We start from the raw sequence: 54143 nt of genomic DNA, 5'->3' as shown, positions 1-54143 counted from the left end.
CTCCTCAGTTGATCAGGGCGCCACCATCGATATCTATGGTGGCGCCGGTCATGAAGGGGTTGTCGATGGCCAGCAGATAGCCGGCGGCAAGATCTTCGGCGCGGCCGTGCCGACCGGCCGGCAGGCTGGCGGCTGCCCGGCCCAGCATGGCCTCTCGCGCCTCGGGCGCCATGGCGGCGTAGGCCTCGGTATCGGTCAGCCCCGGACTGACCACGTTGACCCGGATGGGGGCCAGCTCACGGGCGAGCAGCCTGGCGGCGGCCTCGAGCGCGGCATTCATGGTGGTCTTGACCAAGGTGCCGGGCACTGTCTTGCGGGCCAGGAACCCTGTGGTGAGGGTGATGGTGCCGCCGGGGGCCATATACGGGGCAAGGCTGCGAATGACCGCCAGAGTGCCCCAGAACTTGGTGTCGAAGGCCGCCTTGGCCGCCGTGAGATCCAGCTCGAGCAGCGGCCCACCAGGCGCCTGGGAACCGGCGGTGATGACCAGGTGATCCAGCTGGCCCAGATCGGTCAAGAGGTTATCGATGGAGGTCTGGTCCGTGATATCCAGGCCGCTCTTGCGGCTGGCGACGATGACCTGACCGGGGCGCTGGCGCAGGGCATCGGCGACGGCGCGGCCGATACCTGTGTGGCCACCGATGACAAGGGACAGGGTATGTTGATGAAATGCCATGGCAATGTTCCTCTCTGAGACGGCGGGGGATCCGCGCCTGTGTCTGCTGGAGAAGATAGATGTTACGGTGTATTTTGATAATTGCCGCAAAATCTAAAACATAATTCGGATTATCAATACAATCATGCTCGAGAACCTCAATCTGTTCCTGGTCATAGTGGAAAAAGGGGGGATGGCCGCCGCGGGGCGTGAGCTGGGTTTCTCCCCGGCAACCGTCTCGGAGCGGCTGGCCTCCCTGGAACGCTACTACGGTACGACCCTGCTCAGCAGAACCACTCGCTCCATCAGCCTCACCGAAGAGGGGCGCCTGTTGCTGGAGGAGGGGCGCCATCTGCTGGCCCAGGCCGAGGGGCTCAAGCGCCGTCTGCGCGATGGCGGGGACGAAATGAACGGGTTGCTGCGCATCAGCGCCCCTCATGATCTGGGGATCAGCCGGCTGGTGCCGCTGCTCGATCGCTTCATGGCACAACACCCGGGGATCACGCTGGATCTCAACCTGACCGACGGCTATCTGGATCTGGTGGGGCAGGGGATCGATCTGGCCCTTCGCTACGGAGAGCTGGCCGACAGCACACTGCGCACCCTTTCGCTGGGGGAGAACCGCCGGATCGTCTGTGCCTCACCCGCCTACCTGGCGCGCAAGGGGGAGCCCCGTCATCCGGAAGAGCTTGCCGATCATGATTGCCTGCTGATGCGTTTCGGAGAACATCCGGAGCGCTGGTGGTCTTTTCAGGTCGAGGGTGTGGTGAAGCGGGTGATGGTGCAGGGGCGGCGCATCAGTAACAACGGTTATCTGGTGCGCCAGTGGTGCCTGCAGGGGGAGGGGATCTGCCTCAAGTCCCGCTGGGATGTGGGGGAGGATCTGACCCGTGGCCGCCTGGTGGAGCTCCTGCCCGAGTTCGCCGCCCCGGCATCACGGCTGCAGATCGTCTACCCCTCCGGGCGGCATCAGCCGCGCCGGGTGCGCGCCCTGATCGACGCGCTGGTCGCCGAGTTCGGACGCCCTCAGGGGTAGACCCGGGTCATCATGACAAACCCCTCTGCATCGGCGGTGAGGACTGTCTCGATCCGTCCCAGCTCGGCCAGCGTGGCCACATGGGTGCCGCCGCAGGGGATGGTGACCTCCTGCCCTTCCAGCGGGCAGTGCCAGTAACGGGAGTCGATGATCGACTCGCCGGCCCGGCTGCGGCGGATCTCGCCTCCGGTTGCCAGCCAGTCGGTCAGCTGGCAATTGATTTGCGCTTCAATCTGAGCCAGATCCGCCAGCAGGGCCTCACTGTTGACCCCCTTCTTGCGCAGGCTCTTGCCGATCCGGTACTGCTCGCGCGAACCCATGGGCTCGACCCGCGAGGTCTGGATGGCAAGGCGGTCGAAGTCCGGCTGATCCAGCGCGTCCCGCTCGCTCACCTCCTTGCGCCAGTAAGGCATCAGCGCCCGGTTGAGCGCCAGTGCCGCCAGGTGGCAGCCGCTGTGGCCCAGGCTCAGGGCGTGACGGGCCTCGGCATCCACTTGCAGCGTCACCTGACTGCCCTCCGGCAGCGCACAGTGGCCGGCCAGCGGGTGCACCACCACGAAACGCCACCCTTCCGCGCCCCGCTTGACCGGGATCGCCTGGTCGACGAACAGCTCCCCATCCGGGCTGATGGCCCCCATGCGGCAGGGGCCGACGGCCGCGTCGCCACCCTCCCAGCGCACTGTGCCCACGTCACCCGGCTGATCGGGCCAGAGGTGGCTCTGGGGATGAAAGGGGGTGAGGTCGGTGACCAGCAGGCTGGTGTCGCCGCTCTGGCAGCTGATGACGCTGGCCTGCTCCTGATGGTGGCCCAGCACGAAGCTGGCTCGGGTATGTGACATGGATGGCTCCCGCAGATCGAAGAGGAAGAGAGCCGCCAGCATACGTCAAAGCGCAGACCGGCTCATTAACCTCGGTTAATGAGCCGGTCCGGAGGCAGGATGATGAGTGCTAGATCATGGCGACCAGCAGGTAGGCGTTGAGCCCGATCACCAGGGCGACGATGAGGCGGCCGAGCGCCTGGGTCACCGGGTGGTTGCGATACTCCCCCATCAGGGCGCGATCGCCGGTCAATATCAGCAGCGGGATCAGGGCCAGCGCGATGCCGAAGCTCAGCACCACCTGGCTCAGCACCAGAATTTCGGTGGTGTTGAGGCCCATGGCGATCACCACGAAGGCGGGGGCCATGGTGATGGCGCGGCGCAGCCAGAGCGGGATGGTGAAGCGCACGAAGCCCTGCATCACCACTTGGCCGGCCAGCGTGCCCACCACGGTGGAGCTGATACCGGAGGCGACCAGCGAGAGGCCGAACAGGGTGGCGGCCGCCTGGCCCAGCAGCGGGGTCAGGGTCTGGTAGGCGGACTCCAGCTCGGCCACCTGCTGGTTGCCGGAGCTGTGGAAGGCGGCCGCGGCCATGGCCATCATGGCCAGGTTGACGAAGCCGGCGATGGTCATGGCGATGGCCACGTCGACCCGGGTGGTGTGCAGCCGCTGGGGAACCGAGCCCTGATCCTGGGTGTGCTGGGTCAGTGCCGAATGCAGGTAGATGACGTGGGGCATCACGGTGGCGCCGAGCACCCCGGCCGCCAGATAGACGGCGTCGCTGTTGGGCAGGCCGGGGAAGAGGGCGCCCTCCAGCAGGCTCGGCAGATGGGGGCGGGAGAACACCAGCTCGACGATGTAGGCCGCCGCCACGAACAGCAGCAGGCCGCCCACCACGAACTCCAGCGGTTTCTGGCCGCGGGACTGCAGCATCAGGATCCCCCAGGTGACCACGGCGGTGATGCCGGCCCCTTCCAGCAGGGTGACGCCGAGCAGCAGCTTGAAGCCGACCGCGGCCCCGATGAATTCGGCCAGATCGGTGGCCATGGCGATGATCTCCGCCTGCACCCAGTAGGCCCAGACCGCCGGCTTGGGCAGTCGGTCGCGAATGTGTTCCGCCAGGTTCTTGCCGGTGACGATGCCGAGCTTGGCCGAGAGAGTCTGCACCAGCATGGCCATCAGGTTGGCCCACACTACGACCCACAGCAGCTGGTAGCCGAAGGTGGAGCCGGCCTGAATGTTGGTGGCGAAGTTGCCCGGATCTATGTAGCCGATGGCGGCGATAAAGGCCGGCCCGAGCAGGGTCAGTTTGAATTTGCGGGCCGGGATGGCCGTGGTCAGCGCGGGTTGCATGGTATCAGCCTCCATAAGTGCATGGAGATAGAATAGATCTAAATGATAATTATTATCAATTGATGTTTTGTATTGTTCCCATAGATAAAAACATCGGCGGTGGCTGGTTGCAGTGAAGGATGGGATTTCGTACAATACGCCGCCCTAGAAAAGCAGCGTCTAAACACCATTATGTTCCTTGCCTCCGAGGTCTGGCTGCACCTGGGCGGAGGCTGAATTAATCCGTAAGGAGCTAAAATGCGTCATTACGAAATCGTCTTCATGGTTCATCCGGACCAGAGCGAGCAAGTACCTGGCATGATCGAGCGTTACACCGGCGCCATCACCACCTCCGGTGGTACCATTCATCGCCTGGAAGATTGGGGCCGTCGTCAGCTGGCTTACCCGATCGACAAACTGCACAAAGCCCACTACGTTCTGATGAACGTAGAAGCAGAGCAAGCCGTTATCGATGAGCTGGAAACCAACTTCCGCTTCAACGATGCCGTTATCCGCAACATGATCATGCGCACCAAGCACGCCGTGACTGAAGTTTCTCCGATGGCCAAGGCCAAGGAAGAGCGCTTCACCCGTCGTGACGACGAGCGCCGCGAAGAAGCTACTGAAGCTGCTTCCGAAGAGTAATTCTGGATCACTGACTAGAGGATAAAGGCCATGGCACGTTATTTCCGTCGTCGTAAGTTCTGCCGCTTCACCGCCGAGAACGTTACCGAGATCGACTACAAAGATATCGTTACTCTGAAAAACTACATCACTGAATCTGGCAAGATCGTACCGAGCCGTATCACCGGTACCCGCGCCAAGTATCAGCGTCAGCTGGCACGCGCCATCAAGCGTGCTCGTTACCTGGCTCTGCTGCCGTACACCGATCTGCACAACAAGTAAGAATCGGTCCGGCACTTAAGCCTAACTCAACGAAATTTATAGAGGAAAGGTAATGCAAGTTATCCTGCTCGACAAAATCGCCAAACTGGGCGGTCTGGGTGACCAAGTTTCCGTGAAAGCTGGTTACGCCCGTAACTTCCTGATCCCGCAAGGCAAAGCTGTTATGGCCACCAAGGCCAACATCGAAGCTTTCGGTGCTCGTCGCGCTGAGCTGGAAGCCAAACTGGCTGCCAACAAAGCTGCTGCTGAAGAGCGTGCTGCCAAGCTGGCCGAACTGGCTACCGTGGTTATCGCTTCCAAGTCTGGCGACGAAGGCAAGCTGTTCGGTTCCATCGGTACCCGTGACGTGGCTGAAGCCATCACTGCTGCCGGCGTAGCCGTTGCCAAGAGCGAAGTCCGCATGGGCAACGTTCTGCGTAACACCGGTGACTACGAAGTTGCTGTTCAGCTGCACGCTGACGTTAAAGCAACCGTACAGATCCAGGTTGTTGCCCTGTAATAGCGATTCGCTTTTGCAGAAAAAACCCGCGCACTTGCGCGGGTTTTTTATTTTCAGGCCCGGGGGTAGAGTAAAGACCTGTTCCTCTGGAGGAGATCCCTATGGCCTGGGTCGAAGGTCGCGTCCTTGAACGCATCGAGTGGACACCCACCCTGTTCTCCCTGCGTGTGGCGGCCGAGCTGGCCCCCTACAAGGCGGGGCAATTCACCAAACTGGCCCTCGAGCAGGGCGATCGCCGCGTCCAGCGGGCCTACTCCTTCGTCAATCCGCCTTCGACTCCCTACCACGAGTTCTATTTCGTCGAGATCCCCGATGGGGAGCTGACTCCGACCCTGGGTTCCCTGCGGGCGGGCGACAGCCTGCTGGTGCAATCCCTGGCGACCGGTTTTCTCACCCTGGACGAGGTGCCGGCCGGGCGCGATCTCTGGCTGCTCTCCACCGGGACCGCCATCGGCCCCTTTCTCTCCATGCTGGCGGACGGGGAAGCCTTTGCCCGTTTCGAGAATCTGGTGCTAGTGCACGGGGTCCGCAAGGGGGAGGAGCTGAGCTATCGGGATCTGATAGCGAGCTTTGCCGAGCGTCATGGCGAGCGTTTTCGCTACGTCCCCTTCGTCAGCCGTGAAAGCTGGCCCGGAGCGATGGAGGGGCGGATCCCGGCGGCCATCGCCGATGGTCGCCTACAGGCGCGAGTGGGGCTGGAATTTTCTCCCGCGCTGAGCCAGGTGCTGATCTGCGGCAACCCGGCCATGGTGAAGGAGACCCAGCAGACCCTGTTGTCATTGGGGTTGGCCAAGAACCTGCGGCGGGCCCCCGGCAACATCAGTGCCGAGAATTACTGGTAGGAAAAGCGAACAAGGGGCCATGGGCCCCTTGTTCATGCTCGACGGCAGTCAGATTAGTGCTTCTTGTTGCCGTGGCCCTTGTCTTTTTCTTTGAACTTGTCATGTCCCTGCCCCGGGTTGTTGCCGCTATGGATGCTGCGGTTGTAGTGATCCCGGTACTTGCCGTCGATCTTGTCGCAGTTGAGCTTGATGCGGCTGTCACCGATGCCGAGATCCAGGCAGTTGTGCTGCCACCAGTCGTACTCCTTGTCATCCCAGTCGACGTTCAGCTTGATGTTGTCGGTGGAGAGCCGGATGCCATCGCCATCCTTGGAGTGGGGTGGGGCGGCAAAGGCAACCCCGTTGGCCAGCAACAGGGAGAGCAGCAGGGCGCCTTTGTTGAACATGGTTGAATGAGTCATGACGAAAGTTCTCCTTGGTTACTGGCCGGTGCCCTGGGTGGCGGGCATCTGGTTGCTGCCGGGGGGATCATTGCGGTGCTCTTCATCGTCGAAGCTGACCCTGCTTTCCCGGCATGGCGTCTGGGTGCCATCGTTCACTCCCGGCTCGAAGCAGTTGGTCGATGACCAGCCAAATTGCTTGTCATCCCAGTCCTGGTTGAAGGTTAGTGCATCGACGGAAAATGCCGTACCACCTTCCTCCTCATACTGCGGTGCTGCCAGCGCGGCGCCGGCAACCAGAAGCAGGGGCAGTAACAAGCTAGTCGTTCGGTTCATTGTGGCCTCGGTGGTTGGTTGTTGCGGGTCAGTGTATGCCAGTCTTGCTGAATCCGGGCAGAATCAGGCTCAATCTCCCATGCTACGAGAGTCGGCAGTGAGTGTATCGACTTTTTGCGGTCGATTTGTCCGTTTTGGTCGCACTCTGGGCAGCTGACCAAGGATCTGGTGCAATTATGGTGATTGTCCTTCTCTCGAGGAGTCTGCTGACTATAATCGGCAGCCAACTTTTCCTGCATATCGCGCCCGCTTTCTCATGACAACACAGGCTTCTGCCGTGCTGCGCTACCCCAAGGGGTGGTTCGCACTGACCACGGTGTACAGTTTTACCGGCTTGGCCATTCTGGCCTCCATTGTCTTCTCCCTGCTGCTGTTTCTCTCCATCGACGAGAATCCCCTGATGAAGTGGCTGTTCGGTGGCCTGGCCATCATCTTCGAACTGGGCAAGTTCTACGTCTGGTATGAATACGGGGAATGCAAGGCGCGTCGCGATCTGGGCGGGGCCTTCTGGTCGCTGCTGTTCTACAGCGTGCTTGCCGCCATCTCCATCGGCGGCAGCATAGGCGGCATCAACAGCGCCACCAACACCATCCTCAACCAGCAGGCGCGCCATGAGCGGGAGATCGCCCGCTTCGACGAGCAGATCGCCAGCATAGAGCGGCAGATCCAGCTCAACGAGGAGGCGGCCCGCAAGTATATCGAGATGGCGCGCATCTCCAGCGGCGTCAGCGGCCTGCAACAGGCCAACACCAAGCTCAGGCTGCGCCAGGACGAGCTGCGCCAGGAGCGCGACGCCAAGCCCGTCAACGAACAATCCTCCATGCTGGGGCTGATGAGCAGCCTGGCGGACGGGGTGGGCATGAGCATCAGCCAGGTGCAGTTTCTGCTGGTCTGCTTCCTTTCGGTGCTGCTCGACGTGTTCGGCGCCTTCTTCGTCAGTCTGATCGGCGAGGAGAACCGCTTTCGCCGCAGCTGGCTGTGGCAGCGGGATCGCGAGAGGGAACAGATCGTGCTGCAGCAGGCGGAGGCCGCTGCCATGGCACAGCAGTTGCCCGGCCGGCCGGAGCCCGAGCCAGAGGTGGTGGAGCAGGTGCGCAGTGCGCTGGAGAGTGGCGAGCTCAAGTGCAGCAAGCGCAGCGTCGCACAGGCGCTATCGTTGTCGCTGGAGGAGGTGGATCGGGTGTTCCAGCATCTGCTGGCCCAGGGCGTGCTGGGGCAGGGCAGCAACCGCCACTACCATCTCAGTTCGCAAGGAAGTTGATCATCAGGCCACCTCGGGGTGGCCTTTTTATTGCGCGCGGGAGCTGTGCTAGTGGGTCAGCACCATCATCAGGCTGAGGAAGGCGGCCAGTCCGCCACCGATGCCGATGATCCAGTAAAACCCCTTGGCCCCCTGCTTGAGCGGGATGCGGAAGTAGAGCAGAAACGCCCACCACCCCAGGGCCAGCAACAGAGGAATAAGAAACATTCGAGCCATGGTGTCCTCGCTGTTATTCTGTTGACCCTTGATCAATCAACAGGATGGATTGTGCAATGACGCAGCTACAGATTACCGCATTCGGCGCCCCCTCGGTACTCAGGCTCAACCCTTCCCAGGACAAGGTGCCTGCCGAGGGCGAAGTGCGGGTGCGCATCTGCTTTGCGGGGGTCAACCCCATCGATGCCAAGACCCGGGCCGGCCTCGGCTGGGCGGCGGCGCAAAACAAGGAGAAGCTGCCCTGGACGCCGGGCTATGACGTGGCCGGCGTGGTCGAGAAGGTCGGCCCTGGTGTCGACTCGCTGGCCGAGGGGGACAGGGTATGCGGCATGGTGGGCTTTCCCCTCGCCGCCGGCGGCTACGGCGAGTCCGTGGTGGCGCGCGAGGAGGAGCTGGTCAGGCTGGAGGATATTGGCCTCAGACAGGGGGCGGCGCTGCCGCTGGCGGGCCTCACCGCCTGGCAGGGGCTGTTCGAGCACGGCGCCCTCAAGGCGGGGCAACGGGTGTTGATCCTGGCCGGCGCCGGCGGCGTCGGCCATCTGGCGGTGCAGTTTGCCAGCGCCTATGGCGCCGAGGTGGTGGCGACGGCGAGCGGTGACAACCACAGCTTCCTGCACGCGCTGGGGGCCAGCAAGATGGTGGATTACCACCATGCAGACTGGGCCGCCCAGGTGGTGGCTGACGGTCCGGTCGATCTGGTGCTGGATCTGGTGGGTGGCGAGAGCGGCCAGGCGGCGCTGGCCTGCGTCAAGCCGGGCGGCCGGCTGGTGACGGTACCCACCATCACCGCCCAGCAGATCAAGGATGCCGCGGCCGGCAGCGCCATCGAGGTGCTCGGCATGCTGGTGCATCCTGACCGCCAGCAGTTGAGCCAGATGCTGATCCTGCTGCGTCAGGGGGAGGTGCAGATCACCGTCTCCGGCGAATTCCCGCTGGCGGAAGGGGCCCTGGCCCATCAGGCCATCGAGCAGGGCCACGTGCGCGGCAAGCTGCTGCTGCGGATGCCCGCCGCGGATGAGCTGGCCGGATGAACGGCATCACCGAGCTGGGGCTTGGCTGGCTGTTTCTGAGCGCCTTCACCTCCGCCACCTTGCTGCCCGGCAGCTCGGAAGTGCTGCTGGGGGCCATGGCGACCAAGGGGGAGTGGAGCATGGCCAGCCTGCTGCTGTGGGCGACGCTGGGCAATACCCTCGGCTCCATGACCACCTGGTGGCTCGGCTGGCTCGCCACCTTCAAGAAAAAACCGGAAGATTTTCAAGGCCGTGGGGAACAAAAAGCCCTCGGCTGGCTCAAACAACATGGCCACTGGTGTCTGCTGCTGGCCTGGACGCCTGTGGTCGGCGATGGTCTCTGTCTGCTGGCCGGCTGGCTGCGCCTCTCCTTCTGGCGCTCTCTCATTCTCATCGGGCTCGGCAAATTGTTCCGTTATGCCCTGGTCTTTCTGCTGGCCAGGCAGATCTTCTAGCTTCACTCACGAGGTAACCGTGAACAAATTCATTCCATTAAGCATGCTTCTGGGCCTCTCCCTGCCCGTGCTGGCGGCACCCACTCTGGTGTCGGAACAGGTCAAGGAAGAGGGCAAGCTCGGCATTCCCTACCAGATGTACAAGCTGGACAACGGCCTGACCGTCATTCTGGCGCCCGACCGATCCGATCCCCTGGTGCACCTGGACGTCACCTATCACGTGGGCTCGGCCCGCGAGCAGGTGGGCAAGTCCGGATTCGCCCACTTCTTCGAGCACATGATGTTCCAGGGCTCCAAGCACGTGGGGGATCAGGAGCACATGCGGATCATCAACGAGGCCGGTGGCGACATGAACGGCACCACCAACAAGGACCGCACCAACTACTACGAGACCGTCCCGGCCAACCAGCTGGAGAAGGTGCTGTGGCTCGAGGCCGACCGCATGGGCTTCTTGCTCGATGCGGTGAGCCAGAAGAAGTTCGAGATCCAGCGTGCCACCGTCAAGAACGAGCGGGCCCAGCGCATCGACAACCAGCCTTACGGTCTGGTGAGCGAGAAGGTGGGGGAGGCGCTCTACCCGCGCACCCACCCCTACTCCTGGCAGCCCATCGGCTATGTGGAAGATCTCGATCGGGTCGACGTCAACGACCTCAAGCAGTTCTTCCTGCGCTGGTACGGCCCCAACAACGCCACCCTGACCCTGGGCGGCGACTTCGACACCAAGCAGGCGCTGGCCTGGATTGAGAAGTACTTCGGCCCGATCCCGCGTGGACCCGAGGTGGCCGAGCCGACCCCCGAGCCGGTGACCCTGCCCGAGACCCGCTACGTGACGCTCGAGGACAAGGTGCACCTGCCGCTGCTCTACATCAGCTACCCGACCGTGTCCCTTGGCGATCCGCAGGAGCCGGCGCTCGACATGTTCGCCGACGTGCTGGGCGGCTCCGCCAGCTCCATGCTCTACCAGTCGCTGGTCAAGAGTGGCAAGGCTATTGATGCGGGGGCCTCCCACTACTGCGAGGAGCTGGCCTGCACCCTCACCGTCTACGCCTATCCCAACCCGGCGGTGGATGGCAGCCTGAAGACCCTCAAGAGCGAGGTGGACAAGGTGATCGGCGAGTTCGCCGGTCGCGGCCTCAAGCCGGAGGATCTGGAGAAGGCGATCAACAGCTATCGTGCCTCGGCCATCTGGGGTCTGGACAGCGTCTCCGGCAAGGTGAGCCAGCTCGCCATGGGCCAGGTGTTCGCCCAGGATCCCAACTATGTGTTCAAGAGCCTGGACGCCATCGGCAAGGTGACGCCGGAGCAGGTCAAGGCTGCCTACGACAAGTTCATCCTGAACAAGCCGGCGGTGGTGCTGAGCGTGGTGCCCAAAGGCAAGCACGACTGGCAGGCCGCCAAGCCCAACTTTACCCCGGCCAAGCGCGAGCTGCCGGATTACGCCAAGCATGACAAGGTGCTGGCCGAGCGGCCGGTGAAAGACGACTTCGATCGCAGCGTGCAGCCCAAGGCGGCCGATGCGGTGAGCGTCAAGGTGCCCGCCATCTGGCACGGCAAGCTCGACAAGGGGATCGAGATCATCGGCACCCAGAGCGACGAGATCCCTGCGGTTTCCATCATGGTCGCCCTGCCGGGCGGCATGCGGGCCGAAGGCAAGGGCGAGTTGGGGCTGGCCAGCCTCACCGCCAGCATGATGGGGCAGGGCTCGGTGCGTCTGACCGAGGCCCAGCTCAGCGACGAGCTGCAAAAGCTCGGCTCCAGCGTCAGCGTCTCCAGCGCCCAGTACAACAACCTGGTCACCATCAGCAGCCTGGCCGACAAGCTGCCACAGACCCTGGCGCTGGTGCGCGAGGTGTATGAGCGGCCCGGCATGCGCGAGGCCGACTTCGAGCGGGTCAAGGCGCAGATGCTGCAGGGGATGAAACAGAGCGAGCAGCAACCCGAGTGGCTGGCCGGTCAGGCCTTCCGCGAGCTGATCTACGGCAAGCAGAACCGTCTCGGTCAGCCGGGTGACGGCGTGCTGGCCGATGTGGAGAAGCTGACCCTGGCGGACGTGAAGCGCTTCTACCAGAACTACTACAACCCGACCAACGCCAAGGTGGTAGTGGTGGGTGACGTGACCCAGTCCCAGGTGGAGGATCAACTCGGCTTCCTGACCCAGTGGAAGGGGGCAGCGCCCTCCCTTGGCAGCCTCAAGCCCGAAGGCGAGCAGGCCAAGCCGGGTATCTATCTGGTGGACAAGCCGGGGGCGCCTCAGTCGGTGATCCGCATCGGCCGCCGCGCCATGCCGTTCGATACCACGGGTGACTACTTCACCGCCGGGCTGATGAACTTCAACCTGGGCGGCAACTTCAACAGCCGCATCAACCTCAACCTGCGGGAAGACAAGGGCTATACCTATGGGGCCAGCTCGGGCTTCTCCGCCAACCGGGAGGTGGGTACCTTCGCCACCGGCGCCAACGTGCGGGCCGATGCGACCGTGGATGCCATCCGCCAGTTCCTCAAGGAGATGGACAACTACCGCAATAGCGGGCCGACCCCGGTCGAGCTCGCCTATATGCGCAGCGCCGTCTCCCAGCAGGATGCGCTCTCTTACGAGACGCTTGGCCAGAAGGCGGGCTTCCTGCTGCAGATGATCATGTACGACCTGAAGCCGGACTATGTGCAGGCCCAGAACAGCCTGATCAAGACGGTGTCGGCCGAGACGCTCAAGGCCAGTGCGGCACGCTGGCTCGACCCGGCCGAGATGGTGATTGTGGTGGTGGGGGACAAGCAAAAGCTTGAAAAACCCCTGCAGGAGCTTCATCTTCCCATCTATCCGCTGCAGCTGCCCTGAGGGCGCTACATAAAAATAGTGCCGCCCCCCTGTGGGGCGGCCACACATGAGCCGTGAATATGACTACGACAAGCTTGTCACTCACCGAGTTGTTGACCGCCCTGGGTTCGCCGGAACGGCTGACCGCCCTCAAGGGGATCCGGCGCGGGATCGAACGTGAATGTCTGCGCATCACCCCACAGGGGACCCTGGCCCAGACCGATCACCCCAGAAGTCTGGGCTCGGCGCTGACCCATGCCAACATCACCACCGACTACTCGGAGAGCCTGCTGGAGTTCATCACGCCGGCCACCGACTCCATCGACAGCCTGCTGGAACAGCTTGGCGACATCCACCGTCACACCATTCATCACCTGGGTGATGAGCGGATCTGGCCGCTCTCCATGCCCTGCTTCGTTGGCGACGAGGAGAACATCCGGCTGGCCCAGTACGGCAGCTCCAACATCGGCCGGATGAAGACTCTCTACCGGCAGGGGCTGAAGAACCGCTACGGCAGCCTGATGCAGGTGATTGCCGGGGTGCACTTCAACTTCTCCATGCCGGACAGCTTCTGGTGCGAGTGGCAGGAGCTGGTGTGCGAGGGGTGCTGCAGCCAGCGCTTCATCTCCGACAAGTACATGGGGCTTATCCGCAACGTCTACCGCTTCGGCTGGCTGGTGCCCTACCTGTTCGGCGCCTCGCCGGCCATCTGCGAATCCTTCCTCAAGGGGCGCAAGAGTAACCTGCCGTTCCAGAAGACCGGCAAGGGCACCCTCTATCTGCCCTACGCCACCGCCCTGCGGCTGTCGGATCTGGGTTACACCAACAGCGCCCAGGCGGGGCTCAAGATCAGCCACGACAACCTGCCGGCCTATGTCAGCAGCCTGCGCCGCGCCATCAACACCCATGATCCCGACTTCGCCAGGATCGGCGTCAAGGTGAACGGCGAGTACCGCCAGCTCAACGACAACGTGCTGCAGCTGGAGAACGAGCTGTACGCCCCGATCCGCCCCAAGCGCACCCCGCGCAGCGGCGAGAAGCCGTCCGACGCGCTGGAGCAGCGTGGCATCGAATACATCGAGCTGCGCACCGTGGACGTCAACCCCTTCACCCCGTATGGCATCGAGGTGGATCAGATCCGCTTCTTCGACCTGTTCCTGGTCTGGTGCCTGCTGCGCCCGTCCCCTGTGCTGGGTGACGAGGAGATCGCCCGCAATCGCCGCAACCAGACCAAGGTGGTGCTGGAGGGGCGCCGTCCCGGCCTCGAGCTGGAGGACGAGCAGGGTAACCCCATCGGCCTCAAGGAGTTCGGCCTCAAGCTGTTCGACGAGCTGGCCGAGGTCGCCGCGCTGCTGGATCGCTGCTGCGGCCGCAACCGCTACCGCGAGACCCTGGCGATGCACCGCGAGAAGCTGCTCAACCCCGAGCTCACCTACTCCGCCCGCCTGCTCAAGCAGTTGCTGGAGAGCGGCAAGGACAACGGCGCCTTCGCCGACGAGCTGGCGAGCCGCTACCGGGAAGAGATGCTGGCCGGCGAGCTGCAGTACTGGGACGAAGCCTACTTTGCCGGTGAGGCTCGGGAGTCGCTGGCCAAGCAGCGGGAGCGCGAGCGCAGCGACAGCCTGTCGTTCGACGACTTCCTGGCCGACTACTTCGGGACCAGCAAGACCCCGGCCTGATGACAGGCAACAAAAAAAGCCGCTCTTGAAGCGGCTTTTTTATTTCCGGAAATCCGAGTGGTAATCAGACGTGGTTGTACTCAGACATGGTTATACATGGCCTCGATCTCGCTCTGGTACTTGGACTCGATGATCTTGCGGCGCAGCTTCATGGTGGGGGTCAGCTCACCCAGCTCCATGGAGAAGGCGCTCGGCAGCAGGGTGAACTTTTTCACCTGCTCGAACTTGGCCAGCTCTTTTTGCAGATCCTGGATGCGCGCCTCGAAGAACTCCACCACCTTGGAGTGGCGCAGCAGTTCGGTCTTGCACTGGTACTGCAGGTTGATGGAGCGGGCGTACTCCTCCAGCGACTCGAAGCAGGGCACGATCAGCGCCGAGACGAAGTGGCGGGCATCGGCGACGATGGCGATCTGTTCGATGAAGCGATCCTTACCGAGGGTCCCCTCCACCAGTTGCGGTGCCACGTACTTGCCGTTGGAGGTCTTCATCAGCTCCTTGAGGCGTTCGGTGAAGTAGATGTTGCCTTCGCCGTCGAGCTCGCCGGCATCGCCGGTGCGCAGGAAGCCATCCTCGGTCATCACCTCGGCAGTGGCCTCGGGCTTGTTGTAGTAGCCGCGCATCACGGTGGGGGAGCGCACCAGCAGCTCGTTGTTCTCACCCAGCTTCACCTCGATGCCGCTGAGCGCCGTGCCGATGGAGCCCAGCTTGAACTGGCTGTCTTCGTAGCAGCAGACGGTGGCGGTGGTCTCGGTCATGCCGTAACCGTACTTGAGGTTGAGCCCCATGGCCTGGAAGAAGAAGTTCACCTCGTCGGCGAGGCGGGCGCCGGCCACCGGCAGGAAGCGGGTGCGGCCGCCGAAACGGGCGCGCAGCTTGCGAAACACCAGCCGCTCGGCGAGCCAGAGCTGGCCGTAGAGCAGGGGGGAGGCGGCTTTGCCCGCCTGGCGGGTGGCGACCATCTGCTTGCCGACCCGGGTGGCCCAGCCGAACAGGGCCTGGCGCAGACGCGGCGCCTGGGCCACCCTAGCCTGGATCATGGCGTAGGCCTTCTCGTAGAGGCGTGGTACGGCGCACATCACGGTCGGCTGCACTTCGCCGATGACATCCATCACCTTCTGCGGATCGCGGATGTAGACGTTCTCGGCGCCGCAATAGAGCACGTAGTAGGTCCAGGCGCGTTCGAACACGTGGCTGAGCGGCAGCATGCAGAGCGACACGTCCTGCTCGTTCAGATCGAGGCGGCTGTTGTGCATCTCGAAGCAGGCGGCGATGTTGGCGAAATCGAGCATCACCCCCTTGGGTTCACCCGTGGTGCCCGAGGTGTAGATCAGGGTCAGCAGGTCGTCCATCCGGTACTGGCTCTCGCGTTCGCGCAGTGCCTGTTCGCTGGGCTGGTGATTGCCGGAGACCAGAAACGTCTGGAAGTGGCTCGCCTGCGGGCAGCCGCGCAGGTTGACGCTGCCGTCGAGGGCGATGAGCTGCTGGATCTCGCCGCTTTCAATGAGTTGCAGCGCCTGGTCGAACTGGGGCTGTTCGCCGACGAACAGTACCTTGATGCCGGCATCTTTGACGATGTAGCGCAGCTGATCGAGCGTGCTGGTGGGGTAGATGGGGACGCTGACGCCGCGGGCGGCCAGGATGCCGAGATCTGCCTGGGTCCACTCCGGCATGTTGCGGGCATAGATGCCGACCATCTCGGTAGGCTGGTGGCCGGCGCGGATCAGCGCCTGGGCGCAGTAGTCCATGGCCTGCCCCAGGGTACGCCAGCCGATGGCACGCCACTGGCCATCCTGTTGTACGCGCAGGGCGGCCTTGTTGCCAAGCCGGGCGATACGTTCCCGCATCAGTCGAACCAGGTGGTGTTTCGGCATCAGTCAGACATCCTCAAGTAACAGTTGTACGCCCTAAGGGGCACTGAAAAATCGCGCTGGAGTTTAAACTCTAAGATTACAGCTTACAAGTGTTCGCCATTTGTCTTGGATCACAAAGTCGTCAATTAGGGGGCGCTTGAGGCATGATGGTGGCTGACGTGTGGAGCCATTCAGGGAGGGAGCATAATGAGTGTCGGTATCAAGGGGGTGGTGACCGGGGTATTGCTGTTGCTGGCGGGGGCCGGCGGGCTCTGGTTTACGCTGGGAGGCTCGGGTAGCGAGGAGGACAACCCCTGGCTGAGCGGCGCCGAAGGCTACGCCCAGGCGCAGCAGCTGGCCCTGCAGAAGGGCTATCCGCTGCTCTACGTGATCGAACGCGCCAAATGCCGGCGCTGCAAACTGCTGGATACCACCCTGTGGCAGACAGAGGAGATGGCGCCTGTGCTGGCCCGGCTGGTCAAGGTGCGTCTCAACCCGAATGCCGGGGATGGCAGCGAGCAGATACTGCGCCGCTTCCCGCAGGTGGCGACCCCGCCCGGCATCTATGTGCAGCAGCCGGGCGAGCCGCTCAAGCCCATCAAGATAGTGGTGGATATCCAGCAGATCTGGATGCCCGGGGTGACCTGGCAGCGCGGCTTCTTCATGCCGCTCTCCGCCGCCGGCTTCGAGGCAGTGCTGCACACCACCCAAAGCCTGCAGGATCCGGCCCTCGACAACGCGCCGCTGCTCTAGTGCTGCAGATGTAGCGCGGCGGCTTAGCCGAAGTCGAACAGGCGGGACATCAGCACGGCATCTTCCCGATCCTGACCGGTGCCGTAGTAGTCGGCGCGCCGGCAGTACTCGGCAAACCCCTCGCTCTCGTAGAGGCTGATGGCGGTGCTGTTGCCGGCCCGCACCTCGAGGAACCAGGCCTCGGCCTTGTTGGCCTTGCTGCGGCTCAGGTACTCCCTGAGCAGCTCCCGCCCCAGCCCCTTGCCCTGAAAGTCGGGATGCACGCAGATGTTCATCAGCGAGCTGTCGCCCGCCACCAGATCCGAGATGTAGAAGCCGGCCGGCTGGCCGTCGACCAGCAGCAGGCCGTTGAGATAGCGTGGCCCGAAGCAGGAGAGCAGGTTGGCCTGACTCCAGGGCTCCTTGTGGGCAGCCTGTTCTATGGGGTAGATGAGCTCGAAGTCGGTCTCGAGCAGGGGACGAAATTGCACCATGGTGGCTCCGGGTCGGGGCGGCTGAACGAAGAGAGATGCGGGGCGCACGGCTGGTCAGCCGAGGCGCCCCTTGAGCTGCAGCCACAGAGCCCGTTTCTGGGCCGGGCTGGGGGTGAGCGGGCAGATCAGAGCCTCTGGCCAGGCGGGATCGGCCGCCTCCAGCCAGAGCAGGGGCGGGGTGTGGCCGGCGGGCAGGCTGCTCAGCAGGCTGACCTCGTCGCTGCCGATGCCGAGCAGCTGGCAGAGATCCGCCAGCAGACCGGGGGCCGGCAGCCGGCTCGCCAGGATCCAGAGCTTGCCGCTCGGCGGCTCGCTCGGCACGGCCGGGGCGGGGACCGCCTCCTGCTGACTCGCCTGAGCCTCACTGGTAGGTGCGGGCGCAGCCTGATGGCCCGCCAGCAGGGCCGGCCGGCGCAGTTGCCAGCTAGGGATGCCCATCCGGGCCAGCAGGTGTTGCCGCAGGCGAGCGGATGCCTGGTCGGGTTGCTCGGGGACGGGCTCCCGCGCCGTGGTCAGCTGCACTGGATCTTGCATGGGCGATGACTCAGTCTTGATCTGCATTGATGAAAAAAGCTCTGCGCAGGGTACACTCGAACGCGTTTTGCTGCATCTTTTGCGGTATGTTTTAGCCAGGAGAGGCGCTCCGGCGCCCGGCAACCGGCCGGTGCGAGCCTGAGGCGACCTCCCGACAATACAACAAGCAGGACAGGGAACCTTCGATCGCGTCGCGGGTGTGCCGGTTCCAGACAACCCCAGTATCGGAAGTGCGCCTATGCCACCTTTAGCATCACAGAATCTTCGTCTCGCCCCCATTCACGAACGGCTGCCACGCCTGCTGTCGGCCCTCGGCGAGGGGCTTTACGAGCGCCAGGATGCCCTGCGGCTTGGTCTGCTGGCGGCCTTGTCCGGCGAGAGCGTGTTTCTGCTGGGCCCGCCCGGCATCGCCAAGAGCCTGATTGCGCGGCGCCTCAAGCTGGCCTTTCATGAAGCGCGCCACTTCGAGTACCTGATGACCCGTTTCAGCACGCCGGAGGAGGTGTTCGGCCCCCTCTCCATCCAGGCGCTGAAGGAGGACGGCAAGTACCTGCGCCTCACTGCCGGCTACCTGCCGGAGGCCGAGGTGGTGTTCCTCGACGAGATCTGGAAGGCGGGCCCCGCCATCCTCAACACGTTGCTCACCGCCATCAACGAGCGGCAGTTTCGCAACGGCGACAGCCAGCACCCCATCCCCATGCGGCTGCTGGTGACCGCCTCCAACGAGCTGCCGGCCCCCGACAGCGGGCTGGAAGCGCTCTACGACCGCATGCTGGTGCGGATCTGGATGGACCGGGTGCAGGAGAAGGCCAACTTCCAGGCCATGCTGGCCAGCGACGGCCAGTCCCACCAGAATCTGCCGCCCTCGGTGCAGATCCACGGCGACGAGTATCTGGAGTGGCAGGAGCAGATCGACCGGGTTCGGCTGCCGGACGACTGCTTCGAGCTCATCTATCAGTTGCGCCAGCAGCTCGACAGCCAGCTGGCACACAGCTGCTACGTGTCGGATCGGCGCTGGAAGAAGGCCGTGCGGCTGATCAAGGCGAGCGCGTTTTTCAACGGCCGCGACGAGGTGGCCCCGCTCGATCTGCTGCTGTTCAAGGATTGCCTCTGGCATGACGAGGCCTCGCGCACCGCCCTGCTGGAGATGATGACCGAATTCTCCCGCCTCTACGGCTATCAGCAGCTGACCATGACCCGTCAGCTGATGGGGCTGCGGGACAAGTTCAAGCAGCTCAAACAGAGCGTGGCCCAGCGCCTGTGCTGCAAGGCCAGAAAGCGCCAGCAGTGGTTCGGGCGCCGCGCCCGCGGCATCCAGATCCCGCTGGCCAACGCCCGCCCGTTCGGCAAGCTGGTGCACTTCCACCTGCTCACCCAGGCGGCGCTGGATGGCGACGATCCGGAGCGGCTGGTGGAGACGCTGGTGTTCGACCGGACCCTGCTCTCCCACTGGCATCCCACCGGCGAGTCGCTAGTGGGCTGGCCGCTTGGCAACCCCAAGGAGGGTCACTACGAGCTGGTGCTGGACGACGAGCTGCGGCTGCACGTGCTGGATCTGCAGCGCCAGCAGATCCCGCTGGTGCTGGTGGAGCGCACCCCCATTCCCGAGGTGGTGATCACCCCCTGGCAGGCGGCCCTGACCGAGCTGCTGGCGGAGGCCGGCGTGCTGGCGCAGGAGCTCAAGCGCCAGCGCAACCTGTTCGAGCGTCATCAGCAGCATCTCTTCATCGGTCGTCACTGGTTGCAGCAGGTGGAGGACAGCTTCTTCGTGCTGAACCGGGATCTGGATCAGCTGCGCACCGACATTAGCCAGTGGCACGACCGGCTGCCGCAGCTGGACGCCTGAGCCATGGCGAGCGCGAAGGGGGCGGTCGTGAGCCAGGCCAGCGGAGGTCGCCATGCTTGAGATCGGCATGATGGATCTGGGGCTGCTCATGGGCGAGGGGGAGCTGGCGGGCGAAATGGCGCTCTTGCTGGCCTCCACCCCCAAGATCTCCGAGTTCATCAAACGTTCCCCGCTGCAGGGCAAGTTGTTGCAAAAGCGCATCCGCCGCTGGAGCGATCAGCTGGGGGAGGAGATGCGCCACAAGCCGGTGCCGGTGGCGCTGGAGCAGGAGTATCACCTCTATCAGGCCCACAAGGGGTTGCCGCTGGCCGAGCTGATGGGGCGCCTGCCGGCGCTGCTGGACGGACTTGAGCAGTACAGTCCCTTCGCCGGCGAGGCGCGCAGCCTGGTGCGCCAGCTGATGGCTCACCCCACCGACAGCCAGCGCCAGCTGCTGATCGAGAAGTGGCGCACCAGCCTGGTGGGCAGCCTGCTGCAGCTGCAGCAGCAGATCGCCGAGGCGGAGCGGGAGAAGCAGCGCCAGGAGATCGAAGATCAGCTGCTGGCGAGCCGTACCCTGGCCGATGCGCTCGATCCCAACCAGATCTCCGCCGGCGGGCTCTGGGATCTGGCGCAGGGCAGCTGGCACAAGCGCAGCCTGGTGCTGGTCAAGCAGTACGCCCGCATGCTGCAGCGCGAGCCGCTGCTGGCGGAGATCGCCAACCTGCTGGGGCGCAGCGAGCAGGACAACCGGGCCAACGACTCGCCGGTACCGCCGGTGCAGGTGCACGAGCTGGAAGAGGTGCAGACCGACGACGTGCCGGACGATCTGGTGGGCATCCACCCGGCCAGCGACCTGATGCGACTCTTGCCGAGCGAGGCGGTGATGCTGGCGCTGCCGGAGCTGGAGCTGGAGTTCTACCGCCGCTATCTGGAGCGGCGCCTGCTCAGCTACCAGTCGCGCGGCACCCTGCCGCGTCAGCGCATCATGCTGCGCACCCCTGAGCTTGGCGGGCGGCAGCTGCAGCAGCGGGGACCCTTCATCGTCTGCATCGACACCTCTGGCTCCATGGGGGGCTACCCGGAGGAGTGCGCCAAGGCGCTGTTTCTGGCGCTGCTCAAGGTGGCGATGGACGAGAAGCGCGGCTGCTACCTGATGCTCTTCTCCACCGAGGTGGCGACCCTGGAGATCACCGCCGACACCGGGCTCGACAAGGCGGAGCGCTTCCTCTCCATGAGTTTTCACGGCGGCACCGATCTGGTGCCCTGTCTCGAGAAGGCCCTGATCAAGCTGGATGATCCCGCCTTTGCCAAAGCGGACGTGCTGGTGGTCTCCGACTTTATCGCCCAGAGCCTGCCTCACAGCCTGCTGGATCGGATGAACCGCCAGCGCAAGCAGCAGACCCGCTTCCACGCGGTGGCCATGTCCCGCCACGCCAAACCGGCGCTGCTGCGGGTGTTCGACAACAGCTGGCTACTCGACTGCGGCCTGCGCGGTCGCCTGTTGCGCCGCTGGCAGCGCAGCTGAAACCCGCCGTGCCGGCAGACTGGCCAGCACCACCCCGACACACAAGAGGCCAAGCGCCAGCCACACCGGCGGCGTGACGCTCTCCCCCAGCAGCCACCAGGCCAGCATGGCCGCCATCACGGGCGTGAGCGAGCCCAGCGCCGAGCTGACCTCAGCGCCCAGGGTGCGGATGGCGTGGGCGTAACAGAGCGCCGCCAGCAAGCCGGCGCCTATCCCTTGCAGCAGACCCTGCCAGAGCCAGACGCTGGCATGGCTCACGGTGGGCAAGGGGCTCCACAGGAGCGTCGGCAGCAGGAACAGGGCCGACGGCACCGCCACCAGCGCGGCCGCATCCAGCGCCGCCAGTCCGCTGCGTCTGACCGCCAGGGTAAACAGGGCCCACAGCAGGGCCGCCCCCAGAAAGCAGAGCTGTCCCTGCCATAATCCCGGTTCTCCGCCCAGCAACAGGATGGCGGTGGCCAGGGCGATGAGGGCGAGCCCCCAGCACCGCTGCAGGGGGCAGGGGGCGTGCCACAACAGCAGGCCGAGCAGGCTGACCATGAGGGGCACAGTGCCCGGGATCAGGGCGCTGCCCTGGGCCACCGGGGCCAGCTGCATGCCGGTGGCGCCGAGCCAGAAGAAGGGCAGGCCGGCTCCCGCCAGCATGGCCAGCTGCCAGCGCAGGGGCGTGCGGCGCAGACGGATGCGGTGACGCCAGTAATAGGGGAGCAACAGCAGGGCCGGGATGCCGAAGCGCAGCAGCGCCAGCGCCTGTGGCGGGAGTTTCTCCTCGGCGCCCAGGCGCAGGGAGAGAAAGAAACCGGACCAGAGCAGCACGGTGGCGAGGGCGGCGGCCCAGCCGCTGCAACGGGGTGATGGTGTGAATGACATCGGGCTCCCTCCATGGCGTGTCCCGGCTCATTATCCCGCCAGGGGGGAGGGTGTTGCAGGGCAAACTGTTTGAGATATTCGGGGGTAATTGCTAGTTTCAGCCAATCCAAAAGGGATTTTTACCGGATATCACCAAGATGCTCGACAGGATTGATTTACATCTGCTGCGCTTGCTGCAACAGGATGGGCGCCTCACGACCGTGGAGCTGGCGGAGCAGGTCGGCTTGTCCGCCTCCCCTTGTGCCCGGCGCCTGAAGCGGCTGGAGGGGGAGGGCCATATACGGGGGTATCGCGCCGTGCTGGCGCGGGAGATGCTCGGACTTGGCATCACCATCTTCGTCAACGTGCGGCTCAGTCAGCACAGGGAGCCGCTGGTGGAGGCCTTCGAGCAGGCGGTGGCGGCCATGGCGGAGGTGATCAGCTGTCACACCGTCTCCGGCAACTACGACTACCTGCTGGAGGTAGTGGTACCCGACCTGCCCGCCTACGAGCAATGGATCCGGCGGTTGCAGTCCCAGGACATGGTCAACGACATCAGCAGCCACTTCGCCATTCGGGCGGTCAAGGTGATGGGGCCGCTGCCCATCTGACCCTGTTCAGGGGCGGGGCTGGTGGCCGAGCCCGCGCTCGTTGACCTGCTCCTGATCCAGCAGTGGCTGGCCACTCGGCCGGGCGACATGAAAGCCCCGCTTGCCGCCGCGCTTGACCCGATACATGGCCTGGTCGGCCCGGGCCAGCGCCGTGCTGAAATCATCCTGCGGCCGGATTGCCGCAATCCCCATGCTCAAGCCCACCGAGGCGTCGCCGTTGGGCAGCTCGAACGGGGTGGCGATGGCGTCGATGCACTGGCTGGCCAGCTGGCTGGTGCGGGGATCGTCGCTGGCCCAGGGCAGCAGCAGCACGAATTCGTCGCCGCCGAGCCGGCCTATCTTCACCCCCTCCTCGCAACAGTCGCGCAGCCGGCGGGTGAGGGCGATCAGCAGCTCGTCGCCGGCGCGGTGGCCCAGGTTGTCGTTGACCTGCTTGAAGTCGTCGAGATCGATGAAGCAGATGGCTTTGAAACCCTGGTTGAACTTGCGTTGCAGGGCGGTGCGGTTGGCAAGGCCGGTGAGGGGATCCCGGTGGGCGAGCCGGGCCAGCTGCTGTTCGTACTCCTTCTCGTGGGTGATGTCGATGTGGGTGCCCATCACCCGAACGGGGTTGCCCTGTGCGTCCCGCTCTACCACCCGGCCCCGGTCCAGCACCCAGGTGGTCTTGCCGTCCTTGGCGATCATCCGGTGCATCACCTGATAAAACGGGCTCTTGCCGCTCAGGTGATCGAAGAAGGCCTGCAGCACCCGCTCCCTGTCTTCCGGATGCAGATGCTCGCGCCAGACGTCGAAGTGGGCCGACAGCTCCTTGGGCTGGTAGCCGAGCATGGAACCCCAGCGCCGGTTGAAGATGATGAGCTTGCCGGTGGGCACATGGTTCTGCCAGATGCACAGGCCGGTGCCGTCCATGGCGGCTTCCAGCTTCTCCCGCGCATCGTCGGCGACCCGCCTGAGCCGTTCGTTCTCCTGCAGCAGCTTGTCGTAGGCCGCCTGCAGCTCCTGATATGTCATCAACCTGCGCTTCCCTGTGTTGGATGGCGCCTATAGTCGATGCTGATTTTCCATCTGTAAAGGGGCGCGTTCGGTCAGCGTGAGAGCCTGCCGGATCTGGCCTATCTCCTCTCTTTTTCCATGGTTGCTGTGTGTTGCTGCAAGGCGAGATATGATGGGGGGAGTGAGCATATTCGTGTACTAGCACCACCTGAGGGGAAACCGAACCGGCATGAAACGCATCATGACCCTGATCCTGTTGACGGGATTGTGTACGCCCCTCGCCTGGGCGGCCCGGGCGCCGCTGACCGAGCCCCAGCTCTCCCGCGAGTTGCTGCTGCTGGAGGAGGGGTTCCAGCCCGATCGCATGTTCCGGCTGCGTATCGCCGCCCTGGTGGCGAGCAAGGAGGCCTATCCCCCCGACGTGCAGGGGCGCATCGTGCGGCTGCAGTGCTGGGCCATGCCTGCCGAGTGGGACGACGAGTACCGTGCCGTGGTGAACTTTGCCGACCAGGAACTGGCCGGTGCCCGGGCCCGCAAGGACAGGATCACCGAGACAGGTCTGCTGGCCTGCCGCGCCTTTCATCAGCAGATGCTCGGCAACATGGAGCAGGCCAAGGAGGACTACCAGCAGGCGCTGGTGCTGGCCCGCCGGCTCGGCGATCGGGTGCAGGAGGCGGACATCCTCAGCTTGCGCGGCGACATGTACGCCTATCAGGGGGAGCTGGCGGAGGGGCTGATGGAGCTCATCGAGGCGCACAAGCGCTTCGAGTCGCTGGGGCTGGATGGCAAGGCGCGGGAGGTGCTGGCCCAGATCGCCAACGCCTATCGGCGGATGGGGCTCTATGAGCGGGCCGAGGGGTATTTCGAAGAGCTGGCCCATGACTACAGCGCCCTGCGTGCCCAGGAGCCGCTGGTGAGGATCCGCTCCCAGCAGGGGCTGCTCTACTCCGAGATGGGGGAGTATGACCGGGCGCTGCCGCTGATGAAGATGGCCGAGCAGTTCTATCGTTCTCAGCAGAAAGAGGGGCTGCTGGCCTGGGTCCGGATCGAGATCGCCACCATACTGCTCAATCAGGGCAAGGTGACCGAGGCGGTGAGCAAGTTGCGCCAGGCTGACGCCATTTTGCAGGGGCGCGAGACCTCCGACAGCGTGACCCTGGGTCACTGGCAGCTGGTGATGGGGATGGCGGAGGCGGCGCAGGGCAACCCGACCAAGGCGCTCTACTACCTGGCCCACGCCGAACCCATTTTCGTCAAGGAGAAGAACCAGCGCTTCCTGGCGCGGGTCTACGAGGTGCGGGCGCGGATCCTGGAGCAGCAGGGCCAGATCAGCGCCGCCCTCAGCAACCTCAAGCTGTTTGTCGAGACCAAGCACTCGCTGGAACGGGTGCTCAGGGAGCAGCGCTCGTTGCAGATGCGCTTCGAGTTCGACCTGGCCCGCAAGGAGCTGGAGAACCAGGCCCTCAAGACCAAGCAGCTGCTGCAGGAGGCCAAGCTCAAGCAGCTGCAGGAGCGGCGCCACTGGCAGTACGTGGTGGTGGCCCTGCTGTTGTTGGTGATGGGCATGCTGGCGCTGCACCAGTTCAATCGCTCCCGCCAGATGCGCCGGCTTGCCATGACCGACGATCTGACCGGGCTGCACAACCGCCGCCAGATCCAGAACAAGGGCCAGCACTGGTTCAGACAGGCGAGGGAGCAGGGCAAGCCCTTCTCGGTGCTGCTGCTGGACATCGATCACTTCAAGCTGGTCAATGACCAGCTGGGCCACCACGTAGGGGATCTGGTGCTGGCCGCCGTGGCCAAGTGCATCGCCGCCCAGCTGCGTTCGTTGGACAGAGTGGGGCGCAACGGCGGCGAAGAGTTTCTGGTGCTGCTGCCCGACACCTGTCTGGACGAGGCGATGGAAGTGGCAGAGCGGATCCGTCATCGCGTCTCCCAGCTGCGTATCGAGGGGATGCCGGAGGGGCGTTTTGTCAACGTCAGCATCGGCTGTGCCCAGCAGGGTCCTCTCGACGAGAGCCTGGGGGGGTTGGTGCAGCGGGCCGACGAGGCCATGTACCGGGCCAAGCAGGCCGGCCGCAACCAGGTGATGCGGGCCGAATAGGGTGCCCCACCCTGCAAAGCCGGGCTGGGTATTTTTCACTCGCGCGGGTATAATGTCGCGCAATTTTGCTTTGGCTCAGGTGAGAAGACCCATGTAACGCAACCCTCTTTCTCTCTCCACCGGTTGGTCTGATGCCAGCTTGGTGTGGCTCGTTGCGTATCCATGCCGGACCGTGAGTCAATGCGGCACTCCGGAATTATCCCACGGTGGCTTAAGGCCGCCGCCCAATAGAAGAACGTTGAATTATGTCAGCTGAATTTCTGAGTGAAGTCTCCAAGAGACGCACTTTTGCGATCATCTCGCACCCGGATGCGGGTAAAACCACCATCACCGAAAAGGTTCTGCTGTTCGGACAGGCCATTCAGCGCGCCGGTACCGTCAAGGGCCGTGGCTCGGGCCAGCACGCCAAATCCGACTGGATGGAGATGGAGAAGCAGCGTGGTATCTCCATCACCACTTCCGTGATGCAGTTCCCCTACGCCGACTGCCTGGTCAACCTGCTCGATACCCCGGGTCACGAGGACTTCTCCGAAGATACCTACCGTACTCTGACGGCGGTCGACTGTTGCCTGATGGTCATCGACGCCGCCAAGGGTGTTGAAGACCGGACCCGCAAGCTGATGGAAGTGACCCGGCTGCGCGACACCCCCATCCTCACCTTCATGAACAAGCTGGACCGCGAAGTGCGCGATCCCATGGAGGTCATGGACGAGGTGGAGCGCGAGCTCAACATCATGTGCGCCCCCATCACCTGGCCCATCGGCTGCGGCAAGTCCTTCAAGGGGGTCTATCACCTCTACAAGGACGAGACCTATCTGTATCAGAGCGGTCAGGGCCACACCATCCAGGAGAAGCGGGTGGTCAAGGGGCTGAACAACCCCGAGCTGGACGCCGCCATCGGCGACGATCTCGCGGCCCAGCTGCGCGGCGAACTGGAGTTGGTGCAGGGCGCCTCCCCCGAGTTCGATCACGACGCCTTCATCGCCGGCGAGATGACCCCGGTCTTCTTCGGTACCGCACTCGGCAACTTCGGTGTCGACCACATGCTGGATGGCCTGACCGACTGGGCGCCGGCCCCCATGCCGCGCAAGGCAGAGAGCCGCGAAGTGGTGGCGACCGAGGAGAAGTTCTCCGGTTTCGTGTTCAAGATCCAGGCAAACATGGATCCGAAACACCGCGACCGTATCGCCTTTATGCGCATCGTCTCCGGCACCTACTCCAAGGGCATGAAGATGCGCCACGTGCGCATCGGCAAGGACGTGAACATCTCCGACGCCGTGACCTTCATGGCCGGTGACCGGGAGCAGGCGGAAGACGCCTTCGCCGGCGACATCATCGGCCTGCACAACCACGGTACCATCCAGATCGGCGACACCTTCACCCAGGGTGAAGATCTCAAGTTCACCGGCATCCCGAACTTCGCGCCGGAACTGTTCCGCCGCATCCGCCTGCGCGACCCGCTCAAGCAGAAGCAGCTGCTCAAGGGGCTGGTGCAGCTCTCCGAAGAGGGGGCGGTGCAGGTGTTCCGTCCGCTCATCAGCAACGATCTCATCGTCGGTGCGGTCGGTGTGCTGCAGTTCGACGTGGTGGTCTCGCGCTTGAAAAGCGAGTACAACGTCGAGGCCATCTACGAGGCGGTCAACGTCGCCACCGCCCGCTGGGTGGAAGGGACCGACGTCAAGAAGTTCGAGGAGTTCAAGCGCAAGAACGAGGTCAACCTGGCTCTCGATGGTGGTGACAACCTCACCTACATCGCGCCGACCATGGTCAACCTGCGCCTGGCCCAGGAGCGTCACGCCGACGTCCAGTTCCGCCAGACCCGCGAGCACTGATAAGGGCTTGCCGACAGGCAGACAGGATAAAAAGAGACCCCGCTTCGGCGGGGTCTCTTTTTGCATGGCGAACAGGGCGCGGATGGGGGGAGCGCCGCCGTCACCCGTCGACAAGGGGAGCAATGCCCCCTATAAAGGAGGCTCACACATGATTCAGGGAGTGATGCATGTCGGTCGAACTGCCCGTCGAGGCACAATTTAACGCTTACAACGCCCACGATCTCGAGGCCTTCCTGGGCTGCTTCTCCGACGCGTTCAAGGGGTACCGGATGCCGACGGAGAGCCCGAGCACAGTGGGCAAGGAGGCGCTCAGCGCCTTCTATGCCGAGCATCGTTTCAACAACCCGGCCCTGCGGGCCGAGCTGCTGGCGCGCACCGTCATCGGCAACAAGGTGTTCGATCACGAGTTGATTTATGGCCTCTCCCCCGAGCCCATCGAGAGCATGGCGGTGTTCGAGGTGGAGGCCGGCCTTATCAAAACGGCATGGTTCTACTTTCCCACCTGACAGGCGCCCAGCGCCCCTGTCTGCCTTGACTTGACTGCAAACACCGTCCGCTAACACTGGCTGACGTCAAGGCCTCGCCCTTCATGCTTCTTCGCGCCACTCGCCGTCCGGCTCTGAGCGACAGGCAAACAAAAGGGCGGTACCAGGGCCGCCCTTGTTCATCCAGTCTTTATGCTTCACGCCACAGGCAGGGTCTCGTTGGCGGCGAGCGCCAGCACCATGCAGATCTCGCAGGCATCGTGGCCTGTGCTGCCGAGCGGCCCCGGCAGGTGCTCGAAGCCCAGAGACTCGTAGAGCGCGGTGGCCTCGCGCAGCACGGCGGTGGTCTCCAGGTAGCAGCGCTGATAGCCGAGCGCGCGCGCCTCGTCCAGCGCCTGCAGCACCAGCCGCCGCCCCAGTCCCAGCCCGCGCAGGGAGGGCATGAAGTACATCTTCTGCAGCTCGCAGACTTGCCCCTCTTCCCCCGCCAGCGGCGCTATGCCGCCCCCGCCCAGAATGGTGCCATCGGGGCCCTCGATCACCCAGTAGCGGCTGCGCTCACCCAGGTAGGTTTCATGAAGAAAGTCGAGATTGGGATCCGCTACGCCGTAGCCCTTGTCGGCGGTGAGGCCGTATTCGGCGGAGACGGCGCGCACCACGGCAGCGATGGCAGGGTTATCGGCCGGGGTGATGGGGCGAATGCGATAGCCCTGCTGGCGACGAGCACGGGAGAGGGCGCTGCGATAGAGGCGCAGGCCTTCCCACAGCTGCTCGCGCTCGGCGAGGGTGAGCTGGGCCAGGGTCTCCTCCATGGCGCTGTCCATCTCCTGATGCAGATCCAGCAGCTGGGCCTGGCCGGCGATGGTGAGGCGCGCCTCCTTGCTGCGACCATCGGACGGATGGGGATGCCAGCTGATGAGCTCGCGCTCGGCCAGACGGGCCAGCGGGCGGCTGGCGTTGGACTTGTCGATGCGCAGCCGCTCCGCCAGTTGCTGATTGGTGGCGGGGCCGCTCTCCAGCTCGATCAGCAGATGGGCTTCGAGCGGGCTGAGCGCCAGTTCGCCGCACTGTTGGGAGAGCATGCCGAGCTCGCGAACCAGATCGCGCGACAGGGCGCGCAGGGGGCGGGGATCCATATCAGGGCTTCCTATTTGGTTGTCATCAACAACCAATATAGCCAACTAGTTGTCACTAGCAACTTTTTTATTGGGTCAGCGAGGGATCGTGAAAACGGTGAGTATGACAAGCGGGCACAAAAAAGGGCCCGAGAGGGGCCCAAACATTGGAAACCCGCGCGAGGGCGCGGATCCCATCCTTGGTCAGGCAAGCTGCCGGCGAGCGTTAGACCAACTCGGCCAGCATGGTGTCGGCATAGGGCACCAGGGCATCGCCCTGTTTCACCTTGGCGAGGTAGTCCGGGTTGGCGATGAGCGGGCGACCAATGGCGATCAGGTCGAAGCGGTCGGCCTCGATGGCCTCGGCTGCGGTCTCGGCGCTGTAGTTGCCCACCCCCACCAGATGACCGTCGTAGCGGGCGCGCAGGTAGTCGGAGGCGCGGCCGTCCAGGTAGTCGAAGGTGAGGCTGTCATCGAAGATGCCGAGGTGCACATAGGCCAGGTTGCGCTGGTTCAGCTCGGCCAGCAGGTGGTCGAACACGGCGCGATCCCGGGCATCCCCTTCCAGGTGCACATAGGCGCCGGGGGAGAGGCGCAGGCCCACCCGATCCCCGCCGATGCGGGCATTGATGGCATCCACCACTTCCAGCGCGAAGCGGCTCATGTTCTCCGGGCTGCCGCCGTAGTTGTCGGTGCGCAGGTTGCTGGCGTGGTGCAGGAACTGATCGATGAGGTAGCCGTTGGCACCGTGGATCTCCACCCCGTCAAAGCCCGCTTCGATGGCGTTGGCGGCGGCCTGGGCGTAATCCTCGACCAGCTGGGCGATTTCGCGCTCGGTCAGGGCGCGCGGCACCTGATAGACCAGCTCGCGCATGCGCGGCACCGTGCCCTCATGGGCGACGGCAGAGGGGGCCAGCACTTCGGCGTGGTGGAAGAAGGGGTGGGAGAGACGACCCACGTGCCACAGCTGGGCGAAGATCTTGCCGCCGTTGGCATGTACGGCGCCGGTCACTTTCTTCCAGCCGGCGATCTGCTCGGCGCTGTAGAGCCCAGGAGTATTGGGGTAGCCCTGACCGTCCGGCCGGATGATGGTGGCTTCGGAGATGATGAGGCCGATGTCGGCGCGGCGCGCATAATAGGCGGCCATCTGCTCGGTCGGCACCAGGCCCGGGCCTGCCATGCAGCGGGTGAGGGGAGCCATCATGAAACGGTTGGCGAGGGTGAGGGTGTCGTTGAGGCGATAGGGCTGAAACAGGGTATTCATGATCGTCTGTCCTGAGGGAGTGATTCTTGAACGTGCATTCAAGACGTTTTTTGTTTTGTGTGCAAGTCTTTTTTGAACGAGCATTCAACATGGGTTGGTGTTGCCGTCCCGCTGGGGTAAACTTGCCGCCCTCTTATTTCCCCCCACCGGCCCCAGGCCGGTGAATCCGCTTTTTCAACGGAGAAACCATGCGCAGCGCCGAGTTCAACCGGGACGACGTCTTGCGAAATGCCATGGAGGCATTTCGGGCCAAGGGTTACGCCAAGACCACCATGCAGGAGCTGGTGGCGGCGACCGGGTTGCATCCGGGCAGCCTCTACGCGGCGTTTGGCAACAAGCGCGGCCTGCTGCTGGCGGCGGTCGATCACTATGTGCAGGAGAAGAGCGCCCTGCGGCGCAGCTTCTTCGCCGCCGCGAGCCCGCTGGCGGGGGTGCAGGCCTACCTCGAGCAGGTGGTGAACGACGCCCTCTGCGGCACCTGTCTGGTGACCCGCACCCTGATGGAGCTGGCGGAGCAGGACGAAGAGCTGCACCTGAAGCTCAAGGCCATCTATGGCGAGCTGGATGCCGATCTGGCCGCGGTGCTGACGCTGGCCCTCGAGCGCGGCGAGCTGGCGGCCGGGCGCGACATCCCGACCCTGACCGCCTTCCTGCTCATTAACATCCAGGGCCTGGTCACCTTCGCCCAGTGCCGCCCCGACCCCGTCCTGCTGGGTGGCGTGGTCACCCAGCTGATGACGGCCCTGCGGGCATAATGCCTCGCCCATAAACAACCATGGCTCCCGCGGGAGCCATGGTTGTTTATGGGGATGTCACGCACAGCCAGGTTGATTGTTCCCTTCTCCCCTCGCGGGAGAAGGGTTGGGGATGAGGGGGAGGGCTCTGCTCAGCGCAATGAGAGCAAAAGAAGTTCCAATACGGCCTCCATCCGACTCAACACATCGTTATTCCACACCCTGATCACCCGAAAGCCCTGCTGATTGAGGTAGGCCGTTCTTGCGCCATCATATTGCCGCCCTGCCGGTTCGTTGTGCTGCGCTCCATCGACCTCGATGATCAGCCTCTGCTCAAGAGAGATGAAATCGACAATGTAGGGCCCGATGGGCATCTGGCGACGGAATTTCACCCCGGCCAGACGGCGGTCGCGCAATTGCAGCCACAGCTTCTGTTCAGCAAGGGTGGCTTCTCGCCTCATGCGCTTGGCAAATGGATGGGTTCTCATGGTGCCTATCCAGAGCTATTTGACCCTATTAGATATAGCCATTCTCTCGTCTGGTGACTGAGTGGGTTGCTTCCCCTCACCCTGACCCTCTCCCAGAGGGAGAGGGGACAGATCGAGTGACGGTGGGCATCTTGTCGGTCATCTCGGGCTTGAGTGGAGTTTTGTGACAATGAACTGATGAACTGATGAACTGATGAACTGATGAACTGATGAACTGATGAACTGATGAACTGATGAACTGATGAGTCGATAAGTCGATGTGCTGGTGGGATGGATATGCTTCACCCCGGCAGGCAGGCAAGTAGGAAGGCAAGTAGGCAGGCTGTCAGCCATGTCGCGAGTGGCACGGAACCAGCTCCCTTCTCCCCTTGCGGGAGAAGGGTTGGGGATGAGGGGGAGGGCACACCCAGCCGGGTTACTCCGGATTAACCAGCTCTTTCATCAGATTCTTGAGCCACACCAGGGCCGGCTGCTGTGCATGCACCGGATGCCAGACGCAGTTGAGGTGATAATCGGGCACGTCTTCGGGCAGTGGCAGGCTTTTCAGCGGCCAGTGGCTGGCGAGCAGCTCGGCCACCATGCTGGGCAACACCAGCAGGTGATCGCTCTGGCTGACGATGGCGGCGGCGGACATATAGCTCTGGCTGTTGACCGAGATGGTGCGGCTGAACCCCAGCGTCTTCAGATAGCGATCCAGACTCGCCTCCGAGGTGCCAAGGGGCGAGTGGAACACGTGGGGCATCTCGATAAGTTGCGACAAGCTGATGCGCTCGGCCGGCAGCGCCGGGTCATCCCCACTCTCTGTGATCGCCGGGGCTGTCATCGGCAGATCGGCGCGCACCAGCCCGGCCAGCGGCTCGGTGAGCCAGGTCTCCTTGCCCAGATACCCCGGCACCTGCATGTATTCGTCAAAGCCCAGCACCAGGTCTATCTCGCCGCTCGCCAGCTCGGCTTCGGGCAGGGTGTCGCGCAGGATGCGGATCTCGATGGTGACTCCGGGCGCCAGCCGTTTGAGGCGCTGGATAAGCGGCGGGATCAGCACGCACTCCACGTAATCCGTGGTGCAGAGCACGAAGCGGCGCTTCGACTGGCTCGGTTCGAACACCTCCTCGTCGCTGAGCTGCTGCTCCAGCAGCCGCAGCGCCTGCTGCACCCCCAGATGCAGCCGTTGGGCGCGCGGGGTTGGCAGCATCCCCTGCGGGGTGCGCACCAAGAGCGGATCGCCAAAGAAGGTGCGCAGCCGATTGAGCGCATGGCTCATGGCGGGCTGACTGATAAAGAGCGTTTCGGCGGCGCGGGTGACGCTGCCCTGCGCCATCAGGGCGTCAAAGGCGAGCAGCAGGTTGAGGTCGAGCTGGTGCAGTTTCATCAAGATTATTTGCCAGGCTTATGGGACAATCCATCCTATTCATTTGATGGATGTGAGCGCAACTTCTTACACTGCGACCACTGTTATTTTTCCAGGATCCCCGCGCCGCGTTTCGGTGCCAACGGGGTCTCAATCCATGCAAGGAGCCTTGCGATGAGCATCAAGACCATGAACACCACGCCGGCCGCTGACGGCTTCACCATGCCCGCCGAGTGGGCACACCAGCAGGCCGTCTGGATGATCTGGCCGTTTCGCCCGGACAACTGGCGTGAGGCCGGTCGCTTCGCGCAAGCCACCTTCGCCAAGGTGGCCGATGCCATCGGGCAAGCCACCCCGGTCTTTATGGGGGTGCCGGCCCAGTTTATGGCGCAGGCTCGCGCCATCATGCCCAGCCACGTCACCCTGGTCGAGATGAACAGCGATGACTGCTGGGCCCGCGACAGCGGCCCCACCATAGTCACCAACGCGGCCGGCGAGTGCCGTGGGGTGGATTGGGGCTTCAACGCCTGGGGCGGCCACAAGGGCGGTCTCTACTACCCCTGGGATCAAGACGAGCAAGTGGCGGCCCAGATGCTGGCACAGCACGGCATGGATCGTTACGACGCGCCGCTCATTCTGGAAGGGGGCTCCATCCACGTCGACGGCGAAGGCACCTGCCTGACCACCGCCGAGTGCCTGCTCAACGAAAACCGCAACCCGCACCTGAGCAAAGAGCAGATCGAAGCTTACTTACGCGACTATCTGGGCGTGAAGAGCTTTATCTGGTTGGACGAAGGCGTCTACATGGACGAGACCGACGGCCACATCGACAACATGTGCTGCTTCGTGCGCCCGGGTGAAGTTGCCCTGCACTGGACTGACGACCAGAACGATCCCCAGTACGAACGCTCCGTGGCCGCCCTCAAGGTGCTGGAAGCGGCGGTCGATGCCAAGGGGCGCAAGCTGAAAGTGTGGAAGCTGCCCCAGCCGGGCCCGCTCTACTGCACCCAGGAAGAGTCTGCCGGTGTCGAGAGCGGTACCGGTGTGCCGCGCGAGGCAGAAGGCCGTCTGGCCGGTTCCTACGTGAACTTCCTCATCACCAACGATCGCATCGTTTACCCGCTGCTGGATGCCGCCACCGACGGGCAGGCCCAGCGCATCCTGGAAGAAATTTTCCCGCAGCATAAAGTGGTTGGCGTGCCGGCTCGCGAGATCCTGCTGGGCGGTGGCAATATTCACTGCATTACTCAGCAAATCCCCTCAGGGAAATAAGCAGCAGGCTCGACTAACTCGACAAAACCCCACATCGTGGGGTTTTGTCTCTTGATATACGGGGGTCGGGAGCTGTAGCGGCCGCGACCCCCCTGAAGCGATTCGCTGCGATATTGCCGCGTTAGCCGATATCGCACACCGTCACCCTTTACAGGAGATCCAAATGATCGAAGTGACCGAGGTTTCCATTGCCGAGCTGCGCGGTGCGCTCGAAGCAGGCCGCACCACAGCGGTCGAACTGGTCAAGGCCTATCTGGCTCGTATCGCCGCCTACAACGGCCCCGAGACCGACACCAAGCTCAACGCTTTGGTAGTCCCCAACCCCGATGCACTGAAAGAGGCCGAGGCTTCCGATGCGCGCCGCGCCCGTGGTGAAACCCTGGGGCCGCTCGACGGCATCCCCTACACCGCCAAAGACAGCTATCTGGTCAAGGGGCTGACCGCCGCCTCCGGCAGCCCGGCCTTCAAGGATCTGGTGGCCCAGCGCGATGCCTTTACCGTTGAGCGGCTGCGCGCCGCCGGTGCCATCTGCCTTGGCAAAACCAATATGCCGCCGATGGCCAATGGCGGCATGCAGCGCGGCGTCTATGGTCGTGCCGAGAGCCCCTACAACACCGACTACCTGACCGCGCCGTTTGCCTCCGGCTCCTCCAACGGGGCCGGCACCGCCACCGCCGCCAGCTTCTCCGCCTTTGGTCTGGCCGAAGAGACCTGGTCGAGCGGCCGCGGCCCGGCCTCCAACAACGGCCTGTGTGCCTACACCCCGTCCCGTGGCGTCATCTCGGTGCGTGGCAACTGGCCGCTGACTCCGACCATGGATGTGGTGGTGCCCTATGCCCGCACCATGAACGATCTCTTGGAAGTGCTGGATGTGGTGGTGGCTGACGATGCCGACACCCGTGGCGATCTGTGGCGCCTGCAGCCCTGGGTGCAGCTGCCCAAGGCTTCCGAAGTGCGTCCGGCTTCCTATCTGGATCTGGCTGCCAAGCCCGATGCCCTCAAGGGCAAGCGCCTCGGCGTGCCGCGCATGTTTATCAACAAGGATGAACTGGCCGGCACCAGCGAAAACCCCGGTATCGGCGGCCCGACCGGTCAGCGCATCCATACCCGCGACTCCGTGATCGCCCTCTGGGAAGAAGCGCGCAAGGCGCTGGAAGCTGCTGGCGCCGAAGTCATCGAAGTGGACTTCCCGCTGGTCTCCAACTGCGAAGGGGATCGACCCGGCGCGCCGACCGTGTTCAATCGCGGCATCGTGAGCCCGGAGTTTCTCAACGACGAGCTGTGGGAGCTCTCCGGCTGGGCGTTCGACGACTTCCTGCGTGCCAACGGCGATCCCAAGCTGAATAAATTGGCCGATGTCGATGGGCCGAAGATCTTCCCCCACGATCCGGGCACCCTGCCAAACCGCGAGGGCGATCTGGCGGCGGGCATGGACGAGTACGTCAATATGGCCAAGCGCGGCCTGAAATCGTGGGATGAGATCGCTACAGTGCCGGACGGCCTGCGCGGTCTGGAGCAGACCCGCAAGCTGGACTTGGAAGAGTGGATGGACGGGCTCAAGCTCGACGCCGTGCTGTTCCCCACCGTCGCCGACGTCGCCCCGGCTGATGCGGATGTGAATCCGGCCTCCGCCGATATCGCCTGGAGCAATGGCATCTGGGTTGCCAACGGCAACCTCGCCATTCGCCACCTCGGCGTACCGACCGTCACCGTCCCCATGGGGGTGATGGCCGATATCGGTATGCCGGTGGGTCTGACCTTCGCCGGTCGCGCCTATGACGACAACAACCTGCTGCGCTTCGCCTCGGCCTTCGAGTCCACCGGCAGCAAGCGGATGGTGCCACCGCGCACGCCGCCGTTGGGGTGATTGGTGGTTGGGGCTAAATAGCCCGTGTTCGTCTGGGGATAATGAAAATATAACCACCCATCACTATGTGGGTGGTTTTTTTATTTTCCATCCTCACCCCAATAAGTAAATATAAGCAAGTGATCGGAATTAATCTCCATAGTTAGATGGATGTGTGAAAAGTGTTATTTCTGATGCCAGCTTTCTGATGGCTTAAATAAATGTTCATATGTTTTCATGTCTTTATCTAACAAAAGTACAGAGTCTTCTGCTGTGAAGAAATACCTCTGAGCAGTTCCCGCTATTTTTGTGTTTAATAGCGAAACAAATTTTTCATCTGCTTTAAATGTTGACTGTTTACAAGGTTCATTTCTCGCTATCACTGCCATGTTTTTATTAATAGGAAAACAAATTTCATTTTCAGGTGTATCGAGACCTAAATATATTCCTTTCATCATATCTCGATGGCTGATATAACATGGGTTATCAGATGTAATGAACTTTTGTGAAGGCTCAGATATGAAGAGTTGAAAGTGTTTATTACTAAAGGAGTTAATAGCTATTTTTAACGATGTTAGCTCCGCTGATATGATATTACCCTTTGTTGCCATGAGTTTATGTCTGTTAGTTACTTTGATTCCATCACTTAAGCCATCATCAATGAAGTTCTCTATATAAAGTAAATTTTCAGTTAGTAAGTTTCTTCTCTTTGGGTTTCTTAACCACAAAGTGGCACCTAATAAAAATAGGCCAGTCAAATCGTCTTTAGATGGTATAGCTTTATTATTTTCCATAAAATCTAAAGTAAGTTTTATTTTTGGTTCAATATCTGTGGCATAGAATTTTTCAATTGATAAGCTGTCTGCCAATCCAGGCAGGGAGTAATAATCTCTTGATTTACAAACATTGGTAGGGCTAGTTTTATAAGTTTTTTTTCCATCGACGGGAACTACACAAAATTGTGCACTTTTATTATTGTCCATGGTAAATCCAGCTAAATAGCTAGCCGGAATATAATGGTGCCCAGCTTGCCTTCCCATCCATGTCTCCAAGTGAGGCTGTTGAAGGTGATTTTCCTGCTCATTGTAACTTGGGATATTCAGGGATTCCCAGCATTTCGGCTCATGTACATTTCGTATGTTGTGCGCCATATGCTCATCTCGTAGAGCCGTAGAAACTGAATAGCGAAGCGTATTCGGACGATCGCGAAAGGTGGCCGAGAAGCCGCTGGTATCCAGAGTTTCCAGCCTGTCTTGCCATAACGTGGTGCACGGCGGTAAACGGACGATTACGCTGCGCTAATCGACCCTACATAATGGGACTTATTGTTACCTCCCCCTCATCCCCAGCCCTTCTCCCGCAAGGGGAGAAGGGGGCAAAACGGTTCAGCTGACAGTGCTTTACGTGCGAGGTACGGGTGGGGATGGGGCTTTGGAATTGGCACGGGCCATCCCCTCTCCCTCGGGAGAGGGTTAGGGTGAGGGGGCGCTATCTGTGTTGTCGGTTCGTTTTGCGCCTTTATCGCTCTCCACTCTCCACTCTCCATTCCCCGCACCGTCAATCGCGTGGCTCGATGCCGATTTACCCTGATTTCTCCCGACTTCCCCCAGACTTCACCTTCTCTTCACACAAGCCCATTTTCCCTTCACAAATCCCCCGTATTTTCTGCCCACTGATAAATGGGCCCGGCTTGCCACAGGGGTGGCGAGGGGGCGGTTGGTTCGAGGGAGCAAGATGATGAAAGGTTGGATAAAGTGCGGATTGGCCGGGGCCCTGGTGCTGATGGCGAGTTTCTGGGGTGGTAGCGTGCGAGCGGCGGGGATGTCGCTGACGCAGGTGAGCGGTCCTGTGTATGTGGTGGAGGATAACTACTACGTCAAAGAGAACTCCATGGTCTATTTCGGGGCCAAGGGGGTGACTGTGGTGGGGGCAACCTGGACGCCGGATACCGCCCGCGAGCTGCACAAGCTGATCAAACGGGTCAGCCGCAAGCCGGTGCTGGAGGTGATCAACACCAACTACCACACCGACCGGGCGGGCGGTAACGCCTATTGGAAGTCCATCGGGGCCAAGGTGGTATCGACCCGCCAGACCCGGGATCTGATGAAGAGCGACTGGGCCGAGATTGTCGCCTTTACCCGCAAGGGGCTGCCGGAGTACCCGGATCTGCCGCTGGTGCTGCCGAACGTGGTGCACGATGGCGACTTTACTCTGCAAGGGGGCAAGCTGCGCGCCTTCTACGCGGGCCCGGCCCACACGCCGGACGGCATCTTTGTCTACTTCCCCGACGAGCAGGTGCTCTATGGCAACTGCATCCTCAAGGAGAAGCTGGGCAACCTGAGCTTTGCCAATGTGAAGGAGTATCCGCAGACCATCGAGCGGCTGAAAGCGATGAAGCTGCCGATCAAGACGGTGGTGGGCGGTCACGACTCGCCGCTGCATGGGCCTGAGCTGATTGATCACTACGAGGCGCTGATCAAGGCTGCGCCCCAGTCATAAGCCGGCGCGGCGGCAGCCGGATGACGGGCTGGGCGTACTAAAGAAGGCGCCCCGGCCGGGCGTTGCTGGCAGGGTGACGCCCTTGCCCCCTGTTTCGGGCTGTTCAAGGGCGGCCCCCTTTCATAAGATGGGCCTCTCCTCACGCAGTTAGCGGGCCTTTCGTGATGCACGCAATTCAAGACGAACAACCCGATTCACTAACCCGCCTCAAGCAGGCTTTCGTCACTGGCATGTGGGCGTCGCTGGCCAGCATTATCATCGGCTTTGCCTTCAAGGTGTGGCTGGCGCAGTGGGTCGCCAAGGGGGAGCTGGCGCTGTTCAACAGCGTGGTGGACTTGATCTCGCTGTCCCTCATCCTGATGACCGGCTTTCGCTCCTCCATGGTGGTGAGCTACTCCCAGACCAAAAACGATCGGGACATCATCAATATCTTCCGCTACTTCCTCATCGGCATGGTGCTGCTTACCTGGGGGCTGGTGATCCCCTATATCAAGCACGGGCTCCATATCCGGGCCGAATATCTTCAACTGGTGGGGGTCATCTTCGGGCTGGGGCTCAAGGTCTACTTCACCAATCTGGTGGCCATGTACCGGATGTACGGGATCTCCAACCGGGTCACCTGGCTGGAGCCGCTGGTCAACGGTCTGCTGTTTATGGCCTGTTATTTCGTACTTGGCCTGGATGCGCTTGCTTCGCTCTTCTACGGGCTGACCTTCTCCTCGCTCGCCATCGCCGGCTACATGTATCTGCACCGGCGTAGGGCCATCGCCACCCGGCCGCTGGCCAGGGTCGAGCTTGGCCCCGAGATGCGCAGCTATGTGAAGAAGAGCTTTACCGCGTCCCTCGAGGCGGGGGCCAGCATCCTGATGATTTACATCACGGTACTGCTCACCATCCGCCACTTCAGCCTCGACGAGCTGGGGGATTTCCAGGTGGTGGTGCGCCCCATCTTCACCTACATGACCACCCTGTTCGTCTTCCCCATCTATCGCTTCGTGCTGCCGGAGCTGGCGGTCAATCTGCGCAGCGGCGATCACCGCCAGATCCGCCTGATCCGGCGCTGGATCTTCCGCCTCAGCGCCATCGTCAGCCTGGTGTTCTTTCTGGTGATGCTGCTGGCGGGCAAGCCGCTGGTGTCGCTGCTGTTCCCGGCCGACTATCTGGGGGCCGTGCCGGTGCTGCTGCACTTCTCCCTCTTCTTCATCTTCATGATGCTCAATGGCTACCAGCTTGCCTACATCAAGGCCCACGGCCACTTTACCCAGAGCCTGCTGATCCGCGCGGTGGGAATAGTGGCGCTGGTGGCGGCCTACTACCTGGTGGCCCGCTTCACCACCAACGTGGTGGCCATTATCGTGGCGCTGGGCCTCGGCTATCTGGTGATGTTTGTGCTTTCCACCCTGGCCGAGCAGCGCATCCTGCGGGCCCTGCCGCTCGTGCTGGCCAGCCACGGGTAGCCGCCGGCCAGCCAATAAAAAACGCCCGCTTGGGCGTTTTTTATTGGGTCGCGCTGCGGGTTACAGCAGCATGCCAACGGCCAGCCGGTTGAAGGCATTCATCAGGGCGGCCGCCAGGGTCAGGTCCGAGATCTCGCGATCGGAAAAATGGGCCTTGAGCGGTGCGTAGCGCTCGTCCGGTGCGCCTACCTCATGGACATAAGTGAGCGTCTCGGCCCAGGCCAGGGCGGCGCGCTCGCGTTCGCTGAACAGGTCGCTGACCCGCCATCCCGCCAGACAATCGAGTTTTTGCTGCGACACCTCGCACTCGCGCAGCGCCTTGGCGTGCATCCCTAGGCAGAAGGCGCAGCCGTTGATCTGCGAGATGCGCAGATAGACCAGCTCCAGCAAGGGGGCGCCGAGGGGGCCTGCGGCCAGGGCGTCGCTGGTGGCGCGCAGCCCTTGATAGGCCTCGGCTGACAGGGTGGAAAAGGGAAGTCTTGGCTGAGTCATGGCAGTACTCCAAGGTGGTGTGGATCGGCAAGCCGGCTAAACAGGGGCTGCTGCGCCAGCAGCGCGCGGTTGGTGTCGATGCTCTGGCGCACCGCCTCGTCACCGAATACCAGCCCCTGCAGATAGAAGAAATGGATGTTGAACAGCCCCAGGGTGTTGAGCGCGTGGCACAGGTAGGGGGTCAGAAAATCGGGTTGCCCGGCTCGCGGGCCCTGATGAAAGCCGCCCGATCCCACCAGGACGTAGACGGGACGGTCGGCCAGCAGCCCCAGCTTGCCCTCGGCACTCGACTGGAAGGTGCGATGGATGCGCAGCACATAGTCAATCCACAGCTTGAGGGCGGCCGGCAGGGTGAAGTTGTGCAGCGGGGTGGCGATGAGCAGGGCATCGCTCTGCTCCAGCTCCCGGATCAGCGTCTCGGAGAGGGCCAGCTCGGGGGCGTCAAAGGGGGTGACCGTGGTCAGCGCCTGTACATAGGCCTGGCTCAGCGCCGGCAGGGGGTCAGTGCCAACAGGGCGTTCGACCAGCGCGAGGGCCGGGTGCGCTTGCCGCAGACAGGCTACCAGATCCAGCGCCAACTGGTTGGCGTGAGAGGCAGCTCCCTGGGCGCTGGCGTTGATCAGCAGTACCTGGTTCATGGGCGCAGATCCTCGCAAAAGTGCATCCCGCGGGAGAGCAACCCGCAGCGAAAGTAGAAGCGCTGGGCCAGCGCATTATGCAGGCCGGTATCGAGCACCAGGTGATCGCACCCCAGCCGCATGGCTTCGGCGCGCACGGCGTCCAGAAGTTGCGCCCCCAGGCCGCTGCGCTGCAGGTCGGGACTGACGACGAGGTCGTCGATATAGACAAAGTGCCCGTAGATGAGGTTCTCCTGCAGGCGATAGCCGGCCAGGCCGACGATGCGTTCGGCGTCCCGTGCACCCAGCAGGCGATAGCCTTGTTGTGCCTGCCTGGTGAGCTGCGCCACATAGCGCTCCGGGCAGCTGAGGTGGGGGTGCAGCTGCTGCATCAGGGCGAAGCTGGCGGCAAAGGCCGCTTCGTCGTCGAGGGGGTGGAGGGTGTGTGCCACATCTGGTGTCCATGCTGGGGTGATGAGGCACTGTATGCCCGTCATGGACCCGGTCACAGGGCCAAAAACGGTGTAAATGAGTAGGCCATGTGGCCGTGCGGAGGGAGCCTGGGCTCCCTCACCGGATCAGCGGCGGGCCTTGCTCTTGTTGCCAGCGAGCGCCTGCTTTCGGGCGCGCTGCTTCTGGGCCGCCTTGCTGCTGCGGCGCGGCTCGGGGTCGAAGCGGGTGAGATCCGGCTCAAAGCCCGGGAACCACTGCTGGGGCAAACGGGTGTCGAGCACAGCCTCCACCTTCTCCAGCAGCGGCGCATCTTCCGGGCTGAACAAGGTGATGGCGAGCCCCTTGTTGCCGGCGCGACCGGTGCGACCGATGCGGTGCACGTAATCCTCCGCCACAAACGGGAATTCCATATTGATCACGTAGTTGAGATCCGTGATATCGAGGCCGCGGGCCGCCACGTCGGTGGCAACCAGCGCCTGCAGGGTGCCGGCGCGAAACTCCAGCAGCACCTTCTCCCGCGCCCCTTGTGACAGGTCACCGTGGAAGGCCAGCGCATTGATGCCGGCCTTGCCGAGCTGCTGGGCCAGCTTGTCGGCCCCCTGGCGGGTGCGGCTGAAGATCAGGGCCGGCGCCCAGCCCTTCACTGTGAGCATGTGCTCGACCAGCGCCAGCTTGCGATCGCTGTCCACCGTATAGACCCGCTGCTCCACCTCGGCCGCCGTGGTGTTGCGTGGGGCCACTTCGATAAGTGCCGGGTCGCGCAGCAGCACCTTGCAGAGGGCAAACAGGTTGTCATCGCAGGTGGCCGAAAAGAGCAGGGTCTGGCGATCCGCCGGGATTTGCTTCAGCAGCGCCTTGATCTCGTCCATAAAGCCCATGTCGAGCATGCGATCCGCCTCGTCAAACACCAGATGGCGCAGCGCGGCCAGACTCAGCGCCCCCTGCCGCAGATGGTCGAGCAGCCGGCCCGGGGTGGCGATCAGCAGATCCACCCCGGCTCTCAGTGCCTCGACCTGGGCCGCGATACTCACCCCGCCGTAGACCAGCGTGCTGGTGAGGTCGGAGCCCTTGGCGTAGCGCGCCACGCTCTCATGCACCTGCACCGCCAGCTCGCGGGTCGGCACCAGCACCAGGGCGCGGATGGGGCGGGGGGCATCGCTCGCCGGGTGTTGCAGCAACTGCTCCAGCAGCGGCAGTACGAAGGCGGCAGTCTTGCCGGTGCCGGTCTGGGCGCCCGCCATCAGATCGCGCCCCGCCAGAATGAGCGGGATGGCGCCGGCCTGCACCGGGGTCGGCGCGGCGTAGCCAAGCTCGGTCAGGGTCTGCTGCAGGCGGGGGGAGAGCGCCAGATCGGCGAAGGAGGCAATGGACATAAGGGTACCCGTCGGGATGGGCGCGGCCACGCCGCGCTGGAAACAGTCTTGATGGCCGGCATGGTAACAGATGCGGGGCCGCGGGCAGAAGGAGCCGCCGGCTCAGCGGCAGTGAAACACCTCTTCCAGTGCGTCCACCACGGCGCGCACCCGGCTGGCTTTTTGCAGGTCGGGGTGGAGCACCAGCCAGATGTCGACCGGATCGCACAGGGTGGGCAGCACGCGCACCAGTTCCGGCTCCTTGTCCGCCAGAAAGGTGGAGAGCAGGGCGATGCCGAGCCCCTGGCGAGCCGCCGCCAGCAACAGCAGCTGGGCGTTGCACTGCAGCACCACGTTGGGCTCGTGCAGCGGCTCCCCGCACAGGCTGTGCCAGTGGCGGGAGACCAGCTCCCTGGCAAACAGCAGCAGGGCGTGCTGGCTGAGGGCGTGGCCGCTCTTGGGCGTGCCGTGGCGGGCCAGATAGTCGCGAGAGGCATAGAGCCCCATCTCTATGGTGGTGAGGCGCTTGATCACCAGCTCGTCGTTGTCCGGGCGCAGCCCTCGGATGGCGAGATCGGCCTCCCGGTAGGCGATGTCGCTGACGCTGACCGCGGTCTGCAGGCTGAGCCGGATGCCGGGGTGGCGCTCGCGCAGCAGGGTGAGGGCGGGCAACACGAAGGCTTGGGCCAGGGTATCGGTGGTGGCGATGCGCACCTCGCCGCACAGGCTCTGATCGCCGGCGCTCGCCTTGCGTTCGATGGCCTTGATGGCCTGCTCCATGGCGCTGGCATCCGCCAGCATGGCCTCGCCGAGGGGGCTGAGATCATAGAGCTTGGGGGTGCGGATAAAGAGTTTGGAGCCGAGGTTCTGCTCCAGCGCCGTGATGCGGCGCCCCACGGTGGCCTGATCGACCCCCAGTACACCGGCAGCGCCACGCAGGGTACCCTGCCGTGCCAGTGCCAGAAAAAACCGCGCGTCGTCCCAGTTGATCATCGAGCCTCCCACTCAAAGTGCCCCGGCGGGGCGTGCCCATTAGAAGCCAGTGCCGGCGGGAGCACAAGGCAAGAGTGCCCTTGTCGACATGCAGATAGATGCCACCGACATGCATTATTGAAGCAGGCTGATGCATTTGTGTCGCTGTCGAGGGGCGACGGCGGGCGCTATCATGGCGCCTCTCGTCAGCGGCCTTGCCCGCCCTCATCGGAGCCTTGCATGTCATCATCTCTTTGCGCCGCCGCCCCCTCTGCGGCGGCTACTTCCCATCGCGCCATCCTGCTGTTTCTGCCGCTGGCGCTGATGTCGGCGCTGCTCAACAGCAGCGTGCCCACTCCCCTCTATCCCCACTATCAGCAGGCGCTGGCCCTGAGCGATGTCAGCCTCACCCTCATCTATGGCGGCTATGCGGGCGGGGTGCTGATCTCCCTGTTCGGGGTGGGCAATCTGGCGGGCAGGGTGAGCGATCTGCGCGCCATGATCCTGCCGGCCCTGCTGGCGGTACTGGGGGGCGCGCTGCTGTTTGCTCTCGCGGACTCTTTCTGGTCGCTATTGCTGGCGCGGGTGCTGGCCGGGATAGGCACCGGCGCCCTGACCGGCGCCGCCAACGTGGCCCTGCTGCGCTTCGGCCCACGCGATGGCGGCAAGCGGGCCGCCCTCAGCGCGACCCTCTCCTTCACCGCCGGGTTGGCGCTCGGTCCGGTGTTCAGCGGGTTGGCGCTGCAGCTGGAGTTCTATCCGACCCAGCTGCCCTTCCTGCTCATCATGGGGCTGGCGGCCTGCGCCATGGCGGGGGTGGCGTTGAGCTGGCCCGCCTGCGCGCAAGGGGCGCCGGCTGCAGCAACCCAGCAGGGCAGGGGATCGCTGGGGGAGGGGCTCAAGGCCACCGGGGCGGCTTTCTTTATTTGTGCTCTGGCGCTGTTTACCGCCTGGGCGGTGGCGGCCAGCCTGCTGGCCATCGGCCCCAAGGTGGCGAGCCAGTTGCTGGGGCTGCGGGATCTGGGCTTGTTCGGCTATCTCATCGCGGCCTACATGGTGCTCTCCGGCCTGTGCCAGCTCTGGGCCCGCCGGCTCGATGCCCGTCACACCCTGCAAAGCGGCGCTCTGGCGCTGGCGCTCTGCATGCTGTTGTTTGCCGGCGCCGTGCATGCCCAGTCGTGGTGGCTGGCGGTGCTCGGCTTGCTGGTGGCCGGTTACGCCCAGGGGGCAGTGTTCGTCGGCAGTGCGACCCTGGTCAACCGCATCGCACCGGCCGCCAGCCACGCCCGGCTGGTGTCGCTCTTCTACGTGATCGCCTATGTGGCGAACTGGGTGCCGGTGCTGCTGGGCTGGGTCAGCGATGGCGCTGGCGTGCAGGCGGCGGTGGATCTGCTCACCGTCGGCAGCGTGCTGATCAGCCTGGGGCTGGCCTGGGCGGCCTGGCGCACCCGCTTCGAGCCGGCGGCCGGCTAGCGTGACTCAGTCGGCCAGCACCACCCGCTCGGCCGACAAATGGTGCATCCATTCGCGCAGGATCAGCAGGGCTGCTGCAAAGCGCCGGGTCTTGGGCAGGCTAGTGTGACTCAGTCGGCCAGCACTACCCGCTCGGCCGACAGATGGTGCATCCATTCGCGCAGGATCAGCAGGGCAGCAGCAAAGCGCCGGGTCTTGGGCAGGTTCGTGTGACTCAGTCGGCCAGCACCACCCGCTCGGCCGACAAATGGTGCATCCATTCACGCAGGATCAACAGGGCTGCTGCAAAGCGCCGGGTCTTGGGCAGGTTGGCTGCGGCCAGCGGGTCACCCTCCACCATGGCGGCAAACTGGCCGAACAGCTGCTCCAGGCTCTCCCGGCTCAGTTCACGACTGCCAAGCATTTCGGCCAGCGGCAGCGGCGCCTGCAGGGTCACCACCTCATGGGGCGGCACCTCGGCGGCCAGCGGCATCAGCACGTCCTCCACCACCATGATGGCCTGCTCCAGCTCCAGCGCGCTCGGCGGATCCCGGCGAAACGGGCCCGGCGTCATGGCCTCGAGGCCGAAGCCCAGGTCGCGGGTGAAGCGGGTGCCGTCGGCCCGGGTCAGCTGCAGCTGGCTGCTGTGCTCCCCCAGGCTGAGCAGGATGGCGGTCTGGTTGCGGGTCATGGGCTCTCCTTGTGGCGGTCGCGACTCTGCCTTATCCATACACCCGCCGCGACCTGCTGGCGAGGGCTTTCGGCACCCCCCATCCGGGTAATACGGCTTGCAATATGTGGTAGTGATGGCATTCTGGATGTCTAGATGGTTGTTTTGTCGTTGCCTTCAGGAGTTCAGATATGGATATTCGTACCGCCCCCCGCGCGCTTGCGCTCGCCCTGTTGCTGGCCAGCGGCCTGGCCACCGCCAACGAGGCACTGGTGATCCAGACCGACTTCGGTCTCAAGGATGGTGCCGTCTCGGCCATGAAGGGGGTCGCCTTCGGAGTGGATCGCACCCTGCCGCTCTATGACCTGACCCACGAGATCCCGGCCTACAACATCTGGGAAGCTTCCTACCGCCTCTATCAGACTCTGCAGTACTGGCCCAAGGGGACAGTGTTCGTCAGCGTGGTGGATCCGGGGGTTGGTACCGATCGCAAGTCGGTGGTGCTCAAGACCAAGAGCGGCCACTACATCGTCAGCCCGGATAACGGCACCCTGACTCTGGTGGCGGAGCACTTCGGCATCGATACCGTGCGCCAGATCGACGAGAAGACCAACCGCCTCAAGGGCTCCGAGAAGTCCTACACCTTCCACGGCCGCGACGTCTACGCCTACACCGGCGCCCGGCTCGCCTCCGGAGCCATCAGCTATGAGCAGGTGGGGCCCAGGCTGTCGGCCGAGGTGGTGAAGATCCCCTATCAGCCGGCAGTGGCCGAGCAGGATGGCACCCTCAAGGGCACCATTCCGATCCTGGACGTTCAGTACGGCAACGTCTGGACCAATATTGACGACAGCCTGCTGACCAAGGTGGGGATCAACAAGGGCGACAACGCCTGCATCAAGATCAGCGAAGGGGATGCGCTGAAATATGAGGACAAGGCCCCCTATGTCAGCAGCTTTGGCGATGTGCCGGAAGGCCAGCCGCTGGTCTACCTCAACAGCCTGCTGCAGGTGTCGGTGGCACTGAACATGGACAGCTTCGCCGCCCAGCATCAGGTGCAATCCGGCGCCAACTGGCATATCAGCCTGAAGAAGTGCTCCTGACGACAAGCTGAGGTCACCGGGTGGCCGGTACACGGAGATAAAGAGGGCAGGCATCGACGGATGCCTGCCCTCTTGTCATGGCGTCCGAGGCAGGATGGTTGTTGTCAAAACACATATTTGCAAGGTGATATTGATAATAATTGTCATTTGACTGGATAATCGCCGACTCCTCAGACCACTCACCCTTTGCACGATGAAAACCAGCCTCTTACTGGTCAGCCTGCTGATCCTGACCGCCTGCAATGACAACCATAGCCAGGCGCCCGTTCCCTCTGTGCCGGTGGTGACGCCGCCCGTGGTAGAGCCGCCGGTAGAACCTCCGGTGGTGACGCTGCCCACAGAGCCGCCGGTGGAGCCGGTACCGACCCATACCCGCAGCGAGTTGACCGTGCGGCTCGATGTGACGACCCGTCTGGGGCAGGGGGCCACCCTGCTGCTGCGCCAGGCTGCTACCGGCATCGCGGTAAGTGGGGAGCTGGGACAGGAGCGCCCCCTGGTCATGACGCTGCCGGCCGGTTTGCTGCTGGATCAGCCGCTGGAGCTGGTGGGGAGCGACGGCAGCTATATTCTGCGCGCCGCGACGGCCCGGGTGGCCGATCTCGGTGCCACGGCACTGTCGGCCCGCCGCGCTGACGCCCCTTCCTTGCGACTGGATGAAGAGGAGACGGCGCTGTTCCTGCTGGCCGACCGTAATGGGGACGGCACCCTCGATCAGAGCGAGTGGGGGCAACTGGCAGAGATCCGTCTGCAACAGCAAACACTCATCCAGGACTATGCAACCTTGTTGCTGGCCCAGCGCCAGCCGGGGGCCGAGCTCAACTATCCGGACAGCTGGCAGATGCTGCTGGCCCTGCGTGCCGATCAGGGGGAACGCAGCTGGTATCGGCGCAGCAACAGCGGTCCCATCGAGTCGGCGAGGCGGCTGCTCTATCCCGCCCAACCCAGCCAGCCCGACGAGCCGGAGACAGCCGAGCTGCTGCGCCTTGATGAGCAGGGCCGGCTGACGAGCGGCTCTGACTGGCGTTGCCTGCACGATGTGCGCAGCACCGCTGGGGTCAAGGGCAGTCAGTACTGGTTGCACGCCAGCGGCAGCAGCATCTTGCCGCAGAGCAGCCGTGCCGGGCTGGGAGTGGTGCCGACCGGCTGCGGACGCGGTGACTGGCGACTGCCTGGCCTGGCCGAATTCGAACGGCTGCTGGCGGCGGACAAGCAGAGTTGGCGCTACCCCCACACCTTTGCCCTGGCTGTGCCGGCCCGGATCTGGCTGCAGGACGGCGCCGGCCGCCCCGCTCTTTACCAACCTGCCACGGGCAGCTGGCTCGAGGAGGGGGAGGGCAGCGTGCTCTGGTATGCGCTGGCGCCCTATCCGGTACGCCCTTCGGTCATCCGTGACGACAAGATGCCCGACATGGCCGCCCTGCGCGCCCAGTATGCCGGCCCTGCCGCCCAATGGCCGGCCGCCAGGGTTGATGAGGGGGTCGAGTGGCAGGAGCTGGGGCCGCTGCCGGCGGTCCCCTTCCCGGCCGACAACCCTTACAGCCGGGCAAAGGTGGTATTGGGTCAGCAACTGTTCTTCGACAAGCGGCTCTCCCGGGCGCAAGACATCAGCTGTGCCAGCTGCCACGATCCGCAAAAGGGGTGGAGCGACGGGCTGAGCGTCTCGGTGGGCCATCAGGGGCAGAAGGGGACCCGCAACGCCCCCTCCATCCTCAATAGTGCTTTCAGCAGCAGCCAGTTCTGGGATGGCCGGGTCGGTTCCCTTGAGGAGCAGTCTTTGCACCCCATCCAGAACCCGGTGGAGATGGCGCTGGATCACGACGAACTGCTGGCGCGTCTGCGGGGCAGCCGGGACTACCCGGCGGCCTTTGCCACGGCGTTCGGTGACGAGGGGATCAGCCTGGAGCGGATCGCCAAGGCGATCGCCACCTTCGAGCGCACCATCATCAGCCGCGACAGCGACTTCGAGCGCTTCGTCAAAGGCGACGGGCAGGCCCTGAGCGACAAGGCGCTGTGGGGGATGCACCTCTATCGCACCGATGGCCGCTGCATGAACTGCCACTCCGGGCCGCTGCTGAGCCAGTACCGGTTCGAGAGCGTGGGGCTGGCCTATTATGGCCGCAATCTGGAAGATCGTGGCCGTTTCCTGCACACCCGCCAAAAGGCAGACATGGGGCGCTTCAAGACCCCCAGCCTGCGGGATGTGGCATTTACCGCACCTTATATGCACAACGGGGTCTTCCCCATCCTGGCGCAGCGCATCGGCAGTTCCGTGCAGGGGGTGGTGGCCATGTACAACTTCGGGGTGACCAAGTGGAGCAGCGGGGTGGGCTTCCCGACCGGGGTGGCACAGTACGATCCCTTCTTCCCGCAAGCCTCCGATCACCTGCATGCGCTCGGTCTCTCCAACGACGAGCTGGATGCCATCGGCGAGTTCCTGCGTAGCGTGTCTGCCGAACCGAGGCGGACTCCGGCCACGGTTGCCGAGCTCGGATTGAGCGGGATGGCTGACGAGGCGCCGGTGCCTGCCATCGTGATCGATCTGCAGGTGATGCCGGCAGCCCCCCGGCTGGAAGTGGGCCAGGCGCAGGCTCTGCAGGCCGAACTGCGGCTGAGCGATGGCACGCGCAATCCGGCGCAGGGCCCCTTGCAGTGGCGCAGCATGACGCCGGAGCGGGTCAGCGTCGACGGCGATGGAGTGCTGCGCGCTCTGGCGGTGGGGCCTGCCCGGGTGCAGGTGAGCACGGGCGAGCGGATGCTGGAACTGGCGGTGCAGGTGGTGGATGCCCAGCCCGATTTCAGCCAGGGCTGCCGTCATCCCGAGCTGGCGACGGGCGAGCTGATCTTCGTCTGTCCCCTGACTCGCGCGGAAGCAGACCGGCTGGAGCTGGCCTACGACGGCAGCGCCAGGGATGAGGATGGGGATTACAACCCCTTCCCCCACGACTACGTGGTGATGAGCCAGGCGCGGGCTCGCGACTACTGTCAGCAGCTGGTGGCGCGTGGCCACGATGATTGGCGCCTGCCGGCGGTCAGGGAGCTGACGGCGCTGTTTGCCGCCTATCATCAGGTCGGTGAGGAGATGAAGCTGCTGACGGAGCAGGGCTGGCCGCTCTACAGCCGGCTCTGGAGCAGCGATGCCCCCAACGACGACGGGGAGGCCCCCCTGCTCGATCCGGGCAGCGGCGAGCTCATCACGGATCTGCCGCAAGAGGCTCACGGCGTCGCCTGCGTGCGGGCACGTTAATAAACTCGAGTCATGATCTCGACAAGGGCGCTGCGGCGCCCTTTTCATGGCCGGTTCTGCGGTGAGCCTTACTGCCCCTTGAGCGGGGCGGCGGCGGGTTGAAGCCTGATGGGCTGGGGCGGCAGCTCGCGCACGCTTACCACCACCTCATAGCGTTTGTTGGCTTCGGCCGGCGGAATGTTCTTGAACAGCGCCTGGGCGATGGCCTGGGGATCCTGGCCCAGCTTGCTGGCGTGATAGAGGGGAGCGGGCAACGCCGGCGGGCGCGCGTCGGGACGACCGGCTGGCGGGGCTGGCAGTTCGCAGGCCTGGGCCGACAGGCTGGCAAGCAGCAGGGTGAGTGCGAGGGGGTAACGTGACATGGGGATGACTCCATCCAGGGAAGATGGCCCATCAAACGCCAGGCGGGCCGCTAGCTCAACGGCTTTTACGCTCCCTTTTCACCCTCTTTACAGTCATGACAACGGGCGCCTGGGCGCCCGTTGTGGATCCTGGCAACCGCGGGACTCAGAACTCGTTGGAGAGCGCCTTGTACCCCTTGACCAGATCGATGTTGGTGTGGGCCACGTCCTCGGAGAACTCGGCGGCATCCACCGACACCCGCGGGATGTGGTCCAGATCGCTCTGCTGGTTGATGCGGGTGGTGGAGGGGACGTAGAACTCCGGCGGCAGATCGCAGCCGTCCACCACCGAGTTGTGGCGCACCACGGCGCCGTCACCTATGTGGCAGTTGAACAGCACGCTGTTGAAGCCGATGAACACCCGGTTACCCACTTCGCACGGGCCGTGGACTATGCTGCGGTGGGCGATGGAGGTGTACTCGCCGATGGTGACCGCCGCGCCGGACTTGGAGTGGATGACGACCCCGTCCTGAATGTTGGAGTTGGCGCCGATGACGATGGGCTCCATGTCGCCGCTGGCATCCACCTCGTCGGCGCGGATCACCGCATAGGGGCCGACAAACACGTTCTCCTTGATGATCACCTTGCCACAGATGATGGCTGTCTTGTCGATATAGGCTGACTCGTCGATGACCGGCAGATGGCCGGAGGGATTCTTGCGGATCATGTTACATCCTGTTGAAGAGGAAAGCGGACGGGAAACAGGCCGGACGTGCGGGCCCGCCGGAGAGTCAGCTTACGCCTCGGTGCCGGGAGGGGAAACCCTTTACTGGTCTGACCCCGACATTGGCCGGCGCCTCGGCAGGGTGTTCCCTTTGGGCAAAATATGGGAGCATGGCCGTTCCCGAGGGCGAAACGGCCCGCTCGACACTATTTGCATAACCCTGGATATCCAAGATGAAGAAGATTGTTGTGCTGCTCGGCATGCTGCTGGCCCCCTGGTTCTCCTCTGCCGTTCAGGCCAAAGGGGAGGCCGGCGAGTTTGATTATTACGCCATGGCGCTCTCCTGGTCACCAGAGCACTGCGCCATCAAGCCGGCCGACCGGGACCAATGTTCCCGCCAGCTGGGATTCGTGCTGCACGGGCTCTGGCCCCAGTACCAGCGCGGCTACCCGAGCAGTTGTACCCGCGAGCGGCTGGAGCCGGCGATGGAGCAGCAGTTTGCCGGCCTCTATCCCAGCCGCTTTCTCTATCGCCATGAGTGGGAGAAGCACGGCACCTGTTCCGGCCTGAGCCAGCGCGATTTTCATCAGCTGGCCAGCGACCTGCGCCAGAAAGTGAAGATCCCGGCCGCCTATCAGTCTCCCGCCGAGCCGCTGCGCAAAAGCCGCTTTCAGCTCAAGGCGGATCTGGCCAGTGCCAACGACTGGCTGGCCCCGGACAACATCACGGTGGCCTGCGCCGACGGTGGCCGCTTCCTGCGGGAGGTCTATATCTGCCTCAACAAGGAGGGGACCGATGCCGTCACCTGTTCCGACGAGATGCAAAAGCGCGAGTTGCGCTCCTGCGGTCAGCCGGACTTCCTGCTGCGCAGCGTACGTTGACCACTTGTCTTCATCAGGCCCCTCGCGGGCCTGATGTGCAATGAGGGTATGGGAAAGGAGTCTGATCAATGAAGAGCAAGCAAGGATTTTCGGGTGAAGAGCGGGCGCTGCTGCTCGGCGTGAAAGGGGTGGGGCCCACCGTCATCGGGCGGCTTGAACAGCTTGGCTACCACAATCTGGTGCAATTGGCCGCGGCCGACACCGGCCATATCGTGCAGCTGGTGGCCAGCATGCTGGGCTCGACCTGCTGGCAGAACAGCCCGCAGGCCCGGGCGGCCATCGATGGGGCCATCGCGCTGGCGCGCAGCCAGGTCGGAGGCGTCACTCCCGAGCAGCAAGAGGCGACACCATGACGCTGTTTGCCGAACTGGGGCTGCGTTATCCCATCATTCAGGCCCCCATGGCCGGTGTGCAGGACTGCGCGCTGGCACTGGCCGTGACCCGGGCCGGCGCGCTGGGCTCATTGCCCGCGGCCATGCTGAGCCTCGCCACCTTGCGCGAAGAGCTGAGCCGGCTGGCGGCGAGCGGGGGGGCGTTCAACATCAACTTCTTCTGTCACCGGCAGGAGGCGCCGGATCCCGCCGCCCAGGCCCGCTGGCTGCAGCGGCTGGCGCCCTACTATGACGAATACGGCGTGCGCGACACTGCCGGCACGGTAGCTCCCAGTCGGGCCCCGTTCAATGCCGAACATGCCGCCATGGTGGCCGAGTTCAAACCGGCCGTGGTCAGTTTCCACTTCGGGCTGCCCGAGCCCGAGTTGCTGGTTAGGGTGAAAGCCAGCGGGGCCAAGATATTGGCCAGCGCCACCACGGTCGCAGAAGCCCGCTGGCTTGCCGACCATGGCGCCGATGCCATCATCGCCCAGGGGCTGGAGGCCGGCGGCCATCGCGGCCATTTCCTCGAGGACGATCTCAGCCTGCAGCAGGGCACCTTTACCCTGTTGCCACAGATAGTAGAGGCGGTGAGGCTGCCGGTCATCGCCGCCGGCGGCATTGTCGATGGTGTCGGCATTCGCGCCGCACTGGCGCTGGGGGCCCGCGCCGTACAGATGGGCACCGCCTTTCTCTGTTGTCATGAAGCCACCACTTCAAGTCTGCATCGGGCGGCGCTGCACTCGCCGGCGGGACATCACACGGCGCTGACCAATCTTTTCAGTGGTCGCCCGGCCCGCGGCATCGTCAATCGCCTGATGCGAGAGTTGGGCCCGCTGTCCGAAGCCGTGCCTGCCTTTCCTCATGCCAGTGGCGCCCTGGCCGCACTGCGCAGTGCGGCCGAACTGCGGGGGGATGCAGGGTGCTCGCCGCTCTGGGCTGGCCAGAATGTCTCCGGTTGCCGTGACTGGCCGGCTGCCGAGCTGATCTCGCTTTGGGTAAAAGAAGCAGGGTTGGCTGACGTTATGCCTATATAGCAAGCCAAAGCGGGCGCTGGCTCGGGTGGAAGGTCAGAAAAGAGGGGGAGAAGAAGACTCGGATCCCCTGTTTTACTCGCCATCTGTGGATAAGTTTGTATAAAAGCTGTGTTTGGATATGAATAACTAAAAAAGTGCGCTTTTTTGCAATTTTATTGCATTCTCCCCCTTGCCAGCGTGATCAATCTCTCTATAATGCGCCCCATCGACACGGCAAGCGGCAACGCAAACAGTTGGGTCGGTGGCCTCGAAAAGCCTTTGAAAATAAGGCTTGACTCGAGAAGGCGGTTGAGTAGAATGCCACTCCCGCAGCAGCCAAAAGCTGCGTCGCTCTTTAAC

At 63.6% G+C, this 54143-nt stretch carries 54 protein-coding genes; 28 read left to right on the top strand and 26 right to left on the bottom strand.

What is annotated here, in order from left to right; translation table 11 throughout:
- Positions 1 to 4: 4 nt before the first annotated feature.
- The gene (locus AB5Y94_RS06770; RefSeq protein ID WP_042051411.1) at positions 5 to 676 is read right to left on the bottom strand and encodes an SDR family oxidoreductase; all 672 of its coding nucleotides are present in this window, start codon (positions 674 to 676) and stop codon (positions 5 to 7) included.
- 124 nt (positions 677 to 800) lie between these two features.
- Here AB5Y94_RS06770 and AB5Y94_RS06765 point away from each other — a divergent pair, with 124 nt between their 5' ends.
- Positions 801 to 1691, top strand: coding sequence for a LysR family transcriptional regulator (locus AB5Y94_RS06765; RefSeq protein WP_368205243.1), 891 nt, complete (start codon positions 801 to 803; stop codon positions 1689 to 1691).
- Here the strand turns inward: AB5Y94_RS06765 and AB5Y94_RS06760 are convergent.
- Together AB5Y94_RS06760 and AB5Y94_RS06755 are read right to left on the bottom strand one after the other, a co-directional pair.
- A complete protein-coding gene (locus tag AB5Y94_RS06760) occupies positions 1682 to 2572 on the bottom strand; it encodes a hypothetical protein (protein ID WP_368205242.1) in 891 nt (296 codons plus the stop codon). The two genes, AB5Y94_RS06765 and AB5Y94_RS06760, sit on opposite strands and share 10 nt — an antisense overlap.
- A 67-nt stretch (positions 2573 to 2639) precedes the next feature.
- Positions 2640 to 3863 (bottom strand): Nramp family divalent metal transporter, encoded by a 1224-nt coding sequence (locus tag AB5Y94_RS06755; protein WP_005308882.1) that lies wholly within the window; start codon positions 3861 to 3863, stop codon positions 2640 to 2642.
- A 237-nt stretch (positions 3864 to 4100) separates the two neighbouring features.
- Between AB5Y94_RS06755 and rpsF the strand changes: the two genes are divergently transcribed.
- The 4 genes from rpsF (at position 4101) to AB5Y94_RS06735 (ending at position 6089) form a co-directional block, all read left to right on the top strand.
- Entirely contained in the window at positions 4101 to 4487 is a 387-nt protein-coding gene (gene rpsF, locus AB5Y94_RS06750; protein WP_005308887.1) for a 30S ribosomal protein S6, read from the top strand.
- A gap of 30 nt (positions 4488 to 4517) precedes the next feature.
- On the top strand, positions 4518 to 4748 hold the full coding sequence (gene rpsR / locus AB5Y94_RS06745; RefSeq protein ID WP_005308890.1) for a 30S ribosomal protein S18: 231 nt from the start codon (positions 4518 to 4520) through the stop codon (positions 4746 to 4748).
- 52 nt (positions 4749 to 4800) lie between these two features.
- Positions 4801 to 5247 carry a 50S ribosomal protein L9 gene (gene rplI / locus AB5Y94_RS06740; RefSeq protein ID WP_005308892.1) on the top strand — a complete coding sequence of 149 codons (447 nt, stop codon included), beginning with the start codon at positions 4801 to 4803 and terminating at the stop codon, positions 5245 to 5247.
- Between the two features lie 101 nt (positions 5248 to 5348).
- Entirely contained in the window at positions 5349 to 6089 is a 741-nt protein-coding gene (locus AB5Y94_RS06735; protein ID WP_201892560.1) for a ferredoxin--NADP reductase, read from the top strand.
- Positions 6090 to 6142: 53 nt separating this feature from the next.
- Here AB5Y94_RS06735 and AB5Y94_RS06730 read toward each other — a convergent pair whose 3' ends face one another.
- Entirely contained in the window at positions 6143 to 6490 is a 348-nt protein-coding gene (locus tag AB5Y94_RS06730) for a hypothetical protein (RefSeq protein WP_010635110.1), read from the bottom strand.
- A gap of 18 nt (positions 6491 to 6508) precedes the next feature.
- The gene (locus AB5Y94_RS06725) at positions 6509 to 6787 is read right to left on the bottom strand and encodes a hypothetical protein (protein WP_368205241.1); all 279 of its coding nucleotides are present in this window, start codon (positions 6785 to 6787) and stop codon (positions 6509 to 6511) included.
- A 274-nt stretch (positions 6788 to 7061) separates the two neighbouring features.
- On the opposite strand from AB5Y94_RS06725, the gene AB5Y94_RS06720 reads away from it, so the two are divergent.
- Positions 7062 to 8066, top strand: coding sequence for a hypothetical protein (locus AB5Y94_RS06720; protein WP_026141415.1), 1005 nt, complete (start codon positions 7062 to 7064; stop codon positions 8064 to 8066).
- A gap of 48 nt (positions 8067 to 8114) precedes the next feature.
- Here the strand turns inward: AB5Y94_RS06720 and AB5Y94_RS06715 are convergent, their stop codons facing one another.
- Positions 8115 to 8282: a hypothetical protein gene (locus tag AB5Y94_RS06715; protein WP_005308905.1), complete on the bottom strand. Its 168-nt coding sequence runs from the start codon at positions 8280 to 8282 to the stop codon at positions 8115 to 8117.
- A 56-nt stretch (positions 8283 to 8338) separates the two neighbouring features.
- Here AB5Y94_RS06715 and AB5Y94_RS06710 point away from each other — a divergent pair, with 56 nt between their 5' ends.
- Genes AB5Y94_RS06710 through gshA form a run of 4 tightly spaced genes read left to right on the top strand, consistent with a single transcriptional unit; the run spans position 8339 to position 14238 of the window.
- Positions 8339 to 9313: an NADP-dependent oxidoreductase gene (locus tag AB5Y94_RS06710; RefSeq protein ID WP_368205240.1), complete on the top strand. Its 975-nt coding sequence runs from the start codon at positions 8339 to 8341 to the stop codon at positions 9311 to 9313.
- Positions 9310 to 9747 (top strand): YqaA family protein, encoded by a 438-nt coding sequence (locus AB5Y94_RS06705; RefSeq protein ID WP_017780238.1) that lies wholly within the window; start codon positions 9310 to 9312, stop codon positions 9745 to 9747. The genes AB5Y94_RS06710 and AB5Y94_RS06705 overlap by 4 nt, the downstream gene beginning before the upstream one ends.
- A gap of 19 nt (positions 9748 to 9766) precedes the next feature.
- Complete coding sequence (locus AB5Y94_RS06700) at positions 9767 to 12580, top strand: M16 family metallopeptidase (protein ID WP_368205239.1); 2814 nt, start codon at positions 9767 to 9769, stop codon at positions 12578 to 12580.
- Positions 12581 to 12639: 59 nt separating this feature from the next.
- Positions 12640 to 14238, top strand: coding sequence for a glutamate--cysteine ligase (gshA, locus tag AB5Y94_RS06695; protein WP_017780236.1), 1599 nt, complete (start codon positions 12640 to 12642; stop codon positions 14236 to 14238).
- Between the two features lie 80 nt (positions 14239 to 14318).
- On the opposite strand, the gene AB5Y94_RS06690 is transcribed toward gshA, so the two are convergent.
- The gene (locus AB5Y94_RS06690) at positions 14319 to 16109 is read right to left on the bottom strand and encodes a long-chain fatty acid--CoA ligase (protein ID WP_005308919.1); all 1791 of its coding nucleotides are present in this window, start codon (positions 16107 to 16109) and stop codon (positions 14319 to 14321) included.
- A 186-nt stretch (positions 16110 to 16295) separates the two neighbouring features.
- On the opposite strand from AB5Y94_RS06690, the gene AB5Y94_RS06685 reads away from it, so the two are divergent.
- Positions 16296 to 16841 carry a hypothetical protein gene (locus AB5Y94_RS06685; RefSeq protein ID WP_025202220.1) on the top strand — a complete coding sequence of 182 codons (546 nt, stop codon included), beginning with the start codon at positions 16296 to 16298 and terminating at the stop codon, positions 16839 to 16841.
- A gap of 23 nt (positions 16842 to 16864) precedes the next feature.
- On the opposite strand, the gene rimI is transcribed toward AB5Y94_RS06685, so the two are convergent.
- Complete coding sequence (gene rimI / locus AB5Y94_RS06680) at positions 16865 to 17314, bottom strand: ribosomal protein S18-alanine N-acetyltransferase (protein ID WP_025202219.1); 450 nt, start codon at positions 17312 to 17314, stop codon at positions 16865 to 16867.
- Between the two features lie 54 nt (positions 17315 to 17368).
- A complete protein-coding gene (locus AB5Y94_RS06675; protein WP_124250893.1) occupies positions 17369 to 17848 on the bottom strand; it encodes a DNA polymerase III subunit psi in 480 nt (159 codons plus the stop codon).
- A 238-nt stretch (positions 17849 to 18086) separates the two neighbouring features.
- Here AB5Y94_RS06675 and AB5Y94_RS06670 point away from each other — a divergent pair, with 238 nt between their 5' ends.
- Positions 18087 to 19694 (top strand): ATPase RavA domain-containing protein, encoded by a 1608-nt coding sequence (locus tag AB5Y94_RS06670; RefSeq protein WP_162519908.1) that lies wholly within the window; start codon positions 18087 to 18089, stop codon positions 19692 to 19694.
- A 52-nt stretch (positions 19695 to 19746) separates the two neighbouring features.
- Positions 19747 to 21201 carry an ATPase RavA stimulator ViaA gene (viaA, locus tag AB5Y94_RS06665; protein ID WP_323992480.1) on the top strand — a complete coding sequence of 485 codons (1455 nt, stop codon included), beginning with the start codon at positions 19747 to 19749 and terminating at the stop codon, positions 21199 to 21201.
- Here viaA and AB5Y94_RS06660 read toward each other — a convergent pair.
- Positions 21148 to 22071: a DMT family transporter gene (locus AB5Y94_RS06660; protein ID WP_206866405.1), complete on the bottom strand. Its 924-nt coding sequence runs from the start codon at positions 22069 to 22071 to the stop codon at positions 21148 to 21150. The genes viaA and AB5Y94_RS06660 overlap by 54 nt on opposite strands.
- Before the next feature lie 137 nt (positions 22072 to 22208).
- Here AB5Y94_RS06660 and AB5Y94_RS06655 point away from each other — a divergent pair, with 137 nt between their 5' ends.
- On the top strand, positions 22209 to 22661 hold the full coding sequence (locus AB5Y94_RS06655) for an Lrp/AsnC family transcriptional regulator (RefSeq protein WP_010635095.1): 453 nt from the start codon (positions 22209 to 22211) through the stop codon (positions 22659 to 22661).
- A gap of 6 nt (positions 22662 to 22667) precedes the next feature.
- Here the strand turns inward: AB5Y94_RS06655 and AB5Y94_RS06650 are convergent, their stop codons facing one another.
- Positions 22668 to 23672: a sensor domain-containing diguanylate cyclase gene (locus tag AB5Y94_RS06650; RefSeq protein WP_206866406.1), complete on the bottom strand. Its 1005-nt coding sequence runs from the start codon at positions 23670 to 23672 to the stop codon at positions 22668 to 22670.
- 223 nt (positions 23673 to 23895) lie between these two features.
- Here AB5Y94_RS06650 and AB5Y94_RS06645 point away from each other — a divergent pair, with 223 nt between their 5' ends.
- The 3 genes from AB5Y94_RS06645 to AB5Y94_RS06635 all read left to right on the top strand — a co-directional run bounded on the left by AB5Y94_RS06645 (position 23896) and on the right by AB5Y94_RS06635 (position 28096).
- A complete protein-coding gene (locus tag AB5Y94_RS06645) occupies positions 23896 to 25758 on the top strand; it encodes a diguanylate cyclase (protein ID WP_206867098.1) in 1863 nt (620 codons plus the stop codon).
- A gap of 242 nt (positions 25759 to 26000) precedes the next feature.
- On the top strand, positions 26001 to 27590 hold the full coding sequence (gene prfC / locus AB5Y94_RS06640) for a peptide chain release factor 3 (RefSeq protein ID WP_085947086.1): 1590 nt from the start codon (positions 26001 to 26003) through the stop codon (positions 27588 to 27590).
- A 167-nt stretch (positions 27591 to 27757) separates the two neighbouring features.
- Positions 27758 to 28096, top strand: coding sequence for a nuclear transport factor 2 family protein (locus AB5Y94_RS06635; RefSeq protein ID WP_065018273.1), 339 nt, complete (start codon positions 27758 to 27760; stop codon positions 28094 to 28096).
- 176 nt (positions 28097 to 28272) lie between these two features.
- Here the strand turns inward: AB5Y94_RS06635 and AB5Y94_RS06630 are convergent, their stop codons facing one another.
- Both AB5Y94_RS06630 and AB5Y94_RS06625 read right to left on the bottom strand, forming a co-directional pair.
- A complete protein-coding gene (locus tag AB5Y94_RS06630; protein WP_010635090.1) occupies positions 28273 to 29211 on the bottom strand; it encodes a bifunctional helix-turn-helix transcriptional regulator/GNAT family N-acetyltransferase in 939 nt (312 codons plus the stop codon).
- 205 nt (positions 29212 to 29416) lie between these two features.
- The gene (locus AB5Y94_RS06625) at positions 29417 to 30454 is read right to left on the bottom strand and encodes an alkene reductase (RefSeq protein ID WP_368205238.1); all 1038 of its coding nucleotides are present in this window, start codon (positions 30452 to 30454) and stop codon (positions 29417 to 29419) included.
- Between the two features lie 188 nt (positions 30455 to 30642).
- Between AB5Y94_RS06625 and AB5Y94_RS06620 the strand changes: the two genes are divergently transcribed.
- On the top strand, positions 30643 to 31209 hold the full coding sequence (locus tag AB5Y94_RS06620; RefSeq protein ID WP_010635088.1) for a TetR/AcrR family transcriptional regulator: 567 nt from the start codon (positions 30643 to 30645) through the stop codon (positions 31207 to 31209).
- Between the two features lie 131 nt (positions 31210 to 31340).
- On the opposite strand, the gene AB5Y94_RS06615 is transcribed toward AB5Y94_RS06620, so the two are convergent.
- On the bottom strand, positions 31341 to 31676 hold the full coding sequence (locus AB5Y94_RS06615) for an endonuclease domain-containing protein (protein ID WP_201989737.1): 336 nt from the start codon (positions 31674 to 31676) through the stop codon (positions 31341 to 31343).
- A 415-nt stretch (positions 31677 to 32091) separates the two neighbouring features.
- Entirely contained in the window at positions 32092 to 33045 is a 954-nt protein-coding gene (locus tag AB5Y94_RS06610) for a LysR family transcriptional regulator (protein WP_368205237.1), read from the bottom strand.
- Positions 33046 to 33198: 153 nt separating this feature from the next.
- Between AB5Y94_RS06610 and aguA the strand changes: the two genes are divergently transcribed.
- Both aguA and AB5Y94_RS06600 read left to right on the top strand, forming a co-directional pair.
- Positions 33199 to 34296, top strand: a complete 1098-nt coding sequence (gene aguA / locus AB5Y94_RS06605) for an agmatine deiminase (protein ID WP_368205236.1) — start codon at positions 33199 to 33201, stop codon at positions 34294 to 34296.
- 163 nt (positions 34297 to 34459) lie between these two features.
- Complete coding sequence (locus AB5Y94_RS06600; RefSeq protein WP_368205235.1) at positions 34460 to 36163, top strand: amidase; 1704 nt, start codon at positions 34460 to 34462, stop codon at positions 36161 to 36163.
- Between the two features lie 164 nt (positions 36164 to 36327).
- On the opposite strand, the gene AB5Y94_RS06595 is transcribed toward AB5Y94_RS06600, so the two are convergent.
- Positions 36328 to 37182 (bottom strand): DUF4238 domain-containing protein, encoded by an 855-nt coding sequence (locus tag AB5Y94_RS06595; protein ID WP_368205234.1) that lies wholly within the window; start codon positions 37180 to 37182, stop codon positions 36328 to 36330.
- 697 nt (positions 37183 to 37879) lie between these two features.
- Here AB5Y94_RS06595 and AB5Y94_RS06590 point away from each other — a divergent pair.
- Together AB5Y94_RS06590 and AB5Y94_RS06585 are read left to right on the top strand one after the other, a co-directional pair.
- Positions 37880 to 38641: a CphA family subclass B2 metallo-beta-lactamase gene (locus tag AB5Y94_RS06590; RefSeq protein ID WP_226009012.1), complete on the top strand. Its 762-nt coding sequence runs from the start codon at positions 37880 to 37882 to the stop codon at positions 38639 to 38641.
- A gap of 164 nt (positions 38642 to 38805) precedes the next feature.
- Entirely contained in the window at positions 38806 to 40098 is a 1293-nt protein-coding gene (locus AB5Y94_RS06585) for a lipopolysaccharide biosynthesis protein (RefSeq protein ID WP_368205233.1), read from the top strand.
- A gap of 60 nt (positions 40099 to 40158) precedes the next feature.
- On the opposite strand, the gene AB5Y94_RS06580 is transcribed toward AB5Y94_RS06585, so the two are convergent.
- From AB5Y94_RS06580 to AB5Y94_RS06560, 5 genes are all read right to left on the bottom strand, one after another.
- Positions 40159 to 40590: a carboxymuconolactone decarboxylase family protein gene (locus AB5Y94_RS06580; RefSeq protein WP_368205232.1), complete on the bottom strand. Its 432-nt coding sequence runs from the start codon at positions 40588 to 40590 to the stop codon at positions 40159 to 40161.
- On the bottom strand, positions 40587 to 41228 hold the full coding sequence (locus AB5Y94_RS06575; protein ID WP_368205231.1) for an FMN-dependent NADH-azoreductase: 642 nt from the start codon (positions 41226 to 41228) through the stop codon (positions 40587 to 40589). The genes AB5Y94_RS06580 and AB5Y94_RS06575 overlap by 4 nt, the downstream gene beginning before the upstream one ends.
- Complete coding sequence (locus AB5Y94_RS06570) at positions 41225 to 41659, bottom strand: GNAT family N-acetyltransferase (protein WP_368205230.1); 435 nt, start codon at positions 41657 to 41659, stop codon at positions 41225 to 41227. The genes AB5Y94_RS06575 and AB5Y94_RS06570 overlap by 4 nt, the downstream gene beginning before the upstream one ends.
- Before the next feature lie 126 nt (positions 41660 to 41785).
- A complete protein-coding gene (locus AB5Y94_RS06565) occupies positions 41786 to 43033 on the bottom strand; it encodes a DEAD/DEAH box helicase (RefSeq protein WP_368205229.1) in 1248 nt (415 codons plus the stop codon).
- 102 nt (positions 43034 to 43135) lie between these two features.
- Positions 43136 to 44005, bottom strand: coding sequence for a LysR family transcriptional regulator (locus tag AB5Y94_RS06560; protein WP_017764057.1), 870 nt, complete (start codon positions 44003 to 44005; stop codon positions 43136 to 43138).
- 219 nt (positions 44006 to 44224) lie between these two features.
- Here AB5Y94_RS06560 and AB5Y94_RS06555 point away from each other — a divergent pair, with 219 nt between their 5' ends.
- Positions 44225 to 45457: an MFS transporter gene (locus AB5Y94_RS06555; RefSeq protein ID WP_368205228.1), complete on the top strand. Its 1233-nt coding sequence runs from the start codon at positions 44225 to 44227 to the stop codon at positions 45455 to 45457.
- A gap of 6 nt (positions 45458 to 45463) precedes the next feature.
- Here the strand turns inward: AB5Y94_RS06555 and AB5Y94_RS06550 are convergent, their stop codons facing one another.
- Together AB5Y94_RS06550 and AB5Y94_RS06545 are read right to left on the bottom strand one after the other, a co-directional pair.
- Positions 45464 to 45613 carry a hypothetical protein gene (locus AB5Y94_RS06550; RefSeq protein ID WP_171279646.1) on the bottom strand — a complete coding sequence of 50 codons (150 nt, stop codon included), beginning with the start codon at positions 45611 to 45613 and terminating at the stop codon, positions 45464 to 45466.
- A gap of 58 nt (positions 45614 to 45671) precedes the next feature.
- Positions 45672 to 46127, bottom strand: coding sequence for a hypothetical protein (locus AB5Y94_RS06545; RefSeq protein ID WP_279463200.1), 456 nt, complete (start codon positions 46125 to 46127; stop codon positions 45672 to 45674).
- Between the two features lie 170 nt (positions 46128 to 46297).
- On the opposite strand from AB5Y94_RS06545, the gene AB5Y94_RS06540 reads away from it, so the two are divergent.
- Both AB5Y94_RS06540 and AB5Y94_RS06535 read left to right on the top strand, forming a co-directional pair.
- Positions 46298 to 47206, top strand: coding sequence for an S-adenosyl-l-methionine hydroxide adenosyltransferase family protein (locus AB5Y94_RS06540; RefSeq protein ID WP_368205227.1), 909 nt, complete (start codon positions 46298 to 46300; stop codon positions 47204 to 47206).
- A gap of 193 nt (positions 47207 to 47399) precedes the next feature.
- Entirely contained in the window at positions 47400 to 50450 is a 3051-nt protein-coding gene (locus AB5Y94_RS06535) for a cytochrome c peroxidase (RefSeq protein WP_368205226.1), read from the top strand.
- Positions 50451 to 50518: 68 nt separating this feature from the next.
- Here AB5Y94_RS06535 and AB5Y94_RS06530 read toward each other — a convergent pair whose 3' ends face one another.
- Both AB5Y94_RS06530 and AB5Y94_RS06525 read right to left on the bottom strand, forming a co-directional pair.
- On the bottom strand, positions 50519 to 50812 hold the full coding sequence (locus tag AB5Y94_RS06530) for a hypothetical protein (RefSeq protein WP_368205225.1): 294 nt from the start codon (positions 50810 to 50812) through the stop codon (positions 50519 to 50521).
- Between the two features lie 145 nt (positions 50813 to 50957).
- Complete coding sequence (locus AB5Y94_RS06525; protein WP_005309014.1) at positions 50958 to 51518, bottom strand: carbonic anhydrase; 561 nt, start codon at positions 51516 to 51518, stop codon at positions 50958 to 50960.
- A 230-nt stretch (positions 51519 to 51748) separates the two neighbouring features.
- Here AB5Y94_RS06525 and AB5Y94_RS06520 point away from each other — a divergent pair, with 230 nt between their 5' ends.
- The 3 genes from AB5Y94_RS06520 to AB5Y94_RS06510 all read left to right on the top strand — a co-directional run bounded on the left by AB5Y94_RS06520 (position 51749) and on the right by AB5Y94_RS06510 (position 53804).
- The gene (locus AB5Y94_RS06520; RefSeq protein WP_368205224.1) at positions 51749 to 52396 is read left to right on the top strand and encodes a ribonuclease; all 648 of its coding nucleotides are present in this window, start codon (positions 51749 to 51751) and stop codon (positions 52394 to 52396) included.
- A 68-nt stretch (positions 52397 to 52464) separates the two neighbouring features.
- Entirely contained in the window at positions 52465 to 52749 is a 285-nt protein-coding gene (locus tag AB5Y94_RS06515; RefSeq protein WP_368205223.1) for a helix-hairpin-helix domain-containing protein, read from the top strand.
- Positions 52746 to 53804 carry an NAD(P)H-dependent flavin oxidoreductase gene (locus tag AB5Y94_RS06510; protein WP_368205222.1) on the top strand — a complete coding sequence of 353 codons (1059 nt, stop codon included), beginning with the start codon at positions 52746 to 52748 and terminating at the stop codon, positions 53802 to 53804. The genes AB5Y94_RS06515 and AB5Y94_RS06510 overlap by 4 nt, the downstream gene beginning before the upstream one ends.
- 126 nt (positions 53805 to 53930) lie before the next feature.
- Here the strand turns inward: AB5Y94_RS06510 and AB5Y94_RS06505 are convergent.
- On the bottom strand, positions 53931 to 54143 hold a 213-nt coding region (locus AB5Y94_RS06505), incomplete at its 5' end, for a hypothetical protein (RefSeq protein ID WP_368205221.1).

It is taken from the genome of Aeromonas sp. s5, from assembly GCF_040907865.1.
In the GTDB taxonomy this organism is placed as follows: Bacteria; Pseudomonadota; Gammaproteobacteria; order Enterobacterales; family Aeromonadaceae; genus Aeromonas; species Aeromonas dhakensis.
This window is presented reverse-complemented; position numbering and strand designations above follow the sequence as displayed.

What these genes read in the sequence shown, in the direction of transcription:
- AB5Y94_RS06770 (WP_042051411.1), bottom strand. Translation starts at nt 676, where the DNA reads ATGGCATTTCATCAACATACCCTGTCCCTTGTCATCGGTGGCCACACA.
- AB5Y94_RS06765 (WP_368205243.1), top strand. Translation starts at nt 801, where the DNA reads ATGCTCGAGAACCTCAATCTGTTCCTGGTCATAGTGGAAAAAGGGGGG.
- AB5Y94_RS06760 (WP_368205242.1), bottom strand. Translation starts at nt 2,572, where the DNA reads ATGCTGGCGGCTCTCTTCCTCTTCGATCTGCGGGAGCCATCCATGTCA.
- AB5Y94_RS06755 (WP_005308882.1), bottom strand. Translation starts at nt 3,863, where the DNA reads ATGCAACCCGCGCTGACCACGGCCATCCCGGCCCGCAAATTCAAACTG.
- rpsF (WP_005308887.1), top strand. Translation starts at nt 4,101, where the DNA reads ATGCGTCATTACGAAATCGTCTTCATGGTTCATCCGGACCAGAGCGAG.
- rpsR (WP_005308890.1), top strand. Translation starts at nt 4,518, where the DNA reads ATGGCACGTTATTTCCGTCGTCGTAAGTTCTGCCGCTTCACCGCCGAG.
- rplI (WP_005308892.1), top strand. Translation starts at nt 4,801, where the DNA reads ATGCAAGTTATCCTGCTCGACAAAATCGCCAAACTGGGCGGTCTGGGT.
- AB5Y94_RS06735 (WP_201892560.1), top strand. Translation starts at nt 5,349, where the DNA reads ATGGCCTGGGTCGAAGGTCGCGTCCTTGAACGCATCGAGTGGACACCC.
- AB5Y94_RS06730 (WP_010635110.1), bottom strand. Translation starts at nt 6,490, where the DNA reads ATGACTCATTCAACCATGTTCAACAAAGGCGCCCTGCTGCTCTCCCTG.
- AB5Y94_RS06720 (WP_026141415.1), top strand. Translation starts at nt 7,062, where the DNA reads ATGACAACACAGGCTTCTGCCGTGCTGCGCTACCCCAAGGGGTGGTTC.
- AB5Y94_RS06715 (WP_005308905.1), bottom strand. Translation starts at nt 8,282, where the DNA reads ATGGCTCGAATGTTTCTTATTCCTCTGTTGCTGGCCCTGGGGTGGTGG.
- AB5Y94_RS06710 (WP_368205240.1), top strand. Translation starts at nt 8,339, where the DNA reads ATGACGCAGCTACAGATTACCGCATTCGGCGCCCCCTCGGTACTCAGG.
- AB5Y94_RS06705 (WP_017780238.1), top strand. Translation starts at nt 9,310, where the DNA reads ATGAACGGCATCACCGAGCTGGGGCTTGGCTGGCTGTTTCTGAGCGCC.
- gshA (WP_017780236.1), top strand. Translation starts at nt 12,640, where the DNA reads ATGACTACGACAAGCTTGTCACTCACCGAGTTGTTGACCGCCCTGGGT.
- AB5Y94_RS06690 (WP_005308919.1), bottom strand. Translation starts at nt 16,109, where the DNA reads ATGCCGAAACACCACCTGGTTCGACTGATGCGGGAACGTATCGCCCGG.
- AB5Y94_RS06685 (WP_025202220.1), top strand. Translation starts at nt 16,296, where the DNA reads ATGAGTGTCGGTATCAAGGGGGTGGTGACCGGGGTATTGCTGTTGCTG.
- rimI (WP_025202219.1), bottom strand. Translation starts at nt 17,314, where the DNA reads ATGGTGCAATTTCGTCCCCTGCTCGAGACCGACTTCGAGCTCATCTAC.
- AB5Y94_RS06675 (WP_124250893.1), bottom strand. Translation starts at nt 17,848, where the DNA reads ATGCAAGATCCAGTGCAGCTGACCACGGCGCGGGAGCCCGTCCCCGAG.
- AB5Y94_RS06670 (WP_162519908.1), top strand. Translation starts at nt 18,087, where the DNA reads ATGCCACCTTTAGCATCACAGAATCTTCGTCTCGCCCCCATTCACGAA.
- viaA (WP_323992480.1), top strand. Translation starts at nt 19,747, where the DNA reads ATGCTTGAGATCGGCATGATGGATCTGGGGCTGCTCATGGGCGAGGGG.
- AB5Y94_RS06660 (WP_206866405.1), bottom strand. Translation starts at nt 22,071, where the DNA reads ATGTCATTCACACCATCACCCCGTTGCAGCGGCTGGGCCGCCGCCCTC.
- AB5Y94_RS06655 (WP_010635095.1), top strand. Translation starts at nt 22,209, where the DNA reads ATGCTCGACAGGATTGATTTACATCTGCTGCGCTTGCTGCAACAGGAT.
- AB5Y94_RS06650 (WP_206866406.1), bottom strand. Translation starts at nt 23,672, where the DNA reads ATGACATATCAGGAGCTGCAGGCGGCCTACGACAAGCTGCTGCAGGAG.
- AB5Y94_RS06645 (WP_206867098.1), top strand. Translation starts at nt 23,896, where the DNA reads ATGACCCTGATCCTGTTGACGGGATTGTGTACGCCCCTCGCCTGGGCG.
- AB5Y94_RS06635 (WP_065018273.1), top strand. Translation starts at nt 27,758, where the DNA reads ATGTCGGTCGAACTGCCCGTCGAGGCACAATTTAACGCTTACAACGCC.
- AB5Y94_RS06630 (WP_010635090.1), bottom strand. Translation starts at nt 29,211, where the DNA reads ATGGATCCCCGCCCCCTGCGCGCCCTGTCGCGCGATCTGGTTCGCGAG.
- AB5Y94_RS06625 (WP_368205238.1), bottom strand. Translation starts at nt 30,454, where the DNA reads ATGAATACCCTGTTTCAGCCCTATCGCCTCAACGACACCCTCACCCTC.
- AB5Y94_RS06620 (WP_010635088.1), top strand. Translation starts at nt 30,643, where the DNA reads ATGCGCAGCGCCGAGTTCAACCGGGACGACGTCTTGCGAAATGCCATG.
- AB5Y94_RS06615 (WP_201989737.1), bottom strand. Translation starts at nt 31,676, where the DNA reads ATGAGAACCCATCCATTTGCCAAGCGCATGAGGCGAGAAGCCACCCTT.
- AB5Y94_RS06610 (WP_368205237.1), bottom strand. Translation starts at nt 33,045, where the DNA reads ATGAAACTGCACCAGCTCGACCTCAACCTGCTGCTCGCCTTTGACGCC.
- aguA (WP_368205236.1), top strand. Translation starts at nt 33,199, where the DNA reads ATGAGCATCAAGACCATGAACACCACGCCGGCCGCTGACGGCTTCACC.
- AB5Y94_RS06600 (WP_368205235.1), top strand. Translation starts at nt 34,460, where the DNA reads ATGATCGAAGTGACCGAGGTTTCCATTGCCGAGCTGCGCGGTGCGCTC.
- AB5Y94_RS06595 (WP_368205234.1), bottom strand. Translation starts at nt 37,182, where the DNA reads ATGGGAAGGCAAGCTGGGCACCATTATATTCCGGCTAGCTATTTAGCT.
- AB5Y94_RS06590 (WP_226009012.1), top strand. Translation starts at nt 37,880, where the DNA reads ATGAAAGGTTGGATAAAGTGCGGATTGGCCGGGGCCCTGGTGCTGATG.
- AB5Y94_RS06585 (WP_368205233.1), top strand. Translation starts at nt 38,806, where the DNA reads ATGCACGCAATTCAAGACGAACAACCCGATTCACTAACCCGCCTCAAG.
- AB5Y94_RS06580 (WP_368205232.1), bottom strand. Translation starts at nt 40,590, where the DNA reads ATGACTCAGCCAAGACTTCCCTTTTCCACCCTGTCAGCCGAGGCCTAT.
- AB5Y94_RS06575 (WP_368205231.1), bottom strand. Translation starts at nt 41,228, where the DNA reads ATGAACCAGGTACTGCTGATCAACGCCAGCGCCCAGGGAGCTGCCTCT.
- AB5Y94_RS06565 (WP_368205229.1), bottom strand. Translation starts at nt 43,033, where the DNA reads ATGTCCATTGCCTCCTTCGCCGATCTGGCGCTCTCCCCCCGCCTGCAG.
- AB5Y94_RS06560 (WP_017764057.1), bottom strand. Translation starts at nt 44,005, where the DNA reads ATGATCAACTGGGACGACGCGCGGTTTTTTCTGGCACTGGCACGGCAG.
- AB5Y94_RS06555 (WP_368205228.1), top strand. Translation starts at nt 44,225, where the DNA reads ATGTCATCATCTCTTTGCGCCGCCGCCCCCTCTGCGGCGGCTACTTCC.
- AB5Y94_RS06550 (WP_171279646.1), bottom strand. Translation starts at nt 45,613, where the DNA reads ATGGATGCACCATCTGTCGGCCGAGCGGGTAGTGCTGGCCGACTGAGT.
- AB5Y94_RS06545 (WP_279463200.1), bottom strand. Translation starts at nt 46,127, where the DNA reads ATGACCCGCAACCAGACCGCCATCCTGCTCAGCCTGGGGGAGCACAGC.
- AB5Y94_RS06540 (WP_368205227.1), top strand. Translation starts at nt 46,298, where the DNA reads ATGGATATTCGTACCGCCCCCCGCGCGCTTGCGCTCGCCCTGTTGCTG.
- AB5Y94_RS06535 (WP_368205226.1), top strand. Translation starts at nt 47,400, where the DNA reads ATGAAAACCAGCCTCTTACTGGTCAGCCTGCTGATCCTGACCGCCTGC.
- AB5Y94_RS06530 (WP_368205225.1), bottom strand. Translation starts at nt 50,812, where the DNA reads ATGTCACGTTACCCCCTCGCACTCACCCTGCTGCTTGCCAGCCTGTCG.
- AB5Y94_RS06525 (WP_005309014.1), bottom strand. Translation starts at nt 51,518, where the DNA reads ATGATCCGCAAGAATCCCTCCGGCCATCTGCCGGTCATCGACGAGTCA.
- AB5Y94_RS06520 (WP_368205224.1), top strand. Translation starts at nt 51,749, where the DNA reads ATGAAGAAGATTGTTGTGCTGCTCGGCATGCTGCTGGCCCCCTGGTTC.
- AB5Y94_RS06515 (WP_368205223.1), top strand. Translation starts at nt 52,465, where the DNA reads ATGAAGAGCAAGCAAGGATTTTCGGGTGAAGAGCGGGCGCTGCTGCTC.
- AB5Y94_RS06510 (WP_368205222.1), top strand. Translation starts at nt 52,746, where the DNA reads ATGACGCTGTTTGCCGAACTGGGGCTGCGTTATCCCATCATTCAGGCC.